57 protein-coding genes, 1 tRNA gene and 1 pseudogene (1 of these 59 running past the window's edge) are annotated in these 57671 nt (G+C 57.0%); 21 read left to right on the top strand and 38 right to left on the bottom strand.

What is annotated here, in order from left to right:
• The 4 genes from fusA to csrA form a co-directional block, all read right to left on the bottom strand.
• A protein-coding gene (gene fusA, locus ACUNV4_RS28720; protein ID WP_430882108.1) for an elongation factor G crosses the window boundary here: on the bottom strand, nt 1-1173 show its 5' portion. Its footprint begins 915 nt before the window's first position; the window shows 1173 of its 2088 coding nt (coding positions 1-1173); the start codon lies at nt 1171-1173; its stop codon lies off the left edge, out of view.
• 45 nt (nt 1174-1218) lie between these two features.
• Nucleotides 1219-1689: a 30S ribosomal protein S7 gene (gene rpsG / locus ACUNV4_RS28715; protein WP_430882107.1), complete on the bottom strand. Its 471-nt coding sequence runs from the start codon at nt 1687-1689 to the stop codon at nt 1219-1221.
• 6 nt (nt 1690-1695) lie between these two features.
• A complete protein-coding gene (gene rpsL / locus ACUNV4_RS28710) occupies nt 1696-2070 on the bottom strand; it encodes a 30S ribosomal protein S12 (RefSeq protein WP_088917206.1) in 375 nt (124 codons plus the stop codon).
• A gap of 373 nt (nt 2071-2443) precedes the next feature.
• Nucleotides 2444-2659, bottom strand: a complete 216-nt coding sequence (csrA, locus tag ACUNV4_RS28705) for a carbon storage regulator CsrA (protein WP_430882106.1) — start codon at nt 2657-2659, stop codon at nt 2444-2446.
• Between the two features lie 439 nt (nt 2660-3098).
• Here csrA and ACUNV4_RS28700 point away from each other — a divergent pair, with 439 nt between their 5' ends.
• Nucleotides 3099-3650 carry a hypothetical protein gene (locus tag ACUNV4_RS28700; protein ID WP_430882105.1) on the top strand — a complete coding sequence of 184 codons (552 nt, stop codon included), beginning with the start codon at nt 3099-3101 and terminating at the stop codon, nt 3648-3650.
• Between the two features lie 231 nt (nt 3651-3881).
• On the opposite strand, the gene ACUNV4_RS28695 is transcribed toward ACUNV4_RS28700, so the two are convergent.
• Together ACUNV4_RS28695 and flgA are read right to left on the bottom strand one after the other, a co-directional pair.
• A complete protein-coding gene (locus ACUNV4_RS28695; protein WP_430882104.1) occupies nt 3882-4334 on the bottom strand; it encodes a hypothetical protein in 453 nt (150 codons plus the stop codon).
• A 43-nt stretch (nt 4335-4377) separates the two neighbouring features.
• The gene (gene flgA / locus ACUNV4_RS28690) at nt 4378-5118 is read right to left on the bottom strand and encodes a flagellar basal body P-ring formation chaperone FlgA (protein WP_430882103.1); all 741 of its coding nucleotides are present in this window, start codon (nt 5116-5118) and stop codon (nt 4378-4380) included.
• Between the two features lie 141 nt (nt 5119-5259).
• Here flgA and ACUNV4_RS28685 point away from each other — a divergent pair, with 141 nt between their 5' ends.
• The 13 genes from ACUNV4_RS28685 to ACUNV4_RS28625 all read left to right on the top strand — a co-directional run bounded on the left by ACUNV4_RS28685 (nt 5260) and on the right by ACUNV4_RS28625 (nt 18384).
• Nucleotides 5260-6813, top strand: coding sequence for a hypothetical protein (locus tag ACUNV4_RS28685; protein ID WP_430882102.1), 1554 nt, complete (start codon nt 5260-5262; stop codon nt 6811-6813).
• A gap of 105 nt (nt 6814-6918) precedes the next feature.
• Nucleotides 6919-7353 carry a flagellar basal body rod protein FlgB gene (flgB, locus tag ACUNV4_RS28680; protein ID WP_430882101.1) on the top strand — a complete coding sequence of 145 codons (435 nt, stop codon included), beginning with the start codon at nt 6919-6921 and terminating at the stop codon, nt 7351-7353.
• Nucleotides 7350-7754: a flagellar basal body rod protein FlgC gene (flgC, locus tag ACUNV4_RS28675; RefSeq protein ID WP_430882100.1), complete on the top strand. Its 405-nt coding sequence runs from the start codon at nt 7350-7352 to the stop codon at nt 7752-7754. The genes flgB and flgC overlap by 4 nt, the downstream gene beginning before the upstream one ends.
• The gene (locus ACUNV4_RS28670) at nt 7754-8458 is read left to right on the top strand and encodes a flagellar hook assembly protein FlgD (protein WP_430882099.1); all 705 of its coding nucleotides are present in this window, start codon (nt 7754-7756) and stop codon (nt 8456-8458) included. The genes flgC and ACUNV4_RS28670 overlap by 1 nt, the downstream gene beginning before the upstream one ends.
• A 16-nt stretch (nt 8459-8474) precedes the next feature.
• Complete coding sequence (gene flgE / locus ACUNV4_RS28665; protein WP_430882098.1) at nt 8475-9731, top strand: flagellar hook protein FlgE; 1257 nt, start codon at nt 8475-8477, stop codon at nt 9729-9731.
• 15 nt (nt 9732-9746) lie between these two features.
• Complete coding sequence (flgF, locus tag ACUNV4_RS28660; RefSeq protein ID WP_430882097.1) at nt 9747-10484, top strand: flagellar basal-body rod protein FlgF; 738 nt, start codon at nt 9747-9749, stop codon at nt 10482-10484.
• 40 nt (nt 10485-10524) lie between these two features.
• Nucleotides 10525-11310 (top strand): flagellar basal-body rod protein FlgG, encoded by a 786-nt coding sequence (flgG, locus tag ACUNV4_RS28655; protein WP_430882096.1) that lies wholly within the window; start codon nt 10525-10527, stop codon nt 11308-11310.
• A 21-nt stretch (nt 11311-11331) separates the two neighbouring features.
• Complete coding sequence (locus ACUNV4_RS28650) at nt 11332-12006, top strand: flagellar basal body L-ring protein FlgH (protein WP_430882095.1); 675 nt, start codon at nt 11332-11334, stop codon at nt 12004-12006.
• Between the two features lie 91 nt (nt 12007-12097).
• Nucleotides 12098-13246, top strand: coding sequence for a flagellar basal body P-ring protein FlgI (locus tag ACUNV4_RS28645; protein ID WP_430882094.1), 1149 nt, complete (start codon nt 12098-12100; stop codon nt 13244-13246).
• Nucleotides 13246-14262: a flagellar assembly peptidoglycan hydrolase FlgJ gene (flgJ, locus tag ACUNV4_RS28640; RefSeq protein WP_430882093.1), complete on the top strand. Its 1017-nt coding sequence runs from the start codon at nt 13246-13248 to the stop codon at nt 14260-14262. The genes ACUNV4_RS28645 and flgJ overlap by 1 nt, the downstream gene beginning before the upstream one ends.
• Nucleotides 14259-16148: a flagellar hook-associated protein FlgK gene (flgK, locus tag ACUNV4_RS28635; protein ID WP_430882092.1), complete on the top strand. Its 1890-nt coding sequence runs from the start codon at nt 14259-14261 to the stop codon at nt 16146-16148. Before flgJ ends, flgK begins: the two co-directional genes overlap by 4 nt.
• Nucleotides 16145-17350 (top strand): flagellar hook-associated protein FlgL, encoded by a 1206-nt coding sequence (gene flgL, locus ACUNV4_RS28630; protein WP_430882091.1) that lies wholly within the window; start codon nt 16145-16147, stop codon nt 17348-17350. The genes flgK and flgL overlap by 4 nt, the downstream gene beginning before the upstream one ends.
• 221 nt (nt 17351-17571) lie before the next feature.
• Entirely contained in the window at nt 17572-18384 is an 813-nt protein-coding gene (locus ACUNV4_RS28625) for a flagellin N-terminal helical domain-containing protein (protein WP_430882090.1), read from the top strand.
• A 163-nt stretch (nt 18385-18547) separates the two neighbouring features.
• Here the strand turns inward: ACUNV4_RS28625 and ACUNV4_RS28620 are convergent, their stop codons facing one another.
• Entirely contained in the window at nt 18548-18685 is a 138-nt protein-coding gene (locus tag ACUNV4_RS28620; RefSeq protein WP_430882089.1) for a hypothetical protein, read from the bottom strand.
• A 278-nt stretch (nt 18686-18963) separates the two neighbouring features.
• On the opposite strand from ACUNV4_RS28620, the gene ACUNV4_RS28615 reads away from it, so the two are divergent.
• The 6 genes from ACUNV4_RS28615 (at nt 18964) to ACUNV4_RS28590 (ending at nt 23831) form a co-directional block, all read left to right on the top strand.
• Complete coding sequence (locus ACUNV4_RS28615) at nt 18964-19776, top strand: flagellin N-terminal helical domain-containing protein (RefSeq protein ID WP_430882088.1); 813 nt, start codon at nt 18964-18966, stop codon at nt 19774-19776.
• 602 nt (nt 19777-20378) lie between these two features.
• Nucleotides 20379-21200 carry a flagellin N-terminal helical domain-containing protein gene (locus ACUNV4_RS28610; RefSeq protein WP_430882087.1) on the top strand — a complete coding sequence of 274 codons (822 nt, stop codon included), beginning with the start codon at nt 20379-20381 and terminating at the stop codon, nt 21198-21200.
• A gap of 99 nt (nt 21201-21299) precedes the next feature.
• Nucleotides 21300-22607, top strand: a complete 1308-nt coding sequence (fliD, locus tag ACUNV4_RS28605; RefSeq protein ID WP_430882086.1) for a flagellar filament capping protein FliD — start codon at nt 21300-21302, stop codon at nt 22605-22607.
• A gap of 2 nt (nt 22608-22609) precedes the next feature.
• Nucleotides 22610-22993 carry a flagellar export chaperone FliS gene (gene fliS / locus ACUNV4_RS28600; RefSeq protein ID WP_430882085.1) on the top strand — a complete coding sequence of 128 codons (384 nt, stop codon included), beginning with the start codon at nt 22610-22612 and terminating at the stop codon, nt 22991-22993.
• The gene (locus ACUNV4_RS28595) at nt 22990-23463 is read left to right on the top strand and encodes a hypothetical protein (RefSeq protein WP_430882084.1); all 474 of its coding nucleotides are present in this window, start codon (nt 22990-22992) and stop codon (nt 23461-23463) included. Before fliS ends, ACUNV4_RS28595 begins: the two co-directional genes overlap by 4 nt.
• Before the next feature lie 65 nt (nt 23464-23528).
• Entirely contained in the window at nt 23529-23831 is a 303-nt protein-coding gene (locus tag ACUNV4_RS28590) for a hypothetical protein (protein ID WP_430882083.1), read from the top strand.
• A gap of 102 nt (nt 23832-23933) precedes the next feature.
• On the opposite strand, the gene ACUNV4_RS28585 is transcribed toward ACUNV4_RS28590, so the two are convergent.
• The 21 genes from ACUNV4_RS28585 to fliE all read right to left on the bottom strand — a co-directional run bounded on the left by ACUNV4_RS28585 (nt 23934) and on the right by fliE (nt 44005).
• On the bottom strand, nt 23934-24554 hold the full coding sequence (locus ACUNV4_RS28585; RefSeq protein WP_430882082.1) for a PilZ domain-containing protein: 621 nt from the start codon (nt 24552-24554) through the stop codon (nt 23934-23936).
• Nucleotides 24554-25354, bottom strand: a complete 801-nt coding sequence (locus tag ACUNV4_RS28580) for a flagellar motor protein MotB (protein ID WP_430882081.1) — start codon at nt 25352-25354, stop codon at nt 24554-24556. Before ACUNV4_RS28580 ends, ACUNV4_RS28585 begins: the two co-directional genes overlap by 1 nt.
• Before the next feature lie 26 nt (nt 25355-25380).
• Nucleotides 25381-26145 (bottom strand): flagellar motor protein PomA, encoded by a 765-nt coding sequence (pomA, locus tag ACUNV4_RS28575; protein WP_430882080.1) that lies wholly within the window; start codon nt 26143-26145, stop codon nt 25381-25383.
• A 3-nt stretch (nt 26146-26148) separates the two neighbouring features.
• Entirely contained in the window at nt 26149-26571 is a 423-nt protein-coding gene (locus ACUNV4_RS28570; protein WP_430882079.1) for a hypothetical protein, read from the bottom strand.
• A complete protein-coding gene (locus ACUNV4_RS28565; protein ID WP_430882078.1) occupies nt 26568-28103 on the bottom strand; it encodes a flagellar biosynthesis protein FlhF in 1536 nt (511 codons plus the stop codon). Before ACUNV4_RS28565 ends, ACUNV4_RS28570 begins: the two co-directional genes overlap by 4 nt.
• 48 nt (nt 28104-28151) lie before the next feature.
• Nucleotides 28152-30227 (bottom strand): flagellar biosynthesis protein FlhA, encoded by a 2076-nt coding sequence (gene flhA, locus ACUNV4_RS28560; protein ID WP_430882111.1) that lies wholly within the window; start codon nt 30225-30227, stop codon nt 28152-28154.
• 165 nt (nt 30228-30392) lie between these two features.
• On the bottom strand, nt 30393-31535 hold the full coding sequence (gene flhB, locus ACUNV4_RS28555) for a flagellar biosynthesis protein FlhB (RefSeq protein WP_430882077.1): 1143 nt from the start codon (nt 31533-31535) through the stop codon (nt 30393-30395).
• A gap of 4 nt (nt 31536-31539) precedes the next feature.
• Nucleotides 31540-32319 carry a flagellar biosynthetic protein FliR gene (fliR, locus tag ACUNV4_RS28550; RefSeq protein ID WP_430882076.1) on the bottom strand — a complete coding sequence of 260 codons (780 nt, stop codon included), beginning with the start codon at nt 32317-32319 and terminating at the stop codon, nt 31540-31542.
• Nucleotides 32319-32594 (bottom strand): flagellar biosynthesis protein FliQ, encoded by a 276-nt coding sequence (gene fliQ / locus ACUNV4_RS28545; protein ID WP_430882075.1) that lies wholly within the window; start codon nt 32592-32594, stop codon nt 32319-32321. The genes fliR and fliQ overlap by 1 nt, the downstream gene beginning before the upstream one ends.
• Before the next feature lie 30 nt (nt 32595-32624).
• Complete coding sequence (fliP, locus tag ACUNV4_RS28540) at nt 32625-33326, bottom strand: flagellar type III secretion system pore protein FliP (protein ID WP_430882109.1); 702 nt, start codon at nt 33324-33326, stop codon at nt 32625-32627.
• 110 nt (nt 33327-33436) lie between these two features.
• Entirely contained in the window at nt 33437-33859 is a 423-nt protein-coding gene (gene fliO, locus ACUNV4_RS28535) for a flagellar biosynthetic protein FliO (protein WP_430882074.1), read from the bottom strand.
• 99 nt (nt 33860-33958) lie between these two features.
• Nucleotides 33959-34411 carry a flagellar motor switch protein FliN gene (gene fliN, locus ACUNV4_RS28530; RefSeq protein WP_430882073.1) on the bottom strand — a complete coding sequence of 151 codons (453 nt, stop codon included), beginning with the start codon at nt 34409-34411 and terminating at the stop codon, nt 33959-33961.
• Between the two features lie 3 nt (nt 34412-34414).
• Complete coding sequence (locus tag ACUNV4_RS28525) at nt 34415-35305, bottom strand: FliM/FliN family flagellar motor switch protein (RefSeq protein WP_430882072.1); 891 nt, start codon at nt 35303-35305, stop codon at nt 34415-34417.
• A gap of 54 nt (nt 35306-35359) precedes the next feature.
• Nucleotides 35360-35815, bottom strand: a complete 456-nt coding sequence (locus ACUNV4_RS28520) for a flagellar basal body-associated FliL family protein (RefSeq protein WP_430882071.1) — start codon at nt 35813-35815, stop codon at nt 35360-35362.
• Nucleotides 35816-35827: 12 nt separating this feature from the next.
• Entirely contained in the window at nt 35828-38023 is a 2196-nt protein-coding gene (locus tag ACUNV4_RS28515) for a flagellar hook-length control protein FliK (protein WP_430882070.1), read from the bottom strand.
• Entirely contained in the window at nt 38016-38471 is a 456-nt protein-coding gene (locus ACUNV4_RS28510; RefSeq protein ID WP_430882069.1) for a hypothetical protein, read from the bottom strand. The genes ACUNV4_RS28515 and ACUNV4_RS28510 overlap by 8 nt, the downstream gene beginning before the upstream one ends.
• A 252-nt stretch (nt 38472-38723) precedes the next feature.
• Nucleotides 38724-40088 carry a FliI/YscN family ATPase gene (locus ACUNV4_RS28505; RefSeq protein WP_430882068.1) on the bottom strand — a complete coding sequence of 455 codons (1365 nt, stop codon included), beginning with the start codon at nt 40086-40088 and terminating at the stop codon, nt 38724-38726.
• Between the two features lie 5 nt (nt 40089-40093).
• On the bottom strand, nt 40094-40888 hold the full coding sequence (locus ACUNV4_RS28500) for a FliH/SctL family protein (RefSeq protein ID WP_430882067.1): 795 nt from the start codon (nt 40886-40888) through the stop codon (nt 40094-40096).
• Nucleotides 40881-41924 (bottom strand): flagellar motor switch protein FliG, encoded by a 1044-nt coding sequence (gene fliG / locus ACUNV4_RS28495; RefSeq protein WP_430882066.1) that lies wholly within the window; start codon nt 41922-41924, stop codon nt 40881-40883. The genes ACUNV4_RS28500 and fliG overlap by 8 nt, the downstream gene beginning before the upstream one ends.
• Entirely contained in the window at nt 41924-43591 is a 1668-nt protein-coding gene (fliF, locus tag ACUNV4_RS28490) for a flagellar basal-body MS-ring/collar protein FliF (RefSeq protein ID WP_430882065.1), read from the bottom strand. The genes fliG and fliF overlap by 1 nt, the downstream gene beginning before the upstream one ends.
• Nucleotides 43592-43666: 75 nt before the next feature.
• Complete coding sequence (fliE, locus tag ACUNV4_RS28485) at nt 43667-44005, bottom strand: flagellar hook-basal body complex protein FliE (protein WP_430882064.1); 339 nt, start codon at nt 44003-44005, stop codon at nt 43667-43669.
• A 344-nt stretch (nt 44006-44349) separates the two neighbouring features.
• Here fliE and ACUNV4_RS28480 point away from each other — a divergent pair, with 344 nt between their 5' ends.
• Entirely contained in the window at nt 44350-44994 is a 645-nt protein-coding gene (locus ACUNV4_RS28480; RefSeq protein ID WP_430882063.1) for a thioredoxin family protein, read from the top strand.
• A gap of 381 nt (nt 44995-45375) precedes the next feature.
• On the opposite strand, the pseudogene rpoC reads toward ACUNV4_RS28480, so the two are convergent.
• From rpoC to ACUNV4_RS28430, 10 genes and pseudogenes are all read right to left on the bottom strand, one after another.
• Nucleotides 45376-49501, bottom strand: a pseudogene (gene rpoC, locus ACUNV4_RS28475) (DNA-directed RNA polymerase subunit beta'); the annotation flags it as partial.
• 81 nt (nt 49502-49582) lie between these two features.
• Entirely contained in the window at nt 49583-53668 is a 4086-nt protein-coding gene (gene rpoB / locus ACUNV4_RS28470) for a DNA-directed RNA polymerase subunit beta (protein ID WP_430882062.1), read from the bottom strand.
• Between the two features lie 163 nt (nt 53669-53831).
• Complete coding sequence (rplL, locus tag ACUNV4_RS28465; protein WP_430882061.1) at nt 53832-54209, bottom strand: 50S ribosomal protein L7/L12; 378 nt, start codon at nt 54207-54209, stop codon at nt 53832-53834.
• 82 nt (nt 54210-54291) lie between these two features.
• The gene (gene rplJ / locus ACUNV4_RS28460) at nt 54292-54816 is read right to left on the bottom strand and encodes a 50S ribosomal protein L10 (RefSeq protein WP_430882060.1); all 525 of its coding nucleotides are present in this window, start codon (nt 54814-54816) and stop codon (nt 54292-54294) included.
• Nucleotides 54817-55143: 327 nt separating this feature from the next.
• On the bottom strand, nt 55144-55836 hold the full coding sequence (gene rplA, locus ACUNV4_RS28455; RefSeq protein WP_430882059.1) for a 50S ribosomal protein L1: 693 nt from the start codon (nt 55834-55836) through the stop codon (nt 55144-55146).
• A 1-nt stretch (nt 55837) separates the two neighbouring features.
• Entirely contained in the window at nt 55838-56269 is a 432-nt protein-coding gene (rplK, locus tag ACUNV4_RS28450; RefSeq protein ID WP_430882058.1) for a 50S ribosomal protein L11, read from the bottom strand.
• A gap of 116 nt (nt 56270-56385) precedes the next feature.
• On the bottom strand, nt 56386-56919 hold the full coding sequence (gene nusG / locus ACUNV4_RS28445; protein ID WP_430882057.1) for a transcription termination/antitermination protein NusG: 534 nt from the start codon (nt 56917-56919) through the stop codon (nt 56386-56388).
• A 6-nt stretch (nt 56920-56925) separates the two neighbouring features.
• Nucleotides 56926-57297: a preprotein translocase subunit SecE gene (gene secE / locus ACUNV4_RS28440; protein ID WP_430882056.1), complete on the bottom strand. Its 372-nt coding sequence runs from the start codon at nt 57295-57297 to the stop codon at nt 56926-56928.
• Between the two features lie 57 nt (nt 57298-57354).
• Nucleotides 57355-57430, bottom strand: a tRNA-Trp gene (locus tag ACUNV4_RS28435).
• A gap of 165 nt (nt 57431-57595) precedes the next feature.
• Nucleotides 57596-57671, bottom strand: a 76-nt coding sequence (locus ACUNV4_RS28430) for an EF-Tu C-terminal domain-related protein (protein WP_223268883.1), incomplete at its 5' end; no start/stop codon positions are given.

Below are 57671 nucleotides of genomic sequence, written 5' to 3'. Positions count from 1 at the left end.
GGTGCCTACTTCCTTCAGACCGACCGCAGCGGCGATATCGCCAGCGCGCACTTCCTTGATCTCTTCGCGGTTGTTGGCATGCATCTGCAACAGGCGACCAATGCGCTCCTTCTTGCCGCGCAGCGGATTGAAGACCATGTCCCCGGTTTTCACGACCCCGGAATACACCCTCAGAAACGCCAATGAGCCGACATAACTGTCATTGGCGATCTTGAACACCAACGCCGAGAATGGCGCTTCGTCGTTGGCGGGTCGCTCACCGATCGACTCGTCGGGCAACACACCTTCCACGGCAGCCACATCGTCGGGCGCCGGCATGAAATCGATGATGGCATCCAGCAAGGACTGCACACCCTTGTTCTTGAAGGCAGAGCCACACAGCACCGGCACGACATCGTTGGACAGCGTGCGCTGACGCAGACCTCGACGAATATCGGATTCCGACAATTCGCCGGATTCCAGGTATTCGTCCATCAGAGCTTCATCGGCCTCGGCGGCTGCCTCTACCAGAAACTCTCTGGCCGCCTGCGCCTTCTCCAGCAGCTCCGGTGGAATGTCACCAACGGTGAAAGTCAGCCCCTGATCCGCCTCGTTCCACAGAATGGACTTCATGCCGAGCAGGTCCACGACACCGGCAAAGGTTTCTTCAGCGCCGATGGGAATCTGAATGGCAACCGGATTCGCACCCAGACGCTCCCTGATCTGTTTCAGCACCCGATCGAAATCCGCACCAACACGATCCATCTTGTTGACAAAGGCGACTCGGGGCACCGAATACTTGTTCGCCTGACGCCAGACCGTTTCCGACTGAGGCTCCACCCCACCGACGGAATCGAACACAGCCACCGCCCCATCGAGCACGCGCAGACTACGCTCGACTTCAATGGTGAAATCGACGTGGCCGGGTGTATCGATGATATTGATGCGGTGCTGCTGGCGCGAACCATCCATTCCCTTCCAGAAACAGGTTGTCGCCGCAGACGTGATGGTGATTCCACGTTCCTGTTCCTGCGCCATCCAGTCCATGGTGGCTGATCCGTGGTGCACCTCACCTATCTTGTGAGACACACCCGTATAGAACAGGATACGTTCGGTCGTGGTCGTCTTGCCGGCATCGATGTGAGCCATGATGCCGACGTTGCGATACAGAGATATAGGCGTGATGCGTGCCACAGACAGACTCGGGTCCAGACTAAATTAGCTTCACACCAGATCCGCTTACCAGCGGTAGTGAGAAAACGCCTTGTTGGCTTCCGCCATACGATGCACGTCGTCGCGCTTCTTGACAGCGGTTCCACGCTTTTCCGCCGCATCGCTCAGCTCACCGGCCAGCTTCAGCATCATGGATTTTTCACCACGCTTGCGAGCGGCATCGATGATCCAGCGCATGGCCAGAGCACTACGACGAACCGGACGAACCTCAACAGGCACCTGATAGGTAGCACCACCCACTCGACGTGACTTTACCTCTACCGCAGGACTGACATTTTCAAGCGCTTGCTCGAGCACTTCGACAGGCTCTGATGCGCCTTTTTCCTTGATGACATCCAGAGCGCCATAGATGACACGCTCTGCAACGGCCTTCTTGCCGTCCAGCATCATGATATTGATGAACTTCGCCAATCGAACACTGCCGTACTTGGGGTCTGGCAGGATATCTCGCTTGGGTGCTTGAACTCTTCTTGACATACTGGCTTAACCCTTGGGACGCTTGGCGCCGTACTTGGAACGACCCTGACGGCGTGAATCTACACCCTGGGTATCAAGACTGCCGCGAACGGTGTGATATCGAACACCCGGCAAATCCTTGACTCGACCGCCACGAATGAGCACAACAGAGTGTTCCTGAAGGTTGTGGCCTTCACCACCGATGTACGAAGTGACTTCGTAACCGTTGGTCAGGCGTACACGGGCGACCTTACGCATCGCCGAGTTCGGCTTCTTCGGTGTAGTGGTATACACACGAGTGCAAACCCCACGCTTCTGCGGGCAGGCTTGCAGAGCCGGTACATTGGATTTCTCCGCCTTGCGCTTACGCGGCTTGCGGACAAGTTGATTGATCGTCGCCATACAATGCTGTCGTTGGTCCGGCCTGGTCAGGCATGCTTCGCAGCACAGCCCTGCACCCGGACATGGGTCGGGAATTCCGTTGAAAACTGATCAGACCCCGGAGCTGATCCGGAGAAAATTTCGAGGGCCTGAACGAAAGACAGACCAACAAAATGATTGGCCTGCTATCGAGCTCCGGAATTGTAAGGTCGGTGAGCTGGGGTGTCAACAGCTACGCAAGAGATTTTCACATCGGGTGGCTACTCGCGGGTGGATTTCCTCACAGTTGTGCCATTTTCACCAGTGCGTCTCTTGAAGAGTCCACGAGGAAGGCCTTGAATCTGACAATCCGGAGAGATTCAGCGTGGACGACTCCGAGTGCCAGAATGGAACGTCAGGCTGATCGCTTGGAATCCATCTCTGCAGAATGGTGGGCATCATTGGATGCCTCGACATCATAACGCTGCTGTACCTCTTCACGCAGTATGGCAATATCTCTGGGCGCTTCGAGACCCAGGCGAACACGATTGCCTTCTATATCGAGCACACACAGTGTGATGTCCTCACCAATGAAGATCCTTTCATCTACCCTTCTTGTCAATATCAGCATCTGCTCGTTCTCTGTGTGGGTTTTTGCATGCTTTCGTCTTCCCTACGTTGACGGCTGGCTGCGACCACGACTGAACCCCTGACGTCGTACATAGGGTAATACGCAGTACAGTGTCTCTGATCCATGACACCGCGCCGAGCAAACGCCAAATTTCCAACACAACGCGGGAACCAATCCGTCATGTATTTGTCGGCGTGTGAGAAATCAGACACAAATCACGTTTTGGCACGTTACTCGAAGCAGCAATCCGAAATTTATCCAATTTGTAACTGTTACTTTTCGAGGCTGCCAAAGCCCCATTTAACGGGGTTTCATGGCCTTGAAACTACCGGCCACTGCGCCTCCCACGTTACATAACATGCCGATTGCGTCCCATTCTTGCTCCTTCCTTCATACCCGTGCCAATTTCGGCAAATTCACCAGGGAGCAAAGCGAAACCATGATGATTCAAGACAGCGAACAAGCCGTATCCCCTATCAGCGCCGAAGAAGTGACTCTTGCACTCAACGGCATACTGACCACCGACAAGTTCGCGGCCTCCCCGCAAATGTCGGCATTCCTGAAATATGTTGTCGAACAGACACTCATTGGCAACACCAGACGGATAAAGGCATTCACTGTCGGAATCGAAGCCCTCGGAAAACCAGCCAGCTTCGACCCCCAGACCGACCCTTCAGTTCGTGTGCTGGCCAAACGCCTGCGCTCTTCTCTGGAGACCTATTACGTGCAGAATCCGGACACCACCGTGTTCATCGAGATGAAGCCGGGCTCCTACGTGCCAAAATTTCTGCTGCGCAGCGAAATGAAGAAATCACCAACCGCCCAGCAAGCACCCAGCTACCAGGACACGGCCCCACACACCTCGACGACTACCTCGAGTCCTGCACCACAAGGCGAAACCAATGACGCTGTCACCGAGAATCAGTCGGACAGAAACACCGGTATCAACCAACTCTGGCAGGCATACAAGACTGCCTCGAAGGTAGCCTGAGGCCGACCCGATTGCCTACGAAAAAGCCAACCTGCTGACTCCCGGAGTCTCGTCCACGTCTTCGCGCAAGCGGCGAACACTCTGTAGCGTCACGGGTTGGCAGGTCGGGATGGCGGACCGGATGCCCCGGTCGCGACACATTCCGCAGCAACAGCCGTTGTGGATCCCTTCAACCCGTACAATCAATGAGCCCTGTCCGCAAGGCTCACAATGACGTCTCCGGCTTGAGGTTCAGGCTTCTCCAAGCCTGCGTTTTTCGCGAACGACATTGATCTTGCCCGCCGCGCCATACAGCGGCAGATCGTCCATCCTCTGCAGGGAACGCAGCAGGTCCAGGCTCTTGCGCGTGGCATTCAGCTCTGACATCGCAACCGCCTTGTTGATTCGATTCAACTCGCGGCAGGCATTCAACTGCTCACGAAGCTCCACCACCGAAGGTTCATCCATGTGGGCCTCGAACAGGTGAATCAGGAACGCCTCGCTTCGCGACAATTCGGCAATGGCCTGATTCTTCTTCTCCACAAGAACCGGCAGGTCGGCAGCGTTGCGCACCTTCATCAAGGCAGCCTCATCGGCCAGAAGTCTCCTGAACTGCTCGATCCTGTCCTGCACCTCGGCAAGACGTGACTGAATATCCGGCCTGTCAAATTCACGGACAGTGGCTATCGACTTGTTGTTCTTCATATTCGTGATGTTCAGATTAGCTTGAAAGTAGAATTTCCCGTCGTCAGTTCAGAACGGCGACGACGCCTTTGCCGACCACAATCGCGTCTATCACCTTGCCTGACCTGCTGTTCCTGACCTGAACAGCCTTGCCGGCCGCAGCATCTTTCAGGGCGACACCCTTGGTTTGCAGCTTCAGGCCCGCAGTCTCCATTCGAATCAGTACTGCCTCCCCCTTGCGCACCAGCCTGGCCGGCTTCAGCATGCGTTCGTTCAGAACCTTGCCGGCAGACACTCGCTGAGTGAATGAATAACCCATCCAGGGCGCCAGATCCGTGATCGGGGCTCCCAGGGAAGTGAATGCGGCATTGTTGGCGCCCAGTGTCACCGCCTGCCTGACCAACACGCTTTCATCCAGCAAGTCACCGCGTTGCACACCTCGGGACAGTACCCACACCTCTCCTTCCAGAGTCACGGTTGATTGAACATGCAGACGCCAGGGCTTCGGACCAGGACATTCGACCTGTACTGTCACCCGTCCGATGCTGCGGCTACCGGGCGACCAGAACGTTTGCAACGGACCCTCGCAACGCGCCAGTCGGAGTCGACTGTCAACGGAATTGACTTCAACCTGGATACCTCTGTCCGAAGGTTGCTCGGCAACGACAAATTCCCTGACGGCCTGGGATATCGCCTCGAGGGACTGGAGTTCTGCCGCACCGCCTGTACCTGGCAGTGCCAACAACAAGAGGCTGCACAGAATACTGCTGTGCCAGCTGCAAAGCCGGTTGATTCGTATATCCATTCTTCCGTTAGCGCAAGCATCGGTCCATACAGCGGAATCACGGCACTCCAAACTGTAGTTAACGGTAACAAGTTTGAGAGGTGCTTCACTAAACCCGATGGCGGTCGACAACGTGGACATATTTCGGAAAGGAGAGACATCATGTCTATACGCATCAAGCGACGTTGGATCCTGTTGATTGGCTGTCTGGCCATCGGTGGGTGTACAGAAAAAACGATTATCAGAGAAGTTCCTGCAGCGTCATCGGAATCCGGCTCTTCGGAGGATGAACTGGATGATGGCATCACCACGGACACCCCTGACACGACCGACGGTTCGGATACCGACGCCGATGAGAGCGAGGCCGATGTGGACAGTGGTGAAATGGACACGGACGCCGATACCGACGACGGCTCCAACATGGTGACTGGCGACACGGATACCGACATCGATACCGATGACGACTCCAACATGGTAACCGGCGATACGGATGCCGACGCCGATACCGATGACGAATCCAACATGGTAACCGGCGATACAGATACCGACGCCGATACCGATGGCGACTCCAACATGGTGACTGACGACACCGACACCGACACCGATATGGATACGGATACGGATGACGACTCCGACACGGGAACCGGCGATGCCAATTCGGACACCGACACAGAGGTAGACGCTGACGTCGATCCGGATAGTGACTCGGATTCGGATAGTGACTCGGATTCGGATAGCGACTCAGATAGCGACTCAGATAGCGACTCAGATAGCGACTCGGATAGCGACTCGGACAGTGACGCGGACAGTGACGCGGACACGGATGCAGATGCAGATGCAGATGCAGATTCCGACCTGCTTGAGGATCCGGTGCAATCTGGTGGAGATTCGGTGATCGGCGATCCGGGTGCCACGGTGGATTGCGACAGAACCGTTCCTTGCAGCTGGACCAGTGAGGACTCACAGTTCTCGCTCACGGTGACCAATGCAGACAACATCGGATCCCTTGACCGACTGCAACTCAACTACACCATCGACACCCTGCATGACACTCAGGTGTCCGTCACCGGCGGCGGTCAGGCGGTGGACAGTCGCGGTGACCAGTACCAGCCTTCCGAACAATTGCTTGGCGCAGGTGCCAGTGGCACCGCCAGAACGCTGATGGCGGGTGCTTCCATGGACGGCTCGATCGTCTTTGACCAGGAATCGGGCAGCAACACGCTCAGTGAATGGTCCCTGACGGTACTCGACGGTGGAATTGCCCGTCAGCCGGCATTCACGAACATTCCCGTGGGTACGGTGACAAGCGCCTACGCCGATTGTGAAGACGTCCTCCCCTGCGTGTGGAATACGCCCGATGGCGACGTCACCATCACGCTGACCACCGCAGGTGGTTACTCGACCAACGGTCAGCTGAGCACGACCTTCACAGTGCTGCCTTCGGAGTCGATGTTCATTGCACTGGATGAAGGTGCCGTCGCAATGAGCAGTTCAGGTGTACGGTTCCAGGGCCGCACACATACTCTCGGTAGCGTTATCGGTTACAAGAAAATCATCAACGAGGCCTACGGCGGCTACGCCGTGAACGGATCAGTCATCTTTTCCAAGAACGCGGCCACTCCAACCACTCTCAACGAACTCTCGCTGGTTCTCTATCAGGACAGCCCCGTGCCACGCTGGAACCCCAGATTCGTCAACATTCCGGTGCAACCATGACACCACGACGCAAGCTAACGGTAACAACCGCGATTCGGTCTCACGAATACAGAAGGCAGGCCGAGATCTGTATCAGGCATTCGAAAAAAAGGAGTCGAAGCTCTCATGATTGATGATTACCTGTCGACTCACGCAAACGCGTTGAAGTTGCGATCACAGAGAACCAAGGTGCTGGCCAGCAATATCGCCAATGCCGATACACCGAACTACAAGGCGCGTGACATGGCATTCGCTGAGGTACTGCGGGACGCTGGTGGCACACAACGCTTCTCCAGCACAAGGCTGGCCCTGAAGGGCGTGAACGGAAGTAACGGCAGGATGGCGGTTACCAACGCTCGGCATCTGTCCACCCGCCAGACAGGCGGCACATCAGTCCCCCTCATGTATCGTCAACCTCAGGAGGCCTCTCTGGATGGCAATACCGTGGACAAGGACCTCGAACAGGCCCGCTTTGCGGAGAACAATGTCCGCTACCAGGCCAGTCTGGAATTCATCAAAAGCCGAGTCAACGGTCTGATTCGCGCACTCAGGAGTGAATGATCATGGCACAAAGCATATTTGATATTGCCGGCAGCGCCATGCGCGCGCAAAGCCTGCGCCTGAACACGACCGCGAGCAACCTGGCCAATGCCAGCTCTGTGGCCAGTACACCAGAGGAGGCCTACCGTGCGCGTCATCCGGTGTTTGCCGCAGTACTTGAAAACGAGATTGGCGGAGTACGCAGTCGCGGGGTTGTGGAATCCACTCGCGACCCTGAAATGCGCTACGAACCCGGTCACCCGATGGCCAATGAAGAGGGCTATGTCTTCGGCTCCAATGTAGACAACGTCGAGGAAATGGCCAACATGATGTCCGCCTCTCGCAGCTATCAGAGCAATGTCGACATGATCTCGACCGTACGCCAGCTCATGCTGCAGACGCTGAAGATGGGAGACTCCTGATGGCTACCGTTTCCGCGGCAACGCTGAATGATCAGTACACGCTCAGCCAAGCGACAACCACGAACCACACCAAGGAGCTGGGTCAGGATGAGTTTCTGGAACTCATGACTGCACAGCTTGAGAATCAGGACCCCATGGCTCCCATGGACAACGGTGAGTTTCTTGGACAAATGGCGCAGTTCAGTACCGTATCGGGAATCGAGGCCATGCAGGAGTCACTCGACAATCTGAGTGCCACCTACGCCACCGGCCAGACCTTGCAGTCAGTGCAGCTGGTTGGTCAGGAAGTCATGATCGAGAGCGGCTACATGGAGCTGCCCGATTCGGGTCCCATTGGTGGCTCCTTTGAACTGGATGCCGGCTCCGGCAAGGTACGGGTGGATATCGCGGATGCCAGCGGCACCGTGGTCAGACAGATCGACCTGGGTGAGTACCCTGCTGGACGACATGATTTCACGTGGAATGGCCTGAATGAATTCGGCGAGCGTGTCTCGCCCGGTTCCTATCAGGCAGTGGTAACTGCTCAACAAGGAGAAGAATTCGTATCCGCTTCGGTGCTGTCGACACGAATCATAGATTCAGTCGAATTCGGTGCAGGCGGTGCGGCAACCCTGAACACCAGACAAGGAGAAATATTGACATTGGCTGACATCAGACAGATTCGCTCCGTCGCGCCCGACACGGCCAGCGAATCAGAACAATAAACGTTGAGGAAACAGCATGACCTTCCAGATAGCACTGACCGGCATCAATGCCGCGTCGACCGAATTGAATACGATATCCAACAATATCGCCAACAACGCCACAACCGGCTTCAAACGCTCTCGCGCTGAATTTGCCGATGTTTATGCAACCAGCGCTTCCAGTTCCAGCAGCTCGACCGTGGGCCAGGGCGTGCGTGTTGCCAACATCCGACAGGAACATACTCAGGGTGACATGCTGTTCACCGAACGAAATCTCGACCTTGCGGTTGAAGGTCTCGGCATGTTCCGCCTGGATGACGATGGCACTGCCCTGTACACCCGCTCGGGAAACTTCGGTCTGGATCAGGATGGCTATCTCGTCAACACACAGGGCAACCGGCTGCAGGGCTACAGTGTTGACTCGAACGCCGAGATCGTGCCGATTGTCACGGATCTGCAGATCGACTACACCGATCTGCAACCCAACCGCTCGACCAATGTCGAACTGATTGCCAACCTGGATTCCAAGGCGCAGGCACCCGTGATCACGGACGACTTGGGCAATCAGACACTCGTGCCCTTCGACGTCAACGACTCGAGCACCTACAACTTCTCGACATCGACGCTGGTATATGACTCCCTCGGTTCGGCTGAAGTGGCCAACGTCTACTTTCAGAAAGGAACCGACACCAGCTGGAATGCCTATACCTTTGTCGGCGACCAGGAAGTGAGTGATGCTGGTGGCGTGCAACTGAACTTCGATGAATCAGGCATGCTGACCAACATCGATGGTGGTTCCACCACGTTCGAGTCCAATCAGTACACGCCGGCTTCCGGCGGCGCTGCGGCAATGACCCTGAGTTTCAACTTCGGTGACATCACACAGTTCGATGACGCATTCGGTGTCAATCGCATCTCCCAGGATGGTTTTTCCGCGGGTCGTCTGGAAGACTTCGATGTGGATTCCACCGGCATCATTTTCGGTCGATTCTCCAATGGCCAGGCAAAGACCATGGGTCAGGTAACCCTGTCCAATTTTGCCAATGAATCCGGCTTGCGTCAGGTTGGCACCACCAGTTGGACGGAAACATTCACCTCTGGTGAACCTGCAACGGGTGCCCCGGGCAGTGCCAGTCTTGGCAAGCTGCAATCGGGTGCGCTGGAAGGCAGCAACGTTGATATCACGCAAGAGCTGGTGTCCATGATCGGTGCCCAGCGCAGCTTCCAGGCGAACGCACAGGTCATCAGTACCGGTGACACTCTGACGCAGACCGTTATCAACATTCGACGTTAATACGAGTAGACGCTGATGGATAGAATGATGTATGTGGCGATGTCCGGTGCGCGGCAGGTGATGCTGAAGCAAGCCAGCAACAGCCACAATCTCGCCAACCTGAACACAAATGGGTTCAAGGCCGATATCGACAACTTCAAGGCAATGCCCGTCTACGGACCAGGCATGCCCGGTCGCGTCTATGGTGAGAATCATCGCTCGGGGATCGATCATTCACCCGGGCAACTCATCAGCACGGGAGTACCGCTGGACGTGGCCCTGGACGGTGATGGATTCATCGCCGTTCAGGACACGGATGGCTCGGAGGCCTATACCCGAAACGGTAGCCTGCGTGTCACCGAACAGGGCCTGCTGGTGACTTCCAGCGGTCAACCGGTTCTGGGTGAAGGGGGTCCGATCACCCTCTCCCCCTATGACAGCATCCTCATTGGTCGTGATGGAACCGTCACGATTCAGCCCCTGGGTCAGGATGGTGGCGAACTTGCAGTACTTGACCGAATCAAGCTCGTCAACCCGGAACGCGACGAGATCAAGCGCAACGAGCGCGGCTTGTTCACGACGCCGAACGAAGAAGAACCTGCTGATGCCGAAGTAAAACTGGCAACCGAGTCACTGGAGACCAGCAATGTGAACTCCATACAGGCTCTGGTGACGATGATCGAGCTGTCACGACAGTACGAGACGCAGGTAAAGATGATGAGCACGGCCAAGGAGAACGACGTCTCGGCCGCCCAACTACTGAAGATCAGCTGATAGTCATCGGCTGAAAACCGAACACGAGAAAGGATAAACAATGAACGGAGCACTCTGGACCGCCAAGACCGGCCTTGATGCGCAGCAGACGCGCATGCAGGTCATCTCGAACAACCTGGCCAATACCAATACCACGGGATTCAAGCGAGATCGTGCCGTCTTTCAGGATCTGCTGTATCAGACCGTCCGACAGCCAGGTGCACAGTCATCGCAGAATACACAGCTGCCATCGGGACTGAGTACCGGTACCGGTGTGCGGGTGGTCAGTACCGAAAAGCTGCATTCACAAGGCAATCTGTCGCAGACGGAAGACCCCCTGGATCTTGCCATCCAGGGCCGTGGCTTCTTTGAAGTGCTGACGCCGGATGGCACACTGGCCTATACCCGCGATGGCTCCTTTCAGATCGACTCCGAAGGTCAGATGGTGACCTCGATCGGTTATACCCTGCAACCGGGAATCAACATTCCGGAATACGCCACGGGCATCACGATTGGTCAGGATGGCACGGTAACCGCATCCCTGCCCGGCAATGCCGCTCCGCAACAACTGGGAGTCATCGGTCTGGCCGACTTCATCAATCCTGCAGGACTGGAAGCCAAGGGTGGAAACCTGTACCAGGAGACAGCTTCCAGCGGCGCCCCCCTCCAGGGTACGGCTGGAGTCGGTGGTCTGGGCAGCCTGATACAGGGTTCGGTGGAGACATCGAACGTCAACATCGTCGAGGAACTGGTCAGCATGATCGAAACACAGCGCGCCTATGAAATCAGCTCGAAGGCCATTTCCACCACGGACGGAATGCTGCAATACATCAACAACAACCTCTAGGGGCTGATCATGTACCTGCCCATGGATAACATCAGCAAGGCGCTGGCAATACTCACACTGACGAGCATGTCCGCCTGCTCCCTCACGCCAGGCGATGACATGGATTTCACGCCGGCAGATCCGCCGGTTGTCATTCACGAAGAAAAGGCCAGCGGGGCCATCTACCAGTCGGCAACGAACCGATTCTTCTTCGAAGACATTCGCGCCCGACGTGTCGGCGATGTGATCAATGTCATTCTGGATGAGCAGACCAACGCCAGCAAGACGGCTTCCACCAATGCCGCCAAGGGCAGCTCGGTAGGCCTGCCCAGCCCGATACTGTTTGGCGGTACCGTTACCGCCATGGGTCGTGACCTGCTGGCCAATGAGATAACGGCCAGTTCCGACTTCGCCGGCAGCGCTGACAGCAGTCAGAGCAATCAGCTGACCGGCAGTATTGCCGTCGTCGTCGACAAGGTGTTGTCCAATGGCAATCTGTGGATCCGAGGTCAGAAACGCCTCACTCTGAATCAGGGGAGCGAAGTGGTTCAGGTATCCGGGTTGATACGACCTGTGGATATCACCCCGGAAAACACCATTCAATCGAACCAGATTGCCGATGCCAACATCACCTACGGTGGCCGGGGTCTGCTGGCAGACAGTAACCGGGCCGGCTGGATGACTCGCCTGTTTACCAGTCCGATCTGGCCATTCTAGCCTCAATGAGGCTAGAGCGACAAGCGGTGCCCTTCCCGGCTGACCGGGAGACCAAAGGCCTGAACGCCTGAGACGACAAGGAAAACGAACGATGGATTCGCGACAACGATACAAGTACTGCGCCCGGCGCGCCCGTACCCGAAGCGGCCTGAGCCTTGCCTTGCTGGCACTGTTCCTGCCGCTGCTCTGCGCACCGGCTCATGCAGAACGCCTGAAGGATCTGGCCAGTGTGGCTGGCGTCCGGGATAACCCTCTACTGGGCTATGGTCTGGTGGTCGGGCTCGATGGCACGGGTGATACGACGTCGCCATTCACCGAACAAAGCCTGCGCAGCATGCTGGTTCAGTACGGTGTCACGGTCCCACCTTCAGTCAATATCTCCTCGAAGAACGTCGCCGCGGTATCGATACATGCCGTGCTGCCCCCCTTCGCCAAACCCGGGCAGAAGATCGACATTACCGCATCCTCCCTGGGAAATTCCAAATCACTGCGTGGTGGCACCCTGCTCATGTCGCCGCTGCGAGGAGCCAATGGAGAAGTCTATGCCATCGCCCAGGGAAATCTGGCCGTCGGTGGTCTGGGAGTCTCCGGCGCGGACGGCTCATCCATCGCCATCAATGTACCCAGTGTGGGCAGAATTCCCGGCGGTGCCACAGTGGAACGCGCTGTTCCGAACCCCTTCGCCGACTCCCGGCGGGTCGTCTTCAATCTGCATGACCCGGACTTCACGACCGCCCGTCGCGCTGTCGAAGCCATCAACGCCGCACTGGGCACACCCGAAGCCGAGGCCCTGGATGCAGTGTCCGTTGCTGTCAACGCCCCCATGGAAGTATCCAAACGCGTTGCCTTCATCGGCTACCTGGAAGAACTGACCATCGATCCGGGTGAAGGTGCAGGCAAGATCATCGTCAATTCGCGCACCGGTACCATCGTCATCGGTAGCCACGTCACCGTGGGCCCGGCAGCCGTTACGCATGGCAGCCTGACCGTCACGATCCGGGAAGACACCCAGATCTCGCAGCCCGAACCCTTCACGGACGGTGTCACTGCTGCGGTTCCGGACACGGAAATCGATGTGGTTGAAGAACAGTCCCGCATGTTCGAGCTCCCGCGAGGTACCACCTTGTCGGATATCGTACAGGCCATCAACAGTGTCGGCGCTGCCCCCGGCGATCTGGTCGCCATACTCGAGGCCCTGAAACAGGCAGGTGCGCTGCGGGCGCAACTGATCATCATCTGATGACTGATCTGAGCGCATTGATACAGGTTCAGCGCAGCTCTGCCGACATCGGCAGACTGCAGGCATCCGACTCTCGGGTGGCGGACGATGCCGAGCAGGCCAAGGCCCGCGACGCGGCGAACAAGTTCGAATCACTGCTGATTCACAGCATGCTGAAGAGCATGCGCAAGACGACCATGGCCGAGAACACCTCGAATCAGCAAGCCCTGTACGACGACATGCTGGACAAGAACCTTGCCGATTCCATGATCAAGGCCGGTGGTCTCGGCATTGCCGACCAACTGATGGGTCAGCTGGGCGGCAAGACCAGCAAGTCATCCACAGATGGCAGCGTTCATACCGGTAATCATGCCAACCTGACGCGGGATCGACTGAAATTGCGTGAACTGGCCCTGTCACTCAAGGAGTCACCGCCCGACTCTGGCAAGGAGACGCAGACTGCCGTTTCCACAACCCAGGCAATGAGCGCTCCGGAAAAGGGGCTGGCTCGCCTCAAGCTGTTATCCAGGCTATGGGGACAAGGGGATGATTCTCCGGCCGACAGCGGTTCCGGCAAGACGGAGTTTCTGCAATCACTGGCACCCCACGCCCAACGCAGCGCTCGCCGGCTGGGCACCTCACCCAGCGCCATACTGGCAATCGCCGCACTGGAAACCGGCTGGGGGCAATCCATGCTGAAGGACGCCTCCGGCCAGTCCTCCAACAACTACTTTGGCATCAAGGCTGGTGCAGATGACCAGAACTTCACCAGCAACACCACCACCGAATACTTCAATGGCAAGTCACAAAACGTGGAAGCCAGATTCAAGTCCTACAACACGACTGCCGATTCCGTTGAAGGATTCGCGGATTTCCTGTTGGAGAACCCCCGTTATTCGACCGCTCTGCAACACGCCGGCAACCCTGAGCGCTTTCTCAGGGAACTGCATGACGCCGGTTACGCCACAGATCCCCGTTACGCCGACAAGGCCATCTCGGTCATGCATCAGGTCGAACAACATAGATTACAGCCATGAATGACTTACTGAACACCGGAAAATCAGCCCTGTTCGCGTTTCAACGAGCACTGGCGACCACCTCTCACAACATTGCCAATGTCAACACCGAGGGCTATTCCCGCCAGAGAGTGGACATGGAGGCGGTGCCTGCCAACACCGGCCTGCAAAACCAACCGGGAGGCGGAGTTCAGATTGTCTCCATAGAGCGTCTGCAGGATCAGTTCGCGACCGCCCGTGTCAATTCCAGCACCAGCGCCTTCGAGGAACAGAACACCTATCATGCAATGGCCAGCCGTCTGGATAATCTGATGGCATCCGAAAGCGGCAGCGTCGCCCCGGCAATGAACGATTTCTTCAACGCGCTGCAGGACGCCAACGCCGACCCCTCTTCCGTGGCAACGCGCGAGGTCGTACTGGATCGTGCCGAGCAACTGGCGCAGCGATTCCAGAGTCTGCAAGGCCAGTTCGATGATACTCGTAGTGAAGTCAGTGAACGCATACAGGCGGCGACCGAATCAGTCAGCGACCTGGCACGATCGATCGCGGATGTGAACAAGCGAATCACCAGCATCTCCGATTCCAGAAATACCGAGGCTGCCAATGATCTGCTGGACCAACGGGATCAACTGGTCAAGGAATTGTCCGCCTATATCGACATCGACACGAATCTGCAGGAAAACGGCGCTCTCAACGTGTTCATGGGCAAAGGCATCAGTCTGGTCATCGACAACGTCGCTCAGGAAGTCAAGGCCGTACCTGATGATACCTACCCTGATCGCATGCAGATCCAGGTTGGCAGCGAGGGTAGCGAACAGAACGTTTCGGCACGCTTGCAGGGCGGAGAAATCGGTGGTCTGAGTGAGTTTGCCAATCAGACACTGCAGCCCGCGATGGCAGAACTGGGCCGACTCGCCCTGAGTATCAGTGACGCAGTCAATCAGCAGCACGCTCTGGGAATCGACATCAATGGAGAAGCCGGTGAGCCGATATTCGAACTGGCCGCACCACAGACATACGCCAGCAGCAGAAACACCGGATCCGGCGTACTCAGTGCTGAAATCAGTGACACCAGCGCTCTGGAAGCCTCCGACTACCTGCTTCGCTTCGATGGTGCGAACTTCACGGCAACCCGCAATTCCGACGGCAAGGCGGTCAGTGGGCCCATGCCACTGGAACTCGATGGCGTGTCCCTGAGTCTGAGCGGTTCACCTGACGTCGGCGACACCTTCGTGCTGTCCGCAACGGGCAGAGTGGCCGCGACGATGAACACGGTACTGAACAATGCCGAAGATATCGCCCTCTCCGGTCAGCTGAGCACGCGCAGTGACATCAGCAATCTCGGGGATTCGCGTATCAGCAGCGCCAGAGTTGTCGATACAGGCAACTCGTCCCTGACCGATTCGGTCGACATCGTATTTACCTCGAACAGCAGCTACGACATCATCGATTCGGGTTCCGGAGCGACACTCGCCAGCGCCACGGATTATTCCGAAGGCGATGCCATCGAGTTCAATGGCTGGCAAGTCTCCATCAGTGGTGACATCCAGGAGGGCGATTCCCATCGTGTGGAAGCCAATCTGTCGGGAATCGGCAACAACAGCAATGGCATGGCCCTGGCCGAACTGCAGAATTCGCTGAGTATCGGCGGCAACCAGACCTTCAATGAAGCCTATGGCTCGATGGTGTCCCGGATCGGCGCTCAGACGAATTCGGCAGAAACCCGCGCCACCGCACTGGAATCGCTCAGGGACAACGCCATTGAACGACAGCAGGCAACGCAATCGGTCAGCCTTGACGAGGAAGCCATCAACCTGACCCGCTTTCAGCAAGCGTACCAGGCTTCAGCACAGATCATATCGGCAGCCGACGATATGTTTCAGACCATACTGGGAGCAGTCCGATGATCAGTACACGAATGTCATCCAATATTCTGGCCTCGAGAATCGCCACCGATCTGGTCCAGAAACAGAATGAACTGGCGCGTGTCCAGGAACAGATCAGTACCGGAAGGAGGATCAATACCCCTTCGGATGATCCTGCGCAGTCGGCTCATATAGTCAAGATGCAGGAAGCGGAAAGCCAGCTGAGTCAGTACCAGCGCAATGCATCGATCGCCGAATCACAACTCTCACTGGAAGAGGCCGCTCTGACAGGCACTGCCAACACCCTGTTACGCATACGTGAACTGGCGTTGACTGCCAACAGTGGCGCGGTGGACGATACGACGCGGGCCGCTCACAATGCGGAAGTCAAATTGCGGCTGGATGAGCTCTACGACATGGCCAACGCGCAGGATACGCTCGGCAACTATCTGTTCAGCGGATCCAATACACAGACGCAACCCTTCACCCGCGATCCGGAGGTCAGGTACAACGGCAGCGACGACGCGCAACTGACGTCCATCGGTCTGGGCAGAAAGATTCAGACCGGGGATTCGGGAGCTGATGCCTTCATGCGCATTCGCAACGGCAACGGCACATTCCAGGTCGAGATGGATGCGGCCAACACCGGCACAGGCACCATTGCCCAGGGATCGGTACTGAATCGCAGTGAATATGAGAACAAGCCATTCGACATCACCTTCTCTACGCCCGGTACCTACGACATCATCGACACCTCCACCGGAACGACGTTGCAATCGGGTGCATACGAGTCTGGAGGTTCCATCGAATTCAACGGCATCACGACCAGCATCTCGGGCAATCCGCAAACAGGTGACGTATTCCATGTTGCACCCAGCAGCAATCAGGACATCTTCACCACTGTATCGAATTTCGTCGACATGCTCGACAGCTCACCGAGCTCGGAGGCAGAGCGAGCGCGCATGCAACAGGATATCGATGTTCTGATCGGCAACCTCGACCTGAGCCTGGACCATATCAATACCGTCCGTGCCCAGGTGGGTACTCGCCTGAACAATATCGACAGCAGCCGGGAAGAGAATGCCGATATCACACTGCAGATAGAACGAACACGTGCGGAAGTCGAAGATATCGACATCGCGGAGGCCATTACGTCCCTGCAGACGCAAATGACGTCGCTGCAGGTACTGCAACAGACCTATGGCAAGGTCGAAAGTCTGTCGCTGTTCAATTACATAGGCTGATGATCGCCCGGTAATACCGGCAAACAACGTTCAACAACTCACAGGTTTACAAAAGTCATTCGTTTTCTTCCTGATATTTGTGGTAGTTCCGTTTATTCGAGCCGCGTGCCTTCCGATAAATAACACATGTGTGCATGGTTCTGTTCGCAGATCCACTTCACGACAAGACGCCACATCCACCCATTCAAAGGACTTCAGGAATAGAGAGAAAATAGAAAACAATGGCACAAACAATAAATACAAACGTCATGTCACTGACTGCTCAGAGAAACCTCTCGCAGTCGCAGTCTTCATTGTCAACTTCGATGGAACGACTCAGTTCCGGCTTGCGTGTCAACAGCGCCAAGGATGATGCCGCCGGTCTGGCCATCGCCGAACGCATGAACACTCAGGTCCGTGGCATGAACGTCGCCATCCGCAACGCCAACGATGGTATCTCCCTGGCACAGACTGCGGAAGGTGGTTTGCAGGAAGTGAACAACATGCTGCAACGCATGCGTGAACTGGCGGTACAGTCCAAGAACGGTACCAACTCGACCAGCGATCGTGCAAACCTGGATGCCGAATTCTCCGCCCTGAACGAGGAAATAGGACGAATCGCAGAGACCACCGTCTACAACGGACAATCGGTCATCAACAGCGCAGGTGGCAGCGTCGGCTTTCAGGTAGGTGCCAATAACGGTGCAGCCAACACCCTGACCATCGCACTCACCGAAATCACGTCAATTGCAGGTGCAACCGTCTCGACCGTAACCGGCGCTTCCGGTGCGATCTCCGCGATCGACAGCATGATTGACGATGTCACCGCGTCCCGCGCCGATTTCGGTGCCATGCAAAGCCGCTTTGAAAGCGCCATCAACAATCTGCAGGTGGGCATGGAGAATCAGGCTGCGGCCCGTGGACGCATCGTGGATGCCGATTTCGCCGTTGAAACAGCCAATATGACACGCGCGCAGATTCTGCAGCAGGCAGGCAATGCCATGGTCTCACAGGCCAACTCCGCTCCACAGAGTGTATTGCAGCTGCTCGGATAGACAGCTGTATTCATTACGCAGCCACTGCTGCAGCACCCGAACCTCGGGAGTTCTCTCCCGAGGTTCCGATCACTTCGACTCGCAATGCCGCACGGCGACACCCGATCCGAAGAGCTGCCCCTCGTGATTTCCTCTCCGAGACGAGTCATCCTTCTTCCGATCATCACACGGTAAGCCCGAATCCGCTTGCCCTGCCCTCCTGGTCTTCCTGGTCTTCACGACCCTCCTGCCCTCCTCGTCCACGCAAGGCGACATTGCCGATGAACTCGCCCGCCACCGATAGAGATGTGGCCGGGGACATCCCCAGGACGGCTCGAGTTCAGCACCGGCACGCCATGTAGTGCTTCCCGTTCAGCGACAGAGTCGTGGTTTCAGGGCAGTCATCCGACCGACAAGTTCGGGAAATGGGGGGTCGTTCCGCGATTATCTCGATTTTCTCGCCACACCCCTTCAGTTGACGCACAGAGCGCCCGATAACGGTTTCATGTGCGCATGGTTCGAATCACGAATCACTTCAGGAGAAGACGCCACATCTCATAAAAACAGGGACCCACGACACTCCAGGAAACTGATAATACAATGGCACAAACAATCAACACGAACGTCATGTCACTGACTGCTCAGAGAAACCTCTCTCAGTCACAGTCTTCTCTGTCCACGTCCATGGAACGTCTGAGCTCCGGACTGCGTGTGAACAGCGCCAAGGACGATGCCGCCGGTCTGGCCATCGCCGAACGCATGAACACCCAGGTTCGCGGCATGAACGTCGCCATCCGAAATGCCAACGACGGTATCTCTCTGGCGCAGACTGCTGAAGGCGGTTTGCAGGAAGTGAACAACATGCTGCAACGCATGCGTGAACTGGCCGTGCAATCCAAGAACGGAACCAACTCCGATAGTGACCGTGCAAACCTGGATGCTGAATTTGCAGCACTGAACGAGGAAATCGGACGAATTGCCGAAACCACTGTCTACAATGGTCAGTCGGTTCTCAACGAATCTTCAGCCAGTGTCGTGTTCCAGATCGGAGCAAACAACGATTCCTCCAACACCCTGGCGATCAAGCTGACGGAGATCACGGCCATCTCCAGCGCAACGATCAGTTCTGTCGGTGGTGCTTCTTCCGCCATAGACAGCATCGATGCCATGATTGATGATGTCACCGCCTCACGTGCCGACTTCGGTGCCATGCAAAGTCGTTTCGAAAGTGCCATCAACAACCTGCAGGTTGGCATGGAAAATCAGGCTGCTGCCCGTGGCCGTATCATCGATGCCGATTTCGCGGTTGAGACTGCCAACATGACGCGTGCGCAGATTCTGCAACAAGCCGGTAATGCGATGGTATCGCAGGCCAACTCGGCTCCACAGAGTGTACTGCAACTGCTCGGGTAATCCCCGTCACGCAGGATAAGCAAGTAAGCAAGTAAGCAAGTAAGTAAGTAAGTAAGTAAGTAAGTAAGTAAGTAAGTAAGTACAGCTAGTAGCAGCCTCGGGAGAGTCTTCTCCCGAGGCATCGCCCAGCCCACCATGCCAGCCCATGGTCGAACGATGCGCTGCCAGACCTACCGGGCCGCCATGCATCTTGTCATGGCTCATGTACCCTCGGTTCCAGCTATCGCTGTGAGGTCCGGAAACCGCCCCTTCCCGATCAATCAAAGCCCGCTACCCTGCCCCGCCGGACCAGACTGACGTCTTTCCGGTACACGCCTTTCTGCCTGGATGCGCTGAACAATCCATGTCCATCATCCCCGCAGGCTCAGCCTGATCCTGTCGAACACGACAGCGTTTCCACACAATGACTTGGTGTGATGACTGAAAGCGAAGGATCTAACGGTGCCAGTTGCAAATTCTTGATGCAGTTCCCTACAGTTGCAGTGCCGCGCATCCGATATCAGTTCCATGTGCGCATGGTTCGTCTATCGGACTACTTCAGGAGAAGACGCCACATCTCATAAAAACAGGGATATTCGTCACTTCAGGAAACTGTTAATACAATGGCACAAACAATCAACACGAACGTCATGTCACTGACGGCTCAGAGAAATCTCTCCAAGTCACAGTCTTCTTTGTCCACGTCCATGGAACGTCTGAGTTCCGGCCTGCGTGTCAACAGCGCCAAGGATGATGCCGCCGGTCTGGCCATCGCCGAACGCATGAACACACAGGTTCGCGGCATGAACGTCGCCATCCGCAACGCCAACGATGGTATCTCTCTGGCACAGACTGCTGAAGGTGGTTTGCAGGAAGTGAACAACATGCTGCAACGCATGCGTGAACTGGCGGTACAGTCCAAGAACGGTACCAACTCGACCAGCGATCGTGCAAACCTGGATGCCGAATTCTCCGCCCTGAACGAGGAAATAGGACGAATCGCAGAGACCACCGTCTACAACGGTCAGGCCGTACTGGACGCGTCTGCTGCCTCAGGTGTAGAGGTTGTCTTCCAGATCGGTGCGAACAACGGTAGTTCCAACACTCTGGCCATCGAGCTGAAGCAGATCGCTACCATTTCAGGTGTTGACATTCTGGATGTATCCGGGGCTGCCAGTGCGATTGACAGCATCGATGCAATGATCGATACGGTGACAGCATCACGCGCGGATTTCGGTGCCATGCAAAGCCGTTTCGAAAGCGCCATCAATAATCTTCAGGTTGGCATGGAAAACCAGGCAGCAGCACGTGGTCGTATCATCGATGCTGACTTCGCGGTTGAAACAGCCAACATGACACGCGCGCAGATCCTGCAACAGGCAGGTAATGCGATGGTATCGCAGGCCAACTCTGCACCACAGAGTGTTCTGCAACTTCTCGGGTAATGGACTTGCCCGTACAAGCAAGTAGAAAGTAGCAAGATCAGCCTCGGGAGTATGCTCCCGAGGTACTCACACCACTCGCCAGGAGAGGGGTAAACAGCCATGATTACAGCAGCCGGGGTAGGCTCAGGAATAGATGTCGAAAGCATCTTGTCGCAGCTCAACGAATTGGAGAGAGCGCCAGTCAATACGCTCAACGAAAAGCGCGCAGCGCTGGACGTCGAGCTGAGTGCGTACGGGAAGGTCAAGAGCGCTCTGAGTTCGTTCAACGATTCCGTTACGACGCTGGGTAGCGACCAGAAGTTCGGTGCTTTCGTGGCGAGCAGCAGCGACGAGGAGGTCTTTACCGCCGTCGCCAACGGTGGAGAGACAGCACAACATCTCGATATCGAAGTGCTGTCTCTGGCAAGCAATCATCGCCTGGCCAGCGCCGCCTACGCGTCGGCAGACTCGGCAGTGGAAAATGGCACCATGCAGTTCTCCGCGGGCGACAACCAGTTCGATATCGTCATCGACGACAGCAACAACACATTGACCGGCCTTCGTGATGCCATCAACGATCTTGAAGACAATACATCGGTCTCTGCCAGTATCATCAAGGTCGATGGCGGTAGTCGCCTGATTCTGACCGCCAAGGAAGCGGGTACTGCCGGCATCATCGATGTCACTCGAGCAGGCACCTTTCCGCTGGGCGACTCGGATGCGGGATTTACCGAAGCGACCGAGGCTACCGATGCGAGTCTGATCGTTCATGGCTTCACGGTGACCAGTTCGTCGAACACCATCAGCGATGCCATCGAAGGTATCACCTTGAACCTGACGGGTGTCGGCAAGGCCACTGTCAGTTCGGAGCGTGATACCACCTCACTTCGTGAGTCCGTGGATGCCTTCGTCACCAGCTACAACGCCATGGCAGCCACCTTGACCAACCTCTCGACTTCCGACCTGCAAGGTGATCAGCTGCCACGTGGCATCGACAGTCGCATGCGCGCAGCCTTTCAAGGCGCTATCGACCTTGGAAACGGAGACAGTACCTCTGCCCTGGATCTGGGCTTCACTTTCGACCGATACGGTACGCTCAGTATTGACGACACCGTGTTCAAGGAAGCGCTCGATGCAGGCGTCAACCGTTATGTGAGCGCTTTTGCCGACGATGACAACGGTCTTGCTTCCAGGTTCAACGACCTGGTGGAAGAGTATACCGAGTCTGGTGGTGTCATCGCCATTCGGGAAGATGGCGTGGATACACGCAAGAGTACGATTGATGATCAGATCGACAGACTCGAGTATCGCCTGGAGAAAATCAGCGCCAGAACTCGAGCGCAGTTCACTGCCATGGACCTGGCCGTTACGAACCTGAACAACACCAGCGGATATCTGGCCAGCCAGCTGACCACCTACACCTATTAAACATGACACTACAAGCATATCAGTCCGTACGTCGCTCAACGCTGGTAGAGGGGGCCTCCCCTCACCAGCTGATAGCCATGCTCTACGACGGTGCTCTGAGTAATATCACCATTGCCAGAAAGCATCTGGCGCAGAACAGGGGCTATCAGATGCATGTGCATATCGACAAGGCCATAGCCATCGTTCAGGAGCTGCAGGCCAGCCTCAAGGACTACGAAACCAATGAGCTGGCAGGCAATCTGTTCGAGCTCTACAGCTTCATTACCTCGACGCTGATCTCGGCGAACCAGAACAAGGAGGATGATTCACTGCGAACATGTCTGGAACTGATTGAAATTCTCAAGGATGCATGGCAAGCGATCTCTCCGGAACAAGTAGCTGCATGACATCTCGCCTGTCTCTCGCCCAACTGGAGAAACTCAAGAGCATCATGCAAATGATGCTGCTTGAGGCGAGAAACTCCAACTGGCCAGAATTGTCTCGACTGGACGGTGAACGGCGAGTCGTACTCAATTACCCCGAAAACGCCCATGAGCAGCATACGGCTGCTCTGGCCAAACCTGCCATTTCCTCCGGGCAGCGACCCTTCGCTCTGACACCAGACGCGAAGGCGTCCTCACTGCCTGATACCGCAAGCTCGGCCCGCCCTGCCGGCACTCCTGAAAATCACGTACCTGCCGATGACAGGTATCGTGTACTGAGCCAGGAAGTCATGGACCTGGATTCTGCCATCAGGAAGGCCATTGAAGCAGCCAAGGAAGCCTTCCTGACAGAATCTCGCGGAATGCGTGCACAAGTCAATGCCAAAAAAGGATACGAAAAGACCAGTAACATGAAGCCCCGCAGCTACAGCTGACGCAGCTTGCAACCAGAATAACAAGAATAATAAATGCCACCAAGGCATAACGGAACTGCATCATCATGAATACAGCCTCTTCCCGAACAGCCGCCACCACGCCTTCCCCGAGCCTGTTACCCGACTTTCTTGCAGGAATGCAACCCGCCTTCTTCAACCAGCGAACCGGTGAGGCTCATCTCTCTCAGACCGAAGACGGCTTTCCCGCTCTCGAGTACGGTTTTTCCGGACTGCCGGACGACTGGGTGGTTGAACGAGATCCGGACGGCAAGGCGACAGCCCTGCATCCCGACGTCATTGCCGGGTACTGGCGTGATGCACGATTCGTGGCATTGTCACAGATCGGTCAGATGCCGCTGGACGCCTGACGCATCCTTTCAGGGCCTCATTCGGAAGCCCTTTCTAGCGGTCTTGGCCCGGCGCCCCTGAAAGGCGCCGCTCAGCCAGGTCATCCCCCGCAGCTCGTCATTTCATTCCGGGCGGCGTGAGTCGTTTTCGTTGCGTCTGGCCTGCAATTGCACCAATTGCAGCTTCGTCATGTGACGTATGATCGCCTCGACATCATCAGGATGTATCTGGGTAAACCGCGTGGATATCTGCAAGGCAGCACCCGCCTCTTCCGGCGACTCCTCGTGTGCAGGCTCCACCCGCAGAATCTCCGCGACAGCCACTACTTCGGTTCCGCTTGTCGACAACAACATGCCCAGTTCCAGCAATTGCCCTTGTACCAGGTCAGGCAAATCCGTGGTAAAACGCAGCCCGGACGCAGACATGTTGACCTGTGTCTCCTGCTGCATATCACCCAGCTCCATATCGTCATCGTCTGACAGACGGGCGGCCAGCTGAGCGATCTGGGACTCCAGATGCTCAAGGTAGTCAGCGATTTCCGAATCACGCTTGCGTATGCTCTGCAGCGTCGATAATCGATTTTCCTTCTGATTGCGCAGATGTGATTGCAGACAGGTTCGAATCCGGTAGGAATCGAAGTCGGCAACAATTCCCTCTGGGTCTTCCTTGTCGACAGTCTTGACCTGCAGCTTGAGCAGGTCATCCATGCGGAAGCCTTCCCTGCGGTTTTCATCTCCAGCCATCAGTATTCCTCCTCAGGCACACTGATATTGATTTCGATACGGCGATTTCTGGCTCGATTTTCCGGAGTATCGTTGTCGGCGACGGGCTGCGTATCGGCAAACGCACGTATCTCTATCCGATCCGGATCAATGGTACGCACCTCGGACAGATAATGCACGACAGTAGCGGCCCTGGCTGCCGATAGCACCCAGTTTGACGGATACAGCGTGGTGGAAATGGGAACATTGTCCGTATGTCCGGACACGATGATTCTGCTGTCAGCCTCCTCTCCCTCGAGCAGAGTCTCCAGTTTGTCCAGAACCGGCAGGAAACCCGATTGCATCTCTGCGCTCCCCGAAGGGAAGGCATCCGATTCACGAATTCGCAACATGACGCTGTCAGAGAGTAACACGAGCTCTACCACCTCCTCATCGATTTCTTCCTTCATTCCCTCTTCGATCTTCGCCAGCAGCTCATCCAGTTCAGGAGACACACTTGCATTGACCCGCAGCTCATCGCGAGAATCATCCTGAGTCTGCTGCTTCATGACCGGTATGGCCGATGGCGACGGCGTGCCAGGAGAGAACTCCTGTTTGATGACCGAGGTGCCTCGCGGTATCGTGTCAGCCTCGACTTCGCGCTGAACCCCGAAGGCAAATTTCATCGAACCTGCCACCTGCTTGTATTTCTGGATATCCATTTCGGAAAATGAGAGCAGCAGCACGAAGAAGCACATCAACAGGGACATCAGATCGGCAAACGTTGCCATCCATGCCGGTGCCCCCGATTCACACTCCTCGCATTCGTTATCGTCATCCATTGTCTATGAACCCTGTCTCGCCAGCATCACTTCGCGGCGGCCGCTGCTTCACGCTTGCTCTCCGGCAGATAGGCGGTGAGAAGCTGTTGCAGAACCCGAGGGTTGATGCCTTCCTGGATGCCTGACACCGACTCCAGAACCAGCAGTTTGTTGAGACGTTCCTCCGAGCTGATAGCCTTCAGTTTGGCCGCGATGGGCAAGGCAACGGCATTGGCGATAATGGCGCCGTACAAGGTGGTCAGCAGTGCGACCGCCATGGCAGGACCGATGGCCTTGGGGTCATCCATGTTGGACAGCATCTGCACCAGACCGATCAGGGTTCCGATCATGCCCATGGCGGGCGCCGCCTCGGCGATGGATTTGAACATCATGACTCCGATGTTCTGACGCTGCAGTTCCAGATTGATGTCCTTGGACAACATCTTCTGCACGACATCGATCGAGTGTCCGTCTATACACAGTTTCACACCACTGTCGAGAAAGGGGTCCTGTATGTCATGTCCCTCCAATGCCAGTATGCCCTCCTTGCGCGCGACATCAGCCAGAGTAATGGCCTCTTCGATGAGCGCTTCTGGAGCGATCGACTTGTGCATGAATGCGCGCAAGGTCACCTTGAAGGATCCCAGGAACTGGGACAGGGAAATCTGGCACAGCGTGACCATGAAGGTGCCGCCGATAACCACCACGAGACTGGGTACGTTGACGAATGTGCTGACACTTCCACCCAGAAAGATCGCGGACACAATGACTGCGAGACCACCGAACAGGCCGAGTAGCGTTGCGATATCCATGGATTAGATGTCTCCGGACCAGGTATGTGATGACGAATCTTCCATCTCGACACCAACTGGTGGCGCTGTCTGCGGCCTCCCGTGAAGAGCGTGAATCAGGGCGGCCTCGTCAGAGGACAGGCCGTGCCTCTGAACCAGCATGATCACATCACAGCCGGCTCGTGCATCCTTGATGGCATTCTCATGGCGGTCGTCCGCATTCTGATAGATCTCGCGTTGCAGCACATCGGTCGCCAGCTGATCCATGCGCTTGCGCATGTCATCATGCAGATCCGCCAGCGAATGGATGCCGACCTCGATGCGATCCAGCTGTTCACGTTGCGCCTTTGCCTGAACCTGCACCCTGGTCAACCTGGTATGGAGCACCACGCACATGATCAGAACCAGAGCGGTCAGGCCTGTACTCACTAGAAACAATACGTTCATGCGCAGTTCTGTACTGATCCCTCAGCAGCCCCCATTGACCCCGGGAAAACCTGATTCGAAGGTTGAATCAGGCGATGCAGCCATTGATCGTCGGCTGACTGCTCGATACGCTTACGCATCGCAACCGCCGTTGCGATCAACACAGAGGCATCTGCCCTTTCCAGTGGTCGTTGCACACTGGCATCGTCCGACCAGTAGGCCACCGGACTCTCGTGGCGGATGATGGCATTGAGCAATTCACCGAAGCGTGCACTCGTATCCAGATTCGTCAGTACCAGGTTCATTCGCCACTGACCACCGCAATGGGCCTTGATCAGTGCCTCGGCGGTAGATGCCTGAATCGTGGCCGGCAAGGCAAACAGATGCCTGACCGAATCCACACTGGACGGTCTCAGCAGAGATTGAGGCAGTGGCACGGCCCTGGGGTCCTGTGGCAATGTATGATCGACAAGAACCAGCTTCTTGTGCTGGAAAGCGGTTGCCAGACTGGTCAGTTCCGCCATGTCGTGGGCGTGTACGGTGGGAACCCCCAACAACCTGCCGTAGGCCTGAAGTTCCTCGAAGGCGCCGATGCGCCGAGTGTCCGCACAGATGATGACAATGGACTGGTTATCGTTCTGTCTGACATGTTCGGTCGCGAGCTTCATCAGCGCCGTGGTCTTGCCCGCGCCGGGAGGTCCGTACATGATCGTCACACCCGGCACGTCGAAGGTCTTGTCTCTTGCTATGTTCAGCGATGACTTGAGCGTTGCCAGAGATTGCCGGATCGCGGTATCGGCAGACATCTCCGCAGCACAGCGTTCCACCAGACGAACGGCCAGTTCGGCTCCGATCCCCAGGGACAGAAGCTGTTGCAGATGCAGGCTGCGATTGGGCGCATTGACGCCCCACAGATTGACTTCCAGCCCACGGAAATGCTGCTCCAGTACCTGAGACTGTGTTGTCAGCGCCGCTGCCACGGATTCCAGAGTCGGCGCAATTCTCGTGCTGGGCGCTTCCCTGACGACCGGCTTGCCACCATGGACATGGCTGTTGGCACTGTCATGATGGCTGTCTCGTGAATGCTGGACGTCGCCGCGCCGCTCGGACAACAGTGGCGAACTGCCATTGGAGTTGGAACCGGCAGTCGTGCTCCGCCCCGAGATCGAGACCTTGTCGTCCTCGATATCCGACGTATCACCATAGTCCTTGATGTCCGAATATCTGATCGCCTGTTCCGCCTTTTGGCCACTGTCGTGCCGAGGCACGGCGTCGGCATCGATTCGTACAGGGCTGGACGGTGTGAAGGCGGCCAGGGAACCATCCGCGTGCATCTGCGGCGATTCGGCAGGTCGCGCTGCCAGAGCAGCGGGAACTTCAGCGGTCGTGGATTCAGCCATCGCGGACACATCATCCATCTGTGCCGTCGCTATGATCTCGACCTGATCCCCAACCCTGCGATTCGCCAGAATAATGGCATCATCGCCCAATGCCATTCGCACTGCTCCCAGGGCTTCAGGGGTCGTATCAGCAGTAAATCGTCTCAATTGCATGTCAGGATTCGCATGTGGTTGGCGGCAGAGTTTTCAGCGACAGATGGATCAGACGACAGCTTCGCCGCCGATATTCGCAATCACCTTCAACCGTTTGTTTTCAGCAATTTCGTTGTAAGCCAGTACTTTCAGCAAAGGGATGGTGTGTCGCACCATTCCGGCCAACCATGGCCGCAGCTTCGGACTGACCAGCAGCACCGCTGGCTCGTCATTGACTTCCTGTCGATGAACACTGTCAGCCAGTGACTGATAGAGACGCTCGGCCAGTCCGGGCTCGATACCCAGGCCGCCGCTGTTCTCCGATTCCACAGAGCTGAGACACAATTTCTCCAGCTCGGCATCCAGCGTGATCACTGGCAGAGTTTCCTCGAACGACGTCAACTGTCCGGTAATCTGTCGACGCAGTGCCACTCGCACGGCCGCCGTCAGATCCTCGGAATCGGTTGTATGTGTGCCCTTCTCGGCCAGCGTTTCGGCAATCGTCCGCATGTCCTTGACCGGTATTCCTTCGTCTAGCAGATTCTGTAGCACCTTGACCACCGTCGGTAGAGGCAACATCTTTGGAACCAGATCCTCAACCAGTCGTGGAGCGCTCTTGCTGAGCGTATCCAGTAAAGACTGAGCTTCCTGGTGACCGAGCAGACTGCCGGCGTGTTGCATGAGTAACTTGCTCATGTGTGTCGCTATAACCGTGCCCGGATCCACTACCGTGTAACCCAAGGCCTGTGCACTGTCTCGCTGATCAATACGAATCCACACTGCATCCATCCCGTAGGCAGGATCCTTGGTAGCGATCCCCTGCAACATGCTGCTTTCGATACCACTACCGATCGCCAATTCCTTGTCGGGGTGCAGATCGGCTTCCCCTTCGGTGACACCCAGAATGGAAATGCGGTAGCGGGTTGCCGGCAGATCCAGGTTGTCCTTGATATGCACGGCATGAATCAGGAAGCCGAGTTCTTCCGTGAGTTTGCGTCGTACCGCCTTGATCCTGTCAGGCAACTTACCGCCCTGACGGGCATCCACGAGAGGGATGAGTCCGAAGCCGACTTCCAGCCCCAGGATATCGGTCGTCTGGACATCCTCCCAACTGAGTTCCGCCGGTTTTTCGGGTCTGATTTCTTCCTTTTCGGGCTCGGGTTTTTCCGCGTAGGAGTTGCGTGTATACCAGGCGTAGGCTCCCAGACCGGCACCGAGCGTCAGAAAAACCAGATTGGGCATTCCCGGGACCACGCCCAGCAAGCCGATCAGAATGGCCGTTATGATCAAGGCCCGCTGATCCTTGAACAGTTGCATGGTGATCTGCTCACCCATGTCTTCTGCCGCCGAGACGCGAGTCACGATGACGGCCGTCCCCATGGACAGCAGCAGTGACGGAACCTGTGCCACCAGACCATCACCGATGGTCAACAAGGTGTAGTTGTGTGCCGCTTCCGAAAAGCTCAGCCCGTGCTGACCGACACCCACCGCCAGGCCTCCCAGTATGTTGATGAACAGCACCAGCAAACCGGCAATGGCGTCACCCTTGACGAACTTGCTGGCACCGTCCATGGAACCGTAGAAGTCGGCCTCTCGAGCAATATCCGAACGACGTTGTCGGGCCTCTTCCTGATCAACCAGGCCTGCATTGAGATCCGCATCGATGGCCATCTGCTTCCCCGGCATGGCATCCAGTACGAAGCGTGCACTCACCTCGGATACACGCCCTGCCCCCTTGGTTACCACCACGAAGTTGATGATGACCAGTATGGCGAAGACCACGAAGCCGACGGCATAGTTGCCACCGATGACGAAATTGCCGAACGACTCGATGACCTGGCCGGCCGAGGCGGTGCCGGTATGCCCTTCGATGAGCACGACCCGGGTTGAGGCGATATTCAGCGACAGTCGCAGCATCGTTGCTACCAGCAGAACCGTCGGAAAGGAGGAAAACTCCAGCGGACGACTGGTATAGACAGTGACCAGCAACACGATCAGAGACAAGGCGATATTGAAGGTGAACAGCAGATCCAGCCCCATGGCCGGTATCGGCAACACCATCATGACCAGCATCAGCAACACCAGGAATGGTGCCCCGAGCCCGGTCAGCTGCAATTCCCTGAAGAAGGTTCTCGTCGATTGCATGCTCATGAATTACTCCTCACCCGTCACCCATCGGCCTGCACCGACAAGCCGCCGTTGTCGCCAACATGCTGCGGTGCGACGCCCGCCGGTCTGGGAAACACCAGGCAATTGCGCTGATGCGTCAACCTCTGGCTCGACATGGATGTTCTTCATGGGTGGTCCGGCCTACTGATCCTTTTTGTCCTGCATCGACGGTGGCACCTCCAGATCGGTCGGTGGCACCAGTCGGCGCTGGTCTGCGAAATTCAGCTTCTTGACTTGCAGCACATAGGCCAATACCTGAGCTACGGCAAGATAAAGTTCGGACGGTATGGTTTCACCAACTTCACTGTGCCGATACAGTGCCCTTGCCAGCGGTGGTGCACGGAAGATGGAGACATTGGCTTCCTTGCCGATCTCCCTGATTTTCAAGGCCATATGGTCCACCCCCTTGGCAACGACCACGGGCGCCACGGCATCTTCGCTGTATTTCAGTGCTACCGAGAAGTGTGTGGGGTTGACGATGATGACATCGGCGTCCGGCACATCAGTGAGCATGCGCTTGTTGGCCATGTGCTGTTGCATCTGCCGCACCTTGGCCTTGACCTCCGGATTACCATTCTGCTCCTTGCTCTCGTCACGCACCTCCTGTTTGGTCATGCGCAGTTTACGGGCATGACTCCAGCGCTGATACGGAACGTCCACCATGGCCACCAGGCTGAGCGAGAGCACCAGTATCATCAGAATCGTGAAGATGAGAACGAACATCCTGTCGACGGCTTCCTCCAGCGGCAGCACTCCCAGGCTGCGAAACTCATCGATATGCCCTTCCAGCAGAATGACAGCCACCCAGCCAAGCAGAATGACCTTCATCAGGGACTTGAGCAACTCCATCAGCCCCTGCAAGCCGACCATGCGCTTCAGTCCCTTCAATGGATTGAGCTTGCCGGGGTCCACCTTCAACGACGAGACGCTGAATACCCATCCGCCCATGCACAAGGGTCCGATGAAAACGGCCAGGAACATGAGCAGCAGAAACGGACCCGCTATCCACAATGCCTCGATGAAGGGGGTCAACAGACCGTTGAGTACGGCATGGTCGGAGAAGAGTCTCTCACGATCGATCTGCCACTGATGGCTGGCCAGATCCCGGTAGGCATTGACCCCGCCACTGCCCAGTACGGCGAAGCCGATCAGCGACGCCAGCAGCATCAGTACCGTATTGAGCTCCTTCGAGCGCGGTACATCGCCTTTCTTGCGTGCATCCGCAAGGCGTTTCGGACTCGCGTCCTCTGTGCGATCCTGTCCGCTATCAGGTGCTCCTGCCAAGGTATCAGCCCCTCAGAAAAGCGACAATGGTCGTCTGCACCAGGGTCAGCAGCGATTCGAACGACACCTGGAAGGACGGTAGAGTGAACAGGATCGAGAGAAACCCGACAGTCATGGTTATCGGAAAACCCACGGAAAACAGATTCAGCTGTGGTGCGGCTCTGGTGATGACACCCATGATGATATTGACCGTCAGCATGGCTGCCAGAGCCGGCAACGCGATGCTCAGCGCACCCTTGAAGACTATTCCTCCCCAGGTGAGCAAGGTCCATATCGCATCTTCACCCAGGGGCTGACCAACGGGCAGATACGTGAAACTGGCAGTGAGCAGCAACAGAATGGCATGATGCCCGTTGAAGGCCAGAAACAACAGGGTTGCCAGGATCAGATAGAACTGACTAACCGTGGGCACCTGGCTACCGTTCTGCGGATCATTGAGCATCGCAAAACCCAGTCCCATGGTTACGGCGATACTCTCACCTGCCATGGTCACCGCATTGAACACGATCAGCACCATCAATCCCATGGCCACACCGATGATCAACTGCTGTACGGATACCAGTACGCTGTCCGCGGACAAGGGGTCCAGCTGTGGCATGGAATCCAGCGATGGCACGATGAGCAGGGTGATCATGAATGCAAGCCCGACCCGCACCTTGACCGGTACTTCCCCACCACCCAGCACCGGCATGATCGACAGCAATCCCGCAACGCGGAACAGTGGCCACATGAAGAGACCCACGTAGCCGTTGATCTGCTCTGCGGTAATCGTCAGGGCTGACATCAGCCACCTATGATTCTGGGAACGGTTTCAACGATCAGCTGGGAAGTGAAGTCCAGGATTGTCTGCAACAACCAGGGGCCGGTGGCTATCAGCACAATCACCATCGACAGCAGTTTCGGAATGAAGCTCAAGGTCTGCTCGTTGATCTGTGTTGCCGCCTGAAACAGACCAACCACCAGACCAGTCAACAGCGCTGCCAGCAGCAGCGGTGCGCTGAGCATGACCGTGGTCGTCAGCGCATCACGCCCCAGATCGATAACCGTATCCGGTGTCATCTCATGGCCTCCTGATAGCTGTTCGACACATCAGATGAAAAAGCTGCCGGCCAGTGTACCCAGCACCAGATTCCAGCCATCCACGAGCACGAACAGCATGAGCTTGAATGGCAGGGAAATGATCAGCGGCGACAGCATCATCATCCCCATGGACATCAGAACACTGGCGACCACCAGATCGATGATCAGAAAGGGAATGAAGAACAGAAAACCGATCTGGAAAGCGGTCTTGAGTTCACTGGTAACGAAGGCAGGCAACAGCACCCAGTAGGAAATATCCTCGACGCCCTGCGGTGGCGCCGAATCGGAAATCTCCAGAAACAGTTCGAGATCGTTGTCACGTGTCTGCTGCAGCATGAACTTGCGGAACGGTACGGCAGCCGCCATGATGGCGGTTTCAGCGCTGATCTGCTCGGCCATGAACGGCTTGACCGCGTTCTCGTGAATTTCCGTGAACACCGGGCGCATGACGAACAGAGTCAGAAAGAGTGCCAGACCGATCATCACCTGATTCGACGGCGTGGTCGGGGTGCCCATGGCTGTGCGCAATATGCCCAGTACGATGGTGATACGCGTGAACGACGTCATCAGCAGCAGGATTGCCGGCAGCAAGGTGAGCATGGTCATCAGAGCCAGCGCTTGCAGACTCAGACTCCAGGTTTCGCCTCCGCCTTCGGTACCATCGACAATGATGGCGGGGATGCCCGCCTGGGCATGACCGATATCCGGCATCAACGCCAGGGCTAGCAACAGCAGTGCCGGGCACCATGGATTGCCGGCTGCCACGACTCGGCTCAGTGGACATCCTGCCCTGCCCGTTCCGGCGGTATGGAGGGTTCGCATCAGTCGGCAACCTGACGCTTGAGTGCGGCACTGAGTTTCTGACGAAAGTCACCCAGCTCTTCCTGAGCGGACGCGGCCAGTGGTCTGGACAGCACATGCAGTGTGTTGACCTGACTGGCAGTGACACCCAGGACCAGTTGCTCTTCGCCAGCCTGCACCACAACGACCCGTTCGCGTTGGCCCAGGGACAGTGTTCCGACAATCTTCAACCCACTGTGCAGCGCACCTCGCGTACCCTGCAGTTGCCGCATGACTCGGGCGAAGATCCAGAAAACCAGCAATACCAGCAACAGCGCAATGGCGAGCTTGCCAAGTGTGGCAAGTGGTGAAATCACCGGACGGCTCGATTCTGCAGCAATAGCCGTTTTGCCGAGGCAGACACCACACAACAGCAGAATACTTGCCGTGGGCAGTCGAAACATGAATTTCTCCTTCAGATTTGACCTGTCGCTCTTGCAGGCAGGTTTGCTACTGTCTTGCTCTGGATCCCTTGCCGATCTGCTTTGGTACCGTGAACGGTATCAGCCGAATTTCTTCAACCGTTCCTGCGGGCTGATGACATCCGTGAGACGGATACCGAAGCGATCGCCGACGACCACTGCTTCACCATGAGCAACCAACGTGCCGTTTACCAATACATCCATCGGTTCGTCCGCCATGCGCTGCAATTCGATGACAGAGTCCCGACTGAGCTTCAGCAGCTCACTGATGGAGATACGGGTCTGGCCGATTTCCATTGACAGAGTGACCGGTATATCCAGAATCATCGAGATATCGGCAGTTGGCCGATTGTCCGGGTCACCGGTCAGATCACTGGACATGTTCGGCGTCTCTACCGATTGCACCTGATCGAACCCCTGCTCACCGGCCGCTTCAGCGTTCGCGGCCGGATCCACCGATGTCGTGTTCTCCGACTCTGCCGCACTACCGGTATCATCGTCATGCATGTTCTCAGCTGTATTATCTTCAGGCATGATTCATTGACCACCAGGTAGATGCCAGCGAGACAGGCTGGCGGAAACACGTCCATTGCTATTGCCGATACGGGCATCGAACAATGGCATTTGCTGAGTCTTGAAGGAGACATTGCGTACGTCCCTGAGCGGAATGAAATCCCCCGCCTGGAGCTCCAGCAGTTTTCCCAGCGTGATCTTCGTTTCGGACAGCACGCCACGAATGTCCAGCTCGCAGTTCATCAGCTCCGAACGCAGTGCCTTGCTGAACTCGATGTCCTGAGCAGAGGCCTTCGGTGTGTCATGCTGCAACTGTGCACTCAGTGGCTTGAGCATCTCGAAGGGATAGATTATCTGGCACGGCAGCTCCAGCTCTTCCAGCTGCAACTTGACTTCATTGGTAACCATGACTTGCTCCAGCGGAGCATTACTCAGCCTGCTCGCGTCAATCGGCCCGACCATTGCCGTGTTCAATGGCAGCACCATCGACCAACCGGAGGTAATGGATTCGGCCAGTGCTGCAATCACGTGTTGCACTACCCGTTGCTCGGTTCGTGACAACTGACGCGACTTCTCGAGCGGTGTGATGGTCGCCTTTCCGCCGAAGTAGCTGTCGACCAGCGCCGATACCATACTGATATCGATGCAGAACCAGACGACACCAGTGAGCGGGCTCAGGGACAGTTCGTGGACGACACAGGTCTCACCCATCGACTCGACACAATCCATGTACGTGCCACGCGTCGTCTGCAACGACTGCCCGATCAGGTTTATTTGCAGCCGCTCACTCAAGGCTGTGCCGAATGCCGTGGCAATTCGGGCATTGACCAAATCCAGTACCGGCCATTGCCGGTTCAGCTTGTGGCCCGGGTGTACGAAATCGTACACCGTGGCCGACTGTTTCTCTTGTTCCATGTTTATCTCGGCTGTCGAACCTGCCAGCCCTGCAAGGCTGATCTGCTACCTGATCTATTGCATGACCAGACGCGTTATGAACACGTCCAGGATGCGTTCCGGCTTGTAGTGATTACTGACCACTTCATCGATTCGTGCCATCGCAGAGTCACGCAAGGCCTGCTTTCCTTCGGCTGTCTTGAGTACTTCACTGTCCTGCTCTGCCAGCAACATCAGCAGGGAATTGCGCAGTTCCGGGTCGTGATCGCTCAGAACCACCGGAACTTCCTCGTCATGGCTGGCAACCACCATTTCGATCATCAGAAACTTGACCCGAGTCTTGCCCTTGAAATTCACGACAAATTCGGGCTGCACGTTGTAGTAGTAGACTTCCTCGGGCAGAGGTTCTTCTTCCACTGCCGCAGCTGCTACAGGCTCCTTGTTCAGCGCTCCTGTCAGAAACAGGGATGCTCCGACACTCACTCCCACCAGCGCCAGCGCACCCACACCAATGAGAATCATCTTCTTCATGCAAGAACTCCGTTAGACATAGGCATCAAATGCAGAAGACGTTCGTCCGTCTCCCGCAATCCCAGGTACAACACGCTGCAAGTCTTCAGCCATGTATCCGTCCGTGTTCCCTGTCGAATCTCTGGAATCCCCATACTCCGCCTGATTACCGTTGCCACCACCATTACCTTGCTCACTTTGTGCCCATGTATCGGACGGGTTACGCATACCTGCAAACATCTGACCATTGCCACCCCTGGACTGCTCACCCCGACCATCGCTCACGTCCAGTCTCACACTCTCATGCCCCTGGCCGGCCAACTGCTCACGCAAGCGTGGCAACATGGCATCCAGCGCCTCTCGAGTCGTGTGTTGTGAAGCCACTATCGACACACTCATCTGATCCTGCTCGATTCCGACCTTGACCGATATCGGTCCCATCCCCGCGGGCGACACCGTCACGGTTGCATTCTGGACGCCCTCCTTCACCATCCACTTGACATTGCTTGCCATCGTGGCATCCGCGTCGTCGACCAGAACCGGCAGATCAAAGGGTGCACTGACGGGAGTGGCTGACACCGCGTCGCTACGCAGCATCACAGGAGCAGTAACGATGCCGCCGGTCACGGGAAGAAACGTGTTATCCGTCGACGCAGTCTTGACCAGTACATCGACCGGATTGGTCGCCGCTTGCGCTCCCGGTGGAGCAATCGAGTCTTTCAGAGCAGCCCGTTGATTGTTCAGCTCCTTGAGCAGATCGGCATGACGCAAGACGGGCTCGCCATCATCGAGTGTCATCTCGGCCGCCGATAGCTGCACGGCCCTGGCCTCCCCGCCCCTTTCGGCACTCTGCTCCGTCAATGAATTGCCGGCCGGTGCTGCCGTCGCTACCAGTTGACCAGGAGCGACTGCCTTGCCATCAACACTGATACCTGCAGACATCACAGGAGTCTGCGAGTCGTCGGCAGCGGGTGTCGCCAGGCGACCACCTGTCTCTTGCGTCGCGAAACGATAGCGGGCGGCCAGAGCGGCCTGCGAGATGACCTCGCCCACCTCTGCAGGCTGCGTCGCTACCGTACTGCGAACCGTTCTGGTCGCTGGCAACGCTTCATTGTCGGGGGCCGCAGCGACTGCCGGACCAGCGGTCGCGCCTGGCACCTGCGCGACAGGGCGCTGGTCAGCCTTGAGCGTTGCCGGACTGCGAACACCTGACTCACTCGTCAGAGAAACACCCTCGTCGGAGACGACAGGCAGCGGTTTGCTTCCCGGTAGAGTCTCGACATCACTGATCATGCCCGTCGTTGAGGCGACTTCCGGCGTCACCGGTGATGGCGGCGTCTGCCCGGGGGACAACCCGACGGTCTGCGCAGGCAACGGGGGAGTCGTCGCGGCCGCTGGCACCGCTGGAGTCAACGGTGCTGCGACTGAGCCGGGGCGCTTGCCCGGACTGGCAATACTGTCGATTCCTGCTTCGTCACTGCCGGTCAGCAGATCAGTCCTGCCGGACTTGTCCACAGCGGTGGTCTGCACCGATGACGCAGGTGCGTCGGACACTTTGGGTCGGGTGTCCGGGCTGTCAGGCAACATGGCCTGATCGGCAGTCTCGGTCACCGTCGCTGACCTTGCCGCCTTGCTCACGTCCCTGGCCAGCTCTTCAGTCAGACTGTCAGGCAACTGCTCGCTCTGCTCTTCGACAGCTGCGCTCGGTCGAACCGTCGGCGCCTTGCCATCGGCGGAGACCGGCCGCTCGGTGGTCGGCGCCGCTTTCAGATCCTCGACAGCTTCACTGCCCCGATCGGCAAGACGTTCAGCCGCTGCCACCGATCCTGTATCACGAGTGACGAGGTCCGTCTCGGGCGAGAGCTCAGGCAACTCGATCTTTCTGACGCTTGCGGCAGCGGAAACGGTTTCCTGTTCAGCGTCGCCGCTGGTGACAGTTGCCAGTATCTCCGGGACTTCCTGATCAGCATCTGCTGCAGGGGCCACGCCAGCCACGGCAGGATCCGGCGTGGTCACCGGCCTGCTGCCCGGCTTCACCAACGGCTTTTCACCGGCAAGAGATGTCTGCGATGACTGCTGCTCCAGCGCCTGACCCAGCTCGCGGGAGAAAGCCTTGCCATCCGGATTGCCACTACCCGGATCGATCTGGCCCTTGGCAGCTGCAGGTTTGCCAGCGGCACTCAACGAGCCGATCAGACCCTGCACCGACGTATTGGACGGTTCAGACATGCTCATCCTCCGAATTCAACTTGTTCACATGCTGTATGCCCTGTACGGCCTGCTCCAGCTGTGATTGCTCCTGCCTTGCCGCAATATGCGCCTCGTGCAAGAGTCGTTTTTCCACCAGAGAGCCGATGGCGGCAGTTTGAGCCGTATGTTGCTTCTGCTCTGCCAGCTTGCTCTGCAGCAACTGCTCACGCTGTTGGCGCTGCAAACTCAGCATGTCGAGCTTCTCCGTCAGCTGTGCCACGAACGCGCGTCGCTGTGCCAGCAGTTGAGGAGCGATACCGGACTCGCCGATGACGCCTTCCTGATATTCCCTGTTGATCGCTTTCAGCTCCTGGTGCTGCCTGTCCATGATGGAAAGTTCCAGTCGTTGCTGCTCGACAGCACTGCGTGCCTGGTCGACACGCGTCTGCGAGAGAGATTCGAGTTTTGACAACTGACCAGAGCTCATGAACGGGTACTTGTTGATTGCATACCCTCATGTCGGCACGAAAACCGGTTGGTACAGCACAAATTACCCATCCGGGGTTAGTTGACACGAAAGGTCACAATGACAAGGACAGGCAGCAACAGGCCAGATCGACAGACTCGCTCGAGCCTGTAGAGCCGACGGCAACACCGCCCGATTCAGGAAACGGCAGAGATTTGCGTAACCGCGGGATGGAGGATGCTCAGCACACGTGCCTCACGCGTGCATCCCCACTCAGTTCTGGGTAGACGTCAACGGACCGAGAATGTCTGCCAATTGCTCTCTGGCGTTGCGGATGCTGACTCCGGAGCCGGCAGATTGTTGCAGATAGGCCTGCAAGCGAGGCCAGAAAGCGACTGCCTGATCCAGCAGAGGATCGGTACCGGCCTTGTAGAGCCCGACTCGCAGCATGTCTTCCTGCGCCCGGTAGGCCGCGGACAGTTGCAGACAACGGCGTATTCGTCGTTCCTGTTCTGCAGAATTGACAGCCGACCGTGTACGGCTGACGGAAGCACCGATGTCGATTGCCGGATAGTGGGCGGCATCCGACAGCGCCCGTGTCAGCACGATATGACCATCCAGCACGGCTCTTGCCGCATCGACGATCGGATCGTTCTGATCATCGCCCTCGGCCAGGACTGTGTAGATTGCCGTGATCGATCCGCCGTTTGCCATGTTGCCTGCTCTCTCCACCAACTGCGGCAGCATTGCAAATACCGAGGGCGGGTAACCCTTGGTGGTGGGAGGTTCGCCGGTAGCCAGACCGATCTCTCGCTGGGCCTGGGCGAAACGTGTCAGGGAATCCATCAGAAGCAGCACCTGCTGTCCGCGATCCCGAAAACTCTCCGCGATGGCTGTCGCCATCATGGCTCCCTGCAATCGCATCAGTGGCGGCTGATCGGCTGGGACAGCGACAACGATCGCCCGCTTCATGCCTTCCTTGCCCAGGGTCTCTCTGACGAAATCGTTGACCTCCCTTCCTCGCTCACCAATCATGCCGATAACGGTAACCTCAGCCTCGGAATGACGCGTCATCATGCCAAGCAAGGCACTCTTGCCCACACCTGAACCGGCGAACAAACCGACACGCTGCCCACGACCCAGCGTTATCAGCCCGTTGATCGAGCGCACCCCGACATCGAAGACATCGCGAACGGCTGCTCGCTGCAAGGGGTTGATCGGCACACCCATCAGAGGCGTGGTGTAGGAGGTGCGCAAGGGACCCAGGCCGTCAATCGGGCGGGCCTTGGCATCAATGACTCTCCCCAGCAATTCGTCACCACAAGGAGCGCCGAGCTGACCGGGGATCGGCTTGACGCGCGCCTGCGACCGCAAACCGGCAACACTGCCGGTCGGCATGAGCAAGGTCCGACCCCGGTTGAATCCGACAACCTGTGCTTCGATATCATTACCGCCCGTGGTTTCAAGCAGACACCGTGAACCGATTTCTGCCTGGCAACCCTCGGCCTCCAGGGTCAGACCTCGCAAGGTACTCAAGCGTCCCTCGACCGGCAACTCCGCACCGGCAAGCGACAAGCGGCGCTTGCGCAAACGCGCCGACAGGGAATCCGATGGGGGCGCCACCTGCGAGTCAGTCATGCGAATCAGGCCTGTTGTCCCGTGTGTGAGGTCACGCCCAGCTCGGCTCCCACGATGGCCAACCAGTCGTCCAGACCACCGTGTACGGTACTGGCACCCGAGACTATCCGGCAATCACTGCGTTTCACGGCCCCATCCACGACGATGTCGACATTGTCGGGCAGCTGAGCCACCTCCTCCAGCATGGCCGCATCGAGCGGGTTCAGATGTACCTGTACGTTCGCCTTGCCGGCATTGGGCAACTGCTCGATGCCACGACGGACCAGTGAGGCCAAGGTCTCGTTGTCCATCTGCAGTTCCCGACCCAGTACCAGCCGGGCTATCTCGAGAGACAGTGCCATGACTTCCTGTTCCAGCTCCGCATCAGGCACCTTCAAGGCAGGCTTCCCGAGCGTATCGATCATGGCCTGCAGCTGTTGTACCGACTGCTGATGCAGTTGTGCATTACCTTCTGCATAACCACTGGTATAGCCTTCGTCGTAACTGGCCTGCAGCATGTCAGCCGATTGACCGGCCATGGGCATGCTTGTCGTTGTCGCATGTTCCGGCGCCATGCCAGCGGATCCGATGCCTTGATCAAGCCGATCCTGTCCGTCCGATGAATGCAAGGCTGACACTGACGACTGCAGCTGAGCACCTGCCCCATGCGCTGGAGGGGCAGCTCTGCCCGGCATGGTTTCACCCAGACGCACCGGTGTTGCGATCTGCCGGGTATTGGCAACCGGCACCGAGCCCTTGAGTTCAGGTGCATGCCAGCGAGTGACCTGCTTCGCCTCATCCTCCGAGAGCACTCTAAACATAGTCGTCTCCTTTGCCACCCAGCGAGATCTTGCCGTCTTCCGCCAACTGCTTCGCTGTTACCAGTATGGCTCGCTGCGACTCCTGGACATCGGACAGTTTCACAGGTCCCTTGGCATCCAGATCATCCCGCAGCAAGTCTGCTGCACGAGATGACATGTTGCGGAAAATCTTGGCCTGCAGTTCCTCGGAAGCACCCTTGAGTGCCACGATGAGGTCATCATTCGACAGATCTCGCAACATGGTCTGAGTGTCCCGGTCAGAGACATTGAGCAGATTCTCGAAGATGAACATGCCTTCCTTGATCTTCTCCACGATTTCCGCATCTGCGGTTTCAATGGCATCCAGAATCATCTCCTCCGAGTCTTTCGACACCCCGTTGAGAATCTCCGCGGCTACCTGTACACCACCGAGGCCCGACAGTTCGATGGTTGCGTTGTTCTCGAACAGCTCCTGAATCACTTCGTTCAGATCGGCCAGTGCTGCGGGATGCAACTTGTCCAGCTGAACGATGCGCATGATGATGTCCGACCGCAGTTCCTCCGGCAACAGGTCCAGAACCTGTCCCGCCTGCTCACGGGAAAGCTGACTCAGCACCGTAGCCATGATCTGCGGATGTTCATTGCGAATGATCTTGGCAACCACACGCGGATCCATCCATTTCAGAGCAGTCAGTCCCTGATCTTCATCCGGGGGCTGCATGCGAGACAGGACACTGGATGCCTTGTCCTTGCCAAGGGCGCGCGTGAGTGTCGATTTGAAGTAGCTGGCGGACTCCAGTCCCAGTGAGGATTCATTGCGCACCCGGTTGACGAACTGATCGAGTGTGTCCCCGATCTGTTGTTGCGTCACACCATTGATGGCACTCATCGCCTCACCCAGAGCCTGAACCTCGGCAGGTTTCATGTGCTGCAGGATGCCCGCTGCTTCCTCCTCACCAAGCGCCATCAACAGGATGGCAGCCTGGCAGGAGCCACTCAGGGCGGGCTTGTCAGGGGACGCGCCCGCCCCCGTCGACTTTTTTTCCTCGTCAGCCATTACTGCTCGGCGACCCAGTCCTTGACGACTTTCGCAACTCGCTTGGGATCCTCTGCTGCCATGGCTCTGGCCATGTTGAGAATGTCACCGTAGATGACAGGAGGCGGCTCCAGCGATGCCGGAGAGCCCCCTTCCAGTGCGGCCTTGCCATTGACCTCAACCGTGACCTCGCCCTTCGGCTGCTCCTCACCGTCAACGCCCAGTGCTGCCAGCGCAGCCTTGTCCTGTACTGGCACCAGACGTCTTACCGCAGGTCGCAGCACCAGCAGCACCAGCAGCAATACCGAAAGACCTGTCAGCACCTGACGAACCATGGTCCACAACCAGCTCTGCTGCCAGATGGGGAGTGGCTCGATCGGCATTATCTCTTCCACCGGCTTGAAAGCGCGATTGAATACAACAACACTGTCACCGCGTTGCTCACTGAAGCCTACGGCTTCCTGTGCGAGTCGGGTGTACTCGGCCAACTCCTCTTCGGTCAAGGGGGTTCTGACCGGTTCACCATCCGGGCTCATTTCCAGACGATCATCGATGATGACCGCTGCCGATATCCGCTGTACGCTTCCCGGAACCTGACGGACATGGGTAATGGTTCGGTCCAGCTCGTAGTTTCGTACCGCACTGGAGTTTTCGCTTTCGATACCGCCATTGGCACCATCTTCACCGGCAGCCTCCCCCGGATCCACCGTTCCATTGCCGGGAGGCTGGTTGGTCAGAGCTCCCGGTATGCCCTCGGCGCCGCCTGCGCCATTGCGGTTGATCTGGGTATCGATCTGTTCACTGCGCAGCTGCTGAGCATCCGGCTCATAACTCTCCTGCGTCTGCTCATTGAGACTGAAGTCCAGATCAGCCGTGACAATCGCACGAACCCGCCCGGCTCCGACAATGGGCGTCAGCAGTGATTCGATACGATCTGAATAGAGTTTCTCGAGCTTGCGGGCATACTGATACTGATCCCGAGTGGCCCCGCCTGTCTGATCATCGCCCGTCGACAGCAGCCGTCCCCATTGATCCACGACGGTCACCTGTCCACTGGCCAGATAGGGAATGCTGGAAGCCACCAGATTGATGACAGCATCCACTTGCTCGTCTTCGATGGTCCGTCCCGGCTTGGCCTTGATCATGACAGAGGCCGACGCCTCTTCCCTGTCGCGAATGAACACCGACTGTTTCGGCATGGCCAGATGCACGCGCGCCGACTCGACATTACGCATGCTGCTGATGGTACGACTGAGCTCGGTTTCCAATGCATGCTGATAGCGAGCAGATTCCGTGAAGTGGCTGGTGCCAAGAGACGGCTCCTGCTGCAGCAGTTCCAGACCGACCGACTTCTGATCCGACACCAGGCCACTGGCAGCCAGGCTCATCTGTACCTGCATGGCCTGATCCTGAGGCACCAGTACCAGGCCGGTTGATGGATCCAGTTTGTATTGCACCTGCGAACTGTTGAGCATCTCGATGATCTGCAAGGAATCTTCACGACTGCCCTGCCCTCCGACCGGCACGTAGTCCGGTCGCATGGTCCAGATGATCAGCCCGACCCCAAGGGTCAGTGCCGTTGCCACGACCAGCAAGGCACCCAGCTGCGGTGCAGCCAGACTTCTCAGCACAGTCGCCGCCACCGGATTCCCCTGAGGCTGGGCGTTGATCAAGTTGGCATCGCTCATGGTGTATCAGCTATCTGCAGTATCAAAGACACGCAAGCGTGTGGATTGGAAAAGCGCTCGAAACAATGGCTGGCATTACAAGGGCATGCTCATGATTTCCTTGTAGGCTGCCACCATCTTGTTACGAACCTGAGTCATCGCTTCAAATGATATTCGGGCCTTCTGCGCGGCGATCATGACGTCCGCAAGCTCCACATTGGGATTGCCTGCTTCGAACGACTCACGCAGCGCCTTGACCTCGGTACTGCGGTTATTGACCTGTTTGACAGAGTTTTCGAGTACCTTCGAGAAATCGATGCCATCGGGCGCGGGCTTGGCCCCCGGAGACACTTCTTCCGAGGAGGGTATTCCCGCATCCCGAGCCATCACCCGAAGCTGCGTCAACAATGAGTTTGTATCGATTGAGTTATTCATCTCGGCTCCTACCGTGATCAGCCTGAGTGGAGCAAGGCGTGTGCCCCAGTCGGCGAAGCATGAATCAGTCGTCGGAATCCGATGGTTACATTTCCTGAAGATGGCCCCGGACAAACATCGCAGTGCATTACCGCTCGTCATGTCACTTTCTGCCACGTCACACCGCCTGTTCCAGTCAGACACAGGAAGCCGATTCAAACCGCCCGAATCACCCGCCACCTTCCGCTGAGGACAATTCCGGTCAATTATTTGACTTGTCAGTGGCAGGGACTGGCTGAGAGGCTCCCGCCGCCGCCCTACACCGCCCTCTCCGGCATTTGACACTTGCCCCGAACCGGAGACTCGTGGAAACATGGAGCCGTTTAGAGACGCGTTCGAGGCTCCTTTCAATGGCAATCAGAACGACTGGACTGATGATCCTCGTCGCACTGCTGATCGGCAGCGCGACGGCCGACGCCGCCCCCCTCGGGGATGACGGGCTGCACAAGCAGGAGTGGTTTGCGCTGACGTTCAAGGACGTCGCGGAAGACCTGGCGGAGGCGAAGGCCGACGGCAAGCGACTCGCCATCGTCTTCGAGCAGGCTGCTTGCGTTTACTGCAGTAAAATGCACAACACCGTACTGACGGACCCTGAGGTCGTCGACTACATCAAACAGCACTACATCGTCGTTCAATACAATCTGTATGGTGACGAAGAGGTCATCGATCTTGATGGGGAAGTACTGAGCGAGAAATCGGCTGCCGCCAAATGGAACATCATGTTCACACCAACCTGGCTGTTCATGCCTGAAGAGGCAGAAGGTGAGAAAGATGTCGGCGCTGCGGCCGTGGGCACCATGCCGGGCGCGTTTGGCAAGGGTACCTTTCTGGATCTCTTCACCTGGGTGCGTGAGAAGGGCTATGACAGCGAAGAAGCCTTTCAGCGATACCATGCCCGCCGGATTGCCGAACGTCGGGCGACGGGTAACCCCGATGCGCCAGCGGACTGATCCGGCATCAATGGCGCAACGTCACTCCACGGCGTCCGTCACCTCACTGGAAGTTGTTGCAGCCGGCTGATCCGTGTCAGTGCCCCCGCACTGCGGACAAGCCTGACCCGGAAACAACAATGCCCTCACGATGGAGGGCATTGAGCATCAGCGATACCGATGAACACGCAGTATCGGCAACGTAGATCCACCGCTCCGATCAACTCGGAGCGATGGTGATGTCTTCAAACGCTCAGGCGTCTCCCGCAGCGGCGTTATCTGACCCCATATCCAGCAAGCTCGGCATGGCTGCATCGTCCGGCAGACTGCCTACACCGGATGAAGACAACGCAGACTCCTGCTCGATCACCTTGTCGAATGCCTGATCGGCACTGAGCTTCGCCCGGCTCTTGCGGCGTTCGTTATGGAAGGCCAGCCCCGTACCCGCGGGCACCAGACGTCCAACGATAACGTTCTCCTTCAAGCCTCGCAGATCATCACGTGCACCGCGAACTGCCGCATCGGTCAGTACTCGTGTTGTTTCCTGGAAGGAAGCAGCAGAGATGAACGACTCGGTAACCAGCGATGCCTTGGTTATACCCAACAGCAGATTCTCGAACTCTGCCGGCTGTGCATTCGGGTTCTCGGCAAGCAAGGCTTCGTTGATTTCCTTGACTCGCAGGTAATCCACCTGCTCACCGCGAAGCAGACGCGTGTCCCCTGCCACCGTGATGTCCACTTTTCTGAGCATCTGACGAATGATGACTTCGATGTGCTTGTCGTTGATCTTCACACCCTGCAGACGGTATACGTCCTGAATCTCCTGAACCAGGTAGGCAGCCAAAGTCTCGACACCACGCAGGCGCAGGATATCCTGAGGATTCGGTTCTCCATCGGCAATCATCTCGCCGCGTTCCACCGTTTCACCTTCGAACACGTTGATATGACGCCATTTCGGAATCAACTCTTCGTGTGGCTTCGGTCCGGGACCCGTGATGATCAGGCGTTGCTTGCCCTTGGTCGGCGTACCAAAGGAGACCGTACCGCTCTCCTCGGCCAGAATCGCCGGCTCCTTGGGCTTGCGAGCCTCGAACAGATCGGCCACGCGTGGCAGACCACCCGTGATGTCACGTGTCTTGGAAGACGCCTGCGGTATACGCGCAACAACATCACCCACCTGCACTTCATCGTTATCCTGCAGATTGATGATCGCACCCGGTGGCAGGAAGTAGTGAGCCGGAATTTCGGTACCGGCGTAGTTCAGATCCTTGCCATCCTTGTCCACCAGTTTCACCATCGGGCGCAGATCCTTGTTCGTACCACCGCGCTGCTTGTGATCCGTGATGATCTTGTCCGTCAGACCGGTCGTCGGATCGGTCTCTTCCTTGGTGGTGACACCCTGCACGAAATCGGAGAACTTCGCGTAACCTGCCACCTCGGTGATGACCGGATGCGTGTGCGGATCCCAGGTGGCCAGAATGGCACCGGCATCGATGGCCTCGCCTTCCTTCGCCTGGATCACCGCACCGTAAGGAATCTTGTAGCGCTCACGCTCACGACCCGCATCATCCACGACCGCCAGTTCGGCAGAGCGTGAAACGGCCATCAGCTTGCCTTCCTTGTTGGTGATTTCCTTCATGTTGTGAAGGCGTACCGACCCCTTGGACTTGGCTTCCACGCTGCTGGCAGCAGCCGAACGACTCGCGGCACCACCGATGTGGAAGGTACGCATGGTCAGCTGAGTACCCGGCTCACCGATGGACTGTGCCGCCATGACACCCACGGCCTCACCGATATTGATGATATGGCCTCGTGCCAGATCTCGACCGTAGCAGGCCGCACAGACACCGTAATCGGCTTCACAGGTAATCGCGGAGCGCACCAGAATCTCGTCGACCCCGGCCTCTTCCAGCATGTCCACCATGTGCTCGTCGAGCAGCGTTCCGGCTTCCAGCAAGACAGCAGTGTCGTCGCCAGGCCTGGTGATCGCCTGCGCGATGACGCGTCCCAGCACTCGCTCACGCAGCGGTTCAACCACATCACCACCTTCGATGATCGGCTTCATGGTCAGACCGTTGGTGGTACCGCAATCCGGATCCACGACAACCATGTCCTGAGCCACATCCACCAGACGACGCGTCAGATAACCGGAGTTGGCCGTCTTCAGAGCCGTATCGGCCAGACCTTTTCGCGCACCATGCGTCGAGATGAAGTACTGATTCACGTTCAGACCTTCACGAAAGTTCGCGATGATCGGCGTTTCGATGATCGAACCATCCGGCTTGGCCATCAGACCACGCATACCCGCCAGCTGACGAATCTGCGCCGCAGAACCACGAGCGCCCGAGTCGGCCATCATGAAGATCGAGTTGAAGGACTCCTGCTGTACCGTCTTGCCTTCACGATCGACGACGCTCTCGGTACCCAGGCTTGCCATCATGGACTTGGCCACCTGATCGTTGGCCGCAGACCAGATATCGACAACCTTGTTGTAACGCTCACCCTTGGTCACCAGACCTTCGGAATACTGGTCCTGAATCTCGCTGACCTCGGCTTCCGCCGCGGCAATCAGCTTCTTCTTGTCTTCCGGCACCATCATGTCCTCGATACCGATGGAGACACCGGCCAGAGTCGCGTAACGGAAACCCAGATACATCAACTGATCGGCAAAGATGACCGATTCCTTCAGACCCAGACGTCGGTAGCACAGGTTGATGAGCTTGGAGATGTTCTTCTTGGTCAGATTGAGATCGACATTGGCGAACTCCAGTCCGGGCGGAAGAATCTCCGACACGATGGCACGACCGACAGTTGTCTCGACACGGCGTGGTACCGGTACCCAGCGACCCGCTTCGTTCTCGACGTAATCGGTAATGCGCACGGTCACCTTGGCGTGCAGATCGGCAACCTTGCTCTGATAGGCACGATGACACTCGGCGATATCCCTGAACACCATGCCCTCGCCCTTGGCGTTGACCCGTGTCCGCGTCATGTAGTACAGACCCAGAACGATATCCTGTGACGGCACGATGATCGGCTCACCGTTGGCTGGCGACAGAACGTTGTTGGTTGACATCATCAGGGCGCGCGCTTCCAGCTGTGCCTCGATGGACAGGGGCACGTGCACGGCCATCTGGTCACCATCAAAGTCAGCGTTGAAGGCTGCACAAACCAGAGGATGCAGCTGGATCGCCTTGCCTTCGATCAGTACCGGCTCGAACGCCTGGATACCGAGACGGTGCAGTGTTGGCGCACGATTGAGCATGACCGGATGTTCGCGGATGACCTCTTCGAGGATATCCCACACTTCCGCACCTTCACGCTCGACCATCTTCTTGGCAGCCTTGATGGTGGTCGCCATGCCACGTATCTGCAGCTTGGAGAAGATGAAGGGCTTGAACAGTTCCAGTGCCATCTTCTTCGGCAGACCGCACTGGTGCAGACGCAGGGTCGGCCCCACCACGATGACCGAACGACCCGAGTAATCGACTCGCTTGCCCAGCAGGTTCTGTCGGAAACGACCCTGCTTGCCCTTGATCATGTCGGCCAGCGACTTCAGAGGACGCTTGTTGGAGCCAGTGATGGCTCGTCCACGTCGACCGTTGTCCAGCAGTGCATCCACGGATTCCTGCAGCATGCGCTTTTCATTGCGCACGATGATATCCGGCGCATTGAGCTCCAGCAGGCGACGCAGACGATTGTTGCGGTTGATGACTCGGCGATACAGATCGTTCAGATCGGACGTGGCAAAACGACCACCGTCCAGTGGTACCAGCGGACGCAGGTCCGGCGGCAGTACCGGCAGAATGGTCATGACCATCCACTCGGGACGGTTGCCGGATGCGATGAACGATTCAACCAGCTTCAGACGCTTGGTCAGACGCTTCAGCTTGGTTTCCGATTTGGTTGCTTCGATCTCTTCACGAAGATTCTCCGCATCGGTATTCATGTCGATGTCCTTCAGCAGATCATGAACCGCTTCCGCGCCCATGCGTGCATCGAACTCGTCACCGTGCTCCTCGATGGCTTCCAGGTACTGTTCATCGGACAGCAGCTGTCCGGTTTCCAGTGTCGTCATGCCCGGATCGATGACCACATAGGCCTCGAAATACAGGACGCGCTCGATCTCGCGCAGTGTCATGTCCAGCAGCAGGCCGATGCGGCTTGGCAGCGACTTCAGGAACCAGATATGAGCAACCGGACTGGCCAGGTCGATGTGACCCATGCGCTCACGACGTACCTTGGTCTGGGTCACTTCCACACCACACTTCTCGCAGACAACGCCGCGATGCTTCAGGCGCTTGTACTTGCCGCACAGGCACTCGTAGTCCTTGACAGGTCCGAAGATCTTGGAGCAGAACAGACCATCCCGCTCCGGCTTGAATGTCCGGTAGTTGATGGTTTCCGGCTTCTTCACCTCTCCGTAAGACCATGAACGGATGGTCTCCGGAGAAGCCAGTCTGATGCGAATCGCATCAAACTCTTCGGTCTGGCCCTGCATCTTGTACAGATTCAGCAGATCTTTCATTCTTTGATTCCCCTATCTTTTACAGCGGAAAACGGGTTTCGCACGATCATCCGGGCAATGGTGTCTCTTGAACTCAATGTCTTATTTATCCTGCTCGAGTTCGATATTGATGCCGAGCGAGCGAATTTCCTTGAGCAGCACGTTGAATGACTCGGGCATGCCGGCATCCATCCGGTGATCGCCGTCCACGATGTTCTTGTACATCGTGTTACGACCCTTCACATCATCGGACTTGACCGTCAGCATTTCACGCAACGTGTAGGCAGCACCGTAGGCCTCCAGTGCCCAGACTTCCATCTCACCGAAGCGCTGGCCACCGAACTGTGCCTTACCACCCAACGGCTGCTGGGTAACCAGACTGTACGGACCGGTTGAACGGGCGTGCATCTTGTCATCCACCAGGTGATTCAGTTTCAGCATGTGCATGTAACCGACCGACACCGGACGCTCGAAGCTGTCACCGGTACGACCGTCATACAGATGTGCCTGACCCGACTCCGGCAGATCTGCCAGAGCCAGCATCTGCCGGATCTCCTTCTCGGCAGCACCATCGAAAACCGGCGTGGCCATGGGAACACCACGGATCAGGTTATGTGCCAGCTCCTTGATCTCTGCATCACTGAGGCTGTCGATGTCGACGTGCTGACCGGCGCCCTCGTGGTTGTAGACCTTGTCGAGAAACTCGCGAATCTCGCCCACTGCCTTCTGCGCCTTGATCATGCGATTGATCTTGTGTCCCAGACCCTTGGCAGCCCAGCCCAGATGCATTTCCAGTACCTGACCCACGTTCATGCGCGACGGTACACCCAACGGGTTCAGGCAGATATCCACCGGCGCCCCATCTTCCGAATACGGCATGTCTTCGGTAGGCACGATCATGGAGATAACCCCCTTGTTACCGTGACGACCAGCCATCTTGTCACCCGGTTGCAGGCGACGCTTGACAGCCAGGTAGACCTTCACCATCTTCAGTACGCCCGGCGCCAGGTCATCACCCGAGGTGATCTTCTCCTTCTGCTCCAGGAATCGCTGTTCGAAGGCGTCGCGATGATCCGAGATGCTCTGCCCGATCTTCTCGAGCTGCACGTTCAGATCTTCGTCCTGCAGTGAAATCTGGAACCACTTGTCTCTTTCCAGACCATTCAGATACTCACTGGTGATCTTGTCGCCCTTGCCCAGACCGTTGGGTCCCTTGTCCGCCTCCTTGCCGACAATCAGCTTCTCGATTCGCTGATAGATATCGTTTTCGATGATACGGGTCTCGTCATCGATATCCTTGCGAACCTGCTTCAGTTCTTCGCGCTCGATCTGCTGGGCACGCAAGTCCTTGTCCACACCATCTCGAGTGAAGACACGCACATCGATGACCGTTCCATCCATGCCGGGTGGCACGCGCAGCGAGGTGTCCTTCACATCGGACGCCTTCTCACCAAAGATGGCTCGCAGCAGCTTCTCTTCCGGCGTCAGCTGCGTTTCGCCCTTGGGCGTTACCTTGCCGACCAGGATGTCGCTGGGGCGAACTTCGGCGCCGACATAGACGATACCGGACTCATCCAGCTTCGAGAGCAGCCCTTCACTGACGTTGGGAATATCCGCCGTGATGTCCTCTGGCCCGAGTTTGGTGTCACGTGCCACCGAGGTCAGTTCTTCGATATGGATGGTCGTGAAACGATCCTCCTGAACCACACGCTCGGAGATGAGGATGGAATCCTCGTAGTTGTAACCGTTCCATGGCATGAACGCCACCAGCATGTTCTGACCCAGAGCCAGCTCACCCATATCGGTGGACGGTCCGTCAGCCAGAACATCACCACGCTCGATCTGATCACCCGGCTTCACCAGCGGACGCTGATTGATGCAGGTGTTCTGGTTGGAACGTGTGTACTTGGTCAGGGTGTAGATATCCACACCACCGGCTCCCGCTTCGGCTTCTTCGTCATGCACACGAACCACGATACGCGCCGCATCCACGGAATCCACGATACCGCCGCGTTTGGAAACCACGGCAGAACCGGAGTCCACGGCCACGATACGTTCGATACCGGTACCTACCAGGGGCTTCTCGGCACGCAGAGTCGGAACCGCCTGACGTTGCATGTTCGATCCCATCAGGGCGCGGTTGGCATCATCGTGCTCCAGGAATGGAATCAGCGCAGCTGCCACCGATACGATCTGCTTGGGCGAGACATCCATGAACTCCACCTGCTCGGGACGAGCCATGGTGAATTCGTTGTTGGTTCGCACCGACACCAGTTCATTGATCAGATTGCCCTCGGCATCCAGTTCGGTGTTGGCCTGGGCAATGATGTAGTTGCCTTCTTCGATGGCAGACAGATACTCGATCTGGTCCGTGGCCTTGCCGTTGGCGATCTTGACGTATGGCGTTTCCAGGAAACCGAAGTTGTTGGTACGCGCATAGACAGCCAGGGAATTGATCAGACCGATGTTCGGGCCTTCCGGTGTCTCGATCGGGCACACACGACCGTAGTGAGTCGGGTGTACGTCACGCACTTCGAAGCCGGCACGTTCACGCGTCAGACCACCCGGGCCAAGCGCCGAGATGCGACGTTTGTGAGTGACTTCCGACAGCGGGTTGTTCTGATCCATGAACTGCGACAACTGGCTGGATCCGAAGAATTCCTTGACCGCAGCTGCTACCGGCTTGGCGTTGATGATGTCCTGTGGCATGAGCCCTTCGGACTCGACCATACCCAGACGTTCACGCACGGCACGTTCGACACGCACCAGACCGACGCGAAACACGTTTTCGGCCATTTCGCCCACACTTCGGATACGGCGATTGCCCAGATGGTCGATGTCATCAACCGTGCCGTTGCCGTTGCGGATATCGATCAGTACCTTCAGCACGGACTGGATGTCTTCCCGATCCAGTGTGCCTGGTCCCTGTGTGTCTTCCCGCATCAGTCGACGGTTGAACTTCATGCGTCCAACCGGTGACAGGTCGTAGCGATCCGCTTCGAAGAACAGATTGTTGAACAGGTTCTGCGCGGCTTCCTTGGTAGGAGGCTCGCCAGGACGCATCATGCGATAGATTTCCACCTGCGCTTCAAGCTGCGTGTTGGTCGGGTCGATACGCAGAGTGTTGGAGATGAAAGGACCACGATCCAGATCATTGACATACAGTACTTCGATCTTCTTGATGCCCGCATCCTTGATCAGCTGAATCATTTCCGCTGTCAGTTCGGCATTGGCGAATGCCATGATCTCTCCGGATTCCGGATCGACGATGTCATGAAACAGGATCTTGCCTACCAGGTAGTCATCGGGAATTTCCAGTTTCTTGATATTGGCCTGTTCCAGTACACGGACGTGACGGGCAGAGATCGGACGACCGGTCTCGACCACCACATCATCACCGGCCTTGATGTCGAACGCAGCCGTTTCACCACGCAGGCGCTCGGGAACGAGCTCCATCTCGATCTTGTTCTTGGACAGGGAGATCTTGTGTGTTTCGAAGAAGTTTTCCAGAATTTCGCTGGTTTCATAACCCAGGGCGCGCAACACGATGGTTGCCGGCAGCTTGCGTCGACGATCGATACGCGCGAAGACACAGTCCTTGGGATCGAATTCGAAATCCAGCCAGGAACCCCGGTACGGAATGATGCGCGCGCTGAACAGCAATTTGCCCGACGAATGCGTCTTGCCGCGATCATGGTCGAAGAATACGCCCGGAGAACGGTGCAACTGAGAGACGATGACGCGCTCAGTACCGTTGATGATGAATGTTCCATTGTCCGTCATGAGTGGCAATTCACCCATGAACACTTCCTGTTCCTTGATGTCCTTGACGACCTTGCTGCTCGCTGGAGCAGTCTTGTCATAGATGATCAGGCGTGCCAGAACGCGCAGCGGGGCTGCGAACGTGAGGCCGCGAATCTTGCATTCCCGCTCGTCGAAAGCAGGCTTGCCCAAACGGTAGCTGACATAATGCAGCTCGACGTTGCCAGAGTAGCTGACAATGGGCATCACGCTGTTGAAGGCACCATGCAGGCCCACTTCAGCACGATTTTCCGCATCTTTATCTTCCTGCAGGAAGTTGCGGTAGGAGTCCAGCTGCGTTTGCAGCAGGTACGGCACCTCAAGGATTGGAGCGCGCTTTCCAAAATCCTTGCGGATACGTTTTTTTTCAGTGAACGAAAAAGCCATCAACGTTCCTCACAGTCTTGAAGGTCGCGCGCCGGGCGAGCACGCAAGTTCGAATATTTTCCGTCGGAAACGACGGCAGGCCGACAGTCACAACGACTGTCAGCCTGTCGATGTTACTGCTCCGAAGCTCCAGGCTCCGGGGCTGCAACGAGGGGTACAACGATTACTTCAGCTCGACGGAGGCGCCGGCTTCTTCCAGAACCTTCTTCAGCTCTTCAGCTTCGGCTTTAGGCACGCCTTCCTTGATTGGAGCTGGTGCACTTTCAACCAGGTCCTTCGCTTCTTTCAAGCCGAGGCCGGTTGCGCCACGAACAGCCTTGATAACGCCAACCTTGTTCTCACCGAAACCTGCCAGAACCACGTCGAAGTCAGTTTGCTCTTCAGCAGCTGCACCGGCGTCGCCAGCAGCAGCAGGCGCAGCAGCAACGGCTGCAGCGGCTGAAACACCAAACTTCTCTTCCATTGCACTGATGAGGTCTACAACCTCCATCACTGACATGTTGGCAATGGTTTCCAGCATGTCTTCTTTTGATACTGCCATCTGTCTATCTCCGATCGGCTACCGGTATATCTCCGGATAACCTGTAAGTCTAAGTTGAGTGAACCGGACGATCTGGTTCGTATTAAGCTTCTTTGGACAAACGCACAGCTTCCACTGTACGAACGAGCTTGCCCGGAACTTCGTTCAAGGTACGCGCGAGTTTGGTAACCGGCGCTTGCATGACAGACATCAGCATTGACAGAGCCTCGTCCCGAGTCGGGAGGTTGGCCAGTTTGCCTATGTCGCCAGCATCGATCGTTTCACCGCCAACTGCACCCAGGGTAATGACAAGCTTGTCATTGTCCTTGGCGAAGTCACGGAACAGACGTGCCGCCGCACCGGGATCCTCTTGCGAGAAACCCAGCATCAACGGACCGCTGAGGCGATCGTTCATACACTCGAATTCAGTCCCCTTGACTGCCAGACGTGCCAGGGAATTCTTGACGACTCGCACATAAACGCCCGTCTCACGTGCTTTTGCACGCAGTTCGGTCAGTTGCGAGACGCTAAGTCCCCGGTACTCGGCAGCAACTGCCGACAAAGCTGAACCCGCAACATCTGCGACTTCGGCTACGACGGCTTGCTTCTCTGCATAAGTCAGAGCCATAGAGCACCTTTAGTTAAACGGCCTTTCAAACGAGTCGAAAGACCATGCCTTGCAAGTTGCATCAGAAATACAACTTACCCACTCGGTTCTGCAGCTGACACACCATCATCAGTTGCATCCCCATCTGCGCAGGCCATTAAGTCAATCCGGAAGACTGACACCTGCGGTCTTCGATGAGACAGACCAAGTCATGGCTAGCCATGGCACAACGTCTGCTCACTCAAAGTTCTTCTGTACTACATTCCCTACTACCGGCAATACCGCCAGTATGTTAGTTCTGCCGACCCTGCCCCGCAGCAGCGAAGCAGGATCGAAGGATCAGCCGGATCAGATGAGACCGGAATGATCGATGGTCAGGCCTGGCCCCATGGTGGTGGAAACCGTTACCTTGCGCATGTATACGCCCTTGGCAGCCGATGGCTTCGCCTTGACCAGGTCATTGAGCAGCGTGCGCAGATTTTCCTGCAGTTGCTGGGGCTCGAATGTCGCCTTGCCCAGTGTGCAGTGAACGATACCGCCCTTGTCCGCGCGATAACGCACCTGACCTGCCTTGGCATTGCTGACCGCTTCTGCCACGTTGGGCGTCACGGTGCCGACCTTCGGGTTGGGCATCAGGCCGCGTGGACCCAGGATGGTACCCAGAGCACCAACGACACGCATGGCATCGGGAGCTGCAATCACGACATCGAAATCCATGTTGCCAGCCTTGATGGACTCGGCCAGATCTTCGAATCCGACCTGATCGGCACCGGCTTCACGAGCAGCATCGGCCTGCGCACCCTGAGCAAAGACAGCAACGCGAACCGTCTTGCCGGTACCGTTTGGCAGCACGCTTGAACCGCGAACAACCTGGTCGGATTTACGTGGATCAACACCCAGGTTGACCGCAACGTCGACAGACTCGGCAAACTTGACCGTGGACAGCTCCTTCAGCAAGGCAAAGGCTTCCTCGACACCATACTGCTTCTCGGAGTCGACCTTTTCACGGATCGCCTTGGCGCGTTTTCCCAATTTAGCCATCTTATACGCCCTCTACTTCCAGACCCATGCTGCGCGCGGTGCCAGCGATGGTACGTACGGCTGCATCCATGTCGGAAGCAGTCAGATCAGGGTTCTTGGTCGTCGCGATCTCTTCCAGCTGTTCGCGTGATACCTTGCCCACTTTTTCGGTGTTGGGACGTCCACTACCCTTGGCCAGTCCGGCGGCCTTGCGCAGCAGGACAGACGCGGGAGGAGTCTTCTGGATGTACGTGAAACTACGGTCGTTGTAGACGGTAATCACGACAGGAATCGGCAAGCCGGCTTCCAGACTCTGCGTGGAGGCATTGAATGCCTTGCAGAATTCCATTATGTTTACACCGTGCTGACCCAAAGCGGGTCCAACCGGCGGACTGGGGTTTGCCTGACCGGCAGGCACCTGCAGCTTGATATAAGCCTGGACTTTCTTGGCCATACTGATTGCTCCTGATCGGGTTCAAACGTCCGACAGCTGCTTGCGCCCTGCCCGACTCCCCGATGGTTGTACGCGATATTGCGTGATTTGCAGACCAGAGGCCTGCTACTGAATGATCAGGCCTTTTCGACCTGACTGAATTCGAGTTCCACCGGCGTGCTGCGTCCGAATATCTGCACAGCCACCAGCAGGCGATTCTTGTCGAAATTGACTTCCTCAACCACTCCGTTGAAGTCATTGAAAGGACCGTCGGTTACACGGACCACCTCACCCACATCGAACAGAACCTTCGGCCGAGGTTTCTCGACTCCGTCCTGTACACGTTGCAGGATGGCATCGGCTTCCTTGTCGGAAATGGGCGCCGGCCTGTCTGCCGTACCACCGATGAATCCCAGAACCTTCGGCACATCCTTGACCAGGTGCCAGGTTTCGTCGTCCATTTCCATGCGAACCAGTACGTAACCGGGAAAGAACTTGCGCTCGGAACGGCGCTTCTGCCCGTTGCGAATCTCCACCACTTCTTCGGTCGGGACGAGAATGTCGCCGAACTTTTCACCAAGGCCAGCGCGCTCGATCCGTTCTTCCATGGAACGTTTGACCGTTCCTTCGAAGCCGGAGAACGCCTGCACTACAAACCAACGCATTGCCATGCTTGACTAGATTCCCGTGATTGCGCGAAAGAGATATGCCAGCAGCATATCGAATAACCACAGAAAGATACCGACCAGCACCACGATGATGAAGACCGTCAGTGTCGTCTGAGTCGTCTCTGCCCGACTGGGCCAGACTACCTTGCGAACTTCGGTCCTTGCATCACGAAAAAAAGCGACGGTTCGCTTGCCCAGATCGGTCTGATAGACAATGAAGGCTGCCAGAGCACCAATGACGAGCAATCCCACCACCCGCAGCAGCAGTGACTGCGCAGCGAAATAGTAGAATGCCACCAGCCCCAGCAGCACAAGGGCGCCAGCGGAAGCGAGTTTGATGGTATCTGCGCTGTTACTAGTTACTTCGGCCTTTGAGACCATGAATATGCTCGCGGCAACCCTAAAGTTGAAATACTCAACGTGTGACACATACCGGATTGGCAGGCCAGGAGGGAATCGAACCCCCAACCTGCGGTTTTGGAGACCGCCGCTCTGCCAATTGAGCTACTGGCCTAATCCGGTTACTTCAGGAAATCAGTGATTTCCCGGGTAGAACATGAAAAGCCCGGAACTGACATGCACCAGGCTTCTCATTCGAACTCAGGACTGACGTATCAGCCGACCTACTATAGACGCTCGGAATGCCTTGCGACATTACCGAGCCGACTACTATAACCTATTACTCGATGATTTTGGCTACGACGCCGGCACCAACCGTACGTCCACCTTCGCGGATCGCGAAACGCAAGCCGTCT

It is taken from the genome of Granulosicoccus sp. 3-233 (assembly GCF_052681095.1).
Note: the sequence above shows the minus strand (reverse complement) of the source record. Positions and strands in the feature narration are given on the sequence as shown.

Bases quoted from the DNA above. Each gene is read 5' to 3' on its own strand.
- rpsG (WP_430882107.1), bottom strand. From the start codon at position 1,689: ATGTCAAGAAGAGTTCAAGCACCCAAGCGAGATATCCTGCCAGACCCC.
- rpsL (WP_088917206.1), bottom strand. From the start codon at position 2,070: ATGGCGACGATCAATCAACTTGTCCGCAAGCCGCGTAAGCGCAAGGCG.
- csrA (WP_430882106.1), bottom strand. From the start codon at position 2,659: ATGCTGATATTGACAAGAAGGGTAGATGAAAGGATCTTCATTGGTGAG.
- ACUNV4_RS28700 (WP_430882105.1), top strand. From the start codon at position 3,099: ATGATGATTCAAGACAGCGAACAAGCCGTATCCCCTATCAGCGCCGAA.
- ACUNV4_RS28695 (WP_430882104.1), bottom strand. From the start codon at position 4,334: ATGAAGAACAACAAGTCGATAGCCACTGTCCGTGAATTTGACAGGCCG.
- flgA (WP_430882103.1), bottom strand. From the start codon at position 5,118: ATGGATATACGAATCAACCGGCTTTGCAGCTGGCACAGCAGTATTCTG.
- ACUNV4_RS28685 (WP_430882102.1), top strand. From the start codon at position 5,260: ATGTCTATACGCATCAAGCGACGTTGGATCCTGTTGATTGGCTGTCTG.
- flgB (WP_430882101.1), top strand. From the start codon at position 6,919: ATGATTGATGATTACCTGTCGACTCACGCAAACGCGTTGAAGTTGCGA.
- flgC (WP_430882100.1), top strand. From the start codon at position 7,350: ATGATCATGGCACAAAGCATATTTGATATTGCCGGCAGCGCCATGCGC.
- ACUNV4_RS28670 (WP_430882099.1), top strand. From the start codon at position 7,754: ATGGCTACCGTTTCCGCGGCAACGCTGAATGATCAGTACACGCTCAGC.
- flgE (WP_430882098.1), top strand. From the start codon at position 8,475: ATGACCTTCCAGATAGCACTGACCGGCATCAATGCCGCGTCGACCGAA.
- flgF (WP_430882097.1), top strand. From the start codon at position 9,747: ATGGATAGAATGATGTATGTGGCGATGTCCGGTGCGCGGCAGGTGATG.
- flgG (WP_430882096.1), top strand. From the start codon at position 10,525: ATGAACGGAGCACTCTGGACCGCCAAGACCGGCCTTGATGCGCAGCAG.
- ACUNV4_RS28650 (WP_430882095.1), top strand. From the start codon at position 11,332: ATGGATAACATCAGCAAGGCGCTGGCAATACTCACACTGACGAGCATG.
- ACUNV4_RS28645 (WP_430882094.1), top strand. From the start codon at position 12,098: ATGGATTCGCGACAACGATACAAGTACTGCGCCCGGCGCGCCCGTACC.
- flgJ (WP_430882093.1), top strand. From the start codon at position 13,246: ATGACTGATCTGAGCGCATTGATACAGGTTCAGCGCAGCTCTGCCGAC.
- flgK (WP_430882092.1), top strand. From the start codon at position 14,259: ATGAATGACTTACTGAACACCGGAAAATCAGCCCTGTTCGCGTTTCAA.
- flgL (WP_430882091.1), top strand. From the start codon at position 16,145: ATGATCAGTACACGAATGTCATCCAATATTCTGGCCTCGAGAATCGCC.
- ACUNV4_RS28625 (WP_430882090.1), top strand. From the start codon at position 17,572: ATGGCACAAACAATAAATACAAACGTCATGTCACTGACTGCTCAGAGA.
- ACUNV4_RS28620 (WP_430882089.1), bottom strand. From the start codon at position 18,685: ATGTCCCCGGCCACATCTCTATCGGTGGCGGGCGAGTTCATCGGCAAT.
- ACUNV4_RS28615 (WP_430882088.1), top strand. From the start codon at position 18,964: ATGGCACAAACAATCAACACGAACGTCATGTCACTGACTGCTCAGAGA.
- ACUNV4_RS28610 (WP_430882087.1), top strand. From the start codon at position 20,379: ATGGCACAAACAATCAACACGAACGTCATGTCACTGACGGCTCAGAGA.
- fliD (WP_430882086.1), top strand. From the start codon at position 21,300: ATGATTACAGCAGCCGGGGTAGGCTCAGGAATAGATGTCGAAAGCATC.
- fliS (WP_430882085.1), top strand. From the start codon at position 22,610: ATGACACTACAAGCATATCAGTCCGTACGTCGCTCAACGCTGGTAGAG.
- ACUNV4_RS28595 (WP_430882084.1), top strand. From the start codon at position 22,990: ATGACATCTCGCCTGTCTCTCGCCCAACTGGAGAAACTCAAGAGCATC.
- ACUNV4_RS28590 (WP_430882083.1), top strand. From the start codon at position 23,529: ATGAATACAGCCTCTTCCCGAACAGCCGCCACCACGCCTTCCCCGAGC.
- ACUNV4_RS28585 (WP_430882082.1), bottom strand. From the start codon at position 24,554: ATGGCTGGAGATGAAAACCGCAGGGAAGGCTTCCGCATGGATGACCTG.
- ACUNV4_RS28580 (WP_430882081.1), bottom strand. From the start codon at position 25,354: ATGGATGACGATAACGAATGCGAGGAGTGTGAATCGGGGGCACCGGCA.
- pomA (WP_430882080.1), bottom strand. From the start codon at position 26,145: ATGGATATCGCAACGCTACTCGGCCTGTTCGGTGGTCTCGCAGTCATT.
- ACUNV4_RS28570 (WP_430882079.1), bottom strand. From the start codon at position 26,571: ATGAACGTATTGTTTCTAGTGAGTACAGGCCTGACCGCTCTGGTTCTG.
- ACUNV4_RS28565 (WP_430882078.1), bottom strand. From the start codon at position 28,103: ATGCAATTGAGACGATTTACTGCTGATACGACCCCTGAAGCCCTGGGA.
- flhA (WP_430882111.1), bottom strand. From the start codon at position 30,227: ATGCAATCGACGAGAACCTTCTTCAGGGAATTGCAGCTGACCGGGCTC.
- fliR (WP_430882076.1), bottom strand. From the start codon at position 32,319: ATGTCAGCCCTGACGATTACCGCAGAGCAGATCAACGGCTACGTGGGT.
- fliQ (WP_430882075.1), bottom strand. From the start codon at position 32,594: ATGACACCGGATACGGTTATCGATCTGGGGCGTGATGCGCTGACGACC.
- fliP (WP_430882109.1), bottom strand. From the start codon at position 33,326: ATGCCGGATATCGGTCATGCCCAGGCGGGCATCCCCGCCATCATTGTC.
- fliO (WP_430882074.1), bottom strand. From the start codon at position 33,859: ATGTTTCGACTGCCCACGGCAAGTATTCTGCTGTTGTGTGGTGTCTGC.
- fliN (WP_430882073.1), bottom strand. From the start codon at position 34,411: ATGCCTGAAGATAATACAGCTGAGAACATGCATGACGATGATACCGGT.
- ACUNV4_RS28525 (WP_430882072.1), bottom strand. From the start codon at position 35,305: ATGGAACAAGAGAAACAGTCGGCCACGGTGTACGATTTCGTACACCCG.
- ACUNV4_RS28520 (WP_430882071.1), bottom strand. From the start codon at position 35,815: ATGAAGAAGATGATTCTCATTGGTGTGGGTGCGCTGGCGCTGGTGGGA.
- ACUNV4_RS28515 (WP_430882070.1), bottom strand. From the start codon at position 38,023: ATGTCTGAACCGTCCAATACGTCGGTGCAGGGTCTGATCGGCTCGTTG.
- ACUNV4_RS28510 (WP_430882069.1), bottom strand. From the start codon at position 38,471: ATGAGCTCTGGTCAGTTGTCAAAACTCGAATCTCTCTCGCAGACGCGT.
- ACUNV4_RS28505 (WP_430882068.1), bottom strand. From the start codon at position 40,088: ATGACTGACTCGCAGGTGGCGCCCCCATCGGATTCCCTGTCGGCGCGT.
- ACUNV4_RS28500 (WP_430882067.1), bottom strand. From the start codon at position 40,888: ATGTTTAGAGTGCTCTCGGAGGATGAGGCGAAGCAGGTCACTCGCTGG.
- fliG (WP_430882066.1), bottom strand. From the start codon at position 41,924: ATGGCTGACGAGGAAAAAAAGTCGACGGGGGCGGGCGCGTCCCCTGAC.
- fliF (WP_430882065.1), bottom strand. From the start codon at position 43,591: ATGAGCGATGCCAACTTGATCAACGCCCAGCCTCAGGGGAATCCGGTG.
- fliE (WP_430882064.1), bottom strand. From the start codon at position 44,005: ATGAATAACTCAATCGATACAAACTCATTGTTGACGCAGCTTCGGGTG.
- rpoB (WP_430882062.1), bottom strand. From the start codon at position 53,668: ATGGCTTTTTCGTTCACTGAAAAAAAACGTATCCGCAAGGATTTTGGA.
- rplL (WP_430882061.1), bottom strand. From the start codon at position 54,209: ATGGCAGTATCAAAAGAAGACATGCTGGAAACCATTGCCAACATGTCA.
- rplJ (WP_430882060.1), bottom strand. From the start codon at position 54,816: ATGGCTCTGACTTATGCAGAGAAGCAAGCCGTCGTAGCCGAAGTCGCA.
- rplA (WP_430882059.1), bottom strand. From the start codon at position 55,836: ATGGCTAAATTGGGAAAACGCGCCAAGGCGATCCGTGAAAAGGTCGAC.
- rplK (WP_430882058.1), bottom strand. From the start codon at position 56,269: ATGGCCAAGAAAGTCCAGGCTTATATCAAGCTGCAGGTGCCTGCCGGT.
- nusG (WP_430882057.1), bottom strand. From the start codon at position 56,919: ATGGCAATGCGTTGGTTTGTAGTGCAGGCGTTCTCCGGCTTCGAAGGA.
- secE (WP_430882056.1), bottom strand. From the start codon at position 57,297: ATGGTCTCAAAGGCCGAAGTAACTAGTAACAGCGCAGATACCATCAAA.